Raw genomic sequence first — 57,671 nt, forward strand, 5'->3', positions numbered from 1 at the left:
ATGGTAAAATCAAGTTGTAGCTGTTTTACATCTTCATTTGGCGAATAATGTACGCGTTTACCACCTACATTTTCAAAGTCTAATTTTTTAGTAACGGTTGGCTTGTCGATTTTTTTATCTTCAATATCAGCAAAGTACTTTTGTGCTTTGGCTTCCATTTCTGTCAATGGCAGGTTTGAAATCATTGCCACTTTCATGATGTTAGAAGAGTAATATTTATTATAAAAATCAACCGTCTCTTTATGTAATGAACTACCTTCTTTATCACCGAGTGTTTCAAGGTTACCGATTAAAAAGCGGTTGGCAGGATGGTCCCCCATCATTTTACGGGCAAGTTTAAACTGACCAAAAAAGTCCATTTCACGGCGCATTGACCATTCGGCGTTTACTGCGTTTTTTTCTTTATCTGTGTATTCTGGATAAAGCTTAGGAGACTTAAAGAAATCAGCAAAACGATCTAGTGCTTCGTCATAAGCATCGTTATTAACTTTAAACATGTAGTTAGTGATATCAAGCCAAGTATAAGCGTTGTGCGCGCCACCATTTTTGGTCATAAAGTCAGAGTACCCTTTGGTATCTGGGTAACGCTCTGTGCCTAAAAATAACATGTGTTCTAAGTAATGTGCCATTCCCTGTTGACTCATTGGATCATGTAACAAACCAACTCCGACACTAAGCGCAGCGGCTGATTTTTCAGCCGTTGGATCTGAGACTAAAATTACTTCAATTTCATTTGCCAATTTAAGGGTTTTATATTGGCGAGTATCATTTGGGCTAATTACCAGAGTATCTGACAATAATGCGGTTTGTTGTTGTACTGAAGTGGTTGTGGTACCACAACCACTTAATACCGCTAGGGCAATCGCGCTTAGAGTAATTATTTTTTTCATATCGAGAGTTAATCCATCACTTGTTTTATTATTTGAATGATCAGTAAATATCAAAATGCATGCAATCATTTTCCTATATACTTTGTAACACATTGTAAATTGCAAAAACAAACTGTTAGTCTAAACAAGCAATTGAATAGCCTTACACAAAAATAATTAATAAAGGAAACTAAAATGGAAAAATATCTATTACTTGCTATGTTCGCTCAAGTCATGCTGACTTTTACAGTCATGGTGGTAATGGGCCGGCGACGCTTTAGTGCCGCTCGTAACAAAACAATTTCAATGCAAGATTTTGCCACCATGCAATTAGATAAAGCGGGCGATGATGTGCATATTGCGGGTCGCAACTTTATAAACCAGTTTGAAATACCTGTGCTGTTTTTTGTTGCCAGTGTGACAGGGCTACAACTCAATGCTGCAGGTTACGTGTTTGTCGCTTTAGCATGGGGATTTGTGATTTCCCGCGTCATTCACAGTATTATTCATTTAGGCAGTAATAGCGTAAAACCGCGTTATTATAGCTTTTTGCTTGGCTGTTTACTGGTTTTAACTATGTGGGTGTTATTAGTAATGCAGGTATTTGCACTTTAAACCGTTACCTTTGCTATCGGGACATATAACCCGATAGCAAGCACATACTATTAAGCTACACGGCGACGCTTAAAGCACAATAATAATAATGGTAATAACCAGCTCATACTACCACTTGAGCTGTCACTCGCATCAGGCTGAGTCGGATCGTTAATTAGGGTGTTTTCTTTCGGTGATAGATTTACTGAAGAGTTAGGATCATCGTCCAGTACAACAACGCTGTTGATAGCCACTAAGTTGGCGATCGTTAAAGTCGTATCCGCATTTGCGCACTGCTCTTTTGTAATATCCACTACTGGAATTTCGCCACAATGCACTAACGCCGAAATCTTATCAAGCACCGCGTAGCTATCTGGGGTAAGTTGACCAAAAACAGTAAAACCCCCATTTTGCTTATCTAAATTTGCACTATTATCTTTAAGATTAAAAAACCATTGGCTAGTCGCACTATTTGCATTATTGCTTAGTTTAGCCATAGCAACAGTGCCTTTAACATTCGACAGCACAGGCTCATTCATAACGGCTGGAGATGTTTCTATCGCTTCAAAATCATCAGTAAACTTAAACCCGCCACCTTGAATGATAAACTTCTCTATCGAGCGGTGGATCACGGTTTGATTATAGGCTTCACTCTCAACATAGCTTAAAAAGTTTGCTACTGTTTTTGGTGTTTGTTGATCAAATAAATCAATTTTAATTGTCCCTTGTGAAGTTTGCATTTCAACCACAGTCGCGTTGCTTGCAAACGCTGCTGTAGCTAACAAGCTACCCAGTAATAGTTTTTTCATTATTTTTTTGTCCTGAAGAATGTTGTGTTAATGTAAATACGATGCAAATAGTAAAGAATCACTGCACTAAATACGATAGCAAAACGTACCTTTAAACAAATCAGACCGAATTGATTACATTTAAATTACATGTAGTTACATTCCATTGTTATTCACTCACGTTATAAGTACGTTTTATTTAAAACGAAATCGTCTTAATAGCCTGATTTATTTTGTTAGTATGATTTCAACACTAAAACACACACAACAGGATTAACTGCCATGTCTAATAAAGAACAGCAGATATGCGATTTCGGCTTACATCAGGGCGAAGCTTACACTAAGCTACCAGCTAGCTTTTTGAACTGGATGGTGGGTAATAACCATGAAAAATCAGCATTGGCAGAACAAGAATTACAACGACGTCAATTAGCCGCAACTGGAAAATTAAATTTCCAAGACGATATGGAAATAGAATAATTACGTTATTTTGCAATAAAACTAGTTTAAACTATGCGCTTGATGAACAGCAGAACACTGACAACACGGGTCACATTATGCGCATATTTATTTCACTCTTTCTGTTACTAAGCATCAGTGCATGCACTAGTAAGCAACTTTCTCCTGCTCCACACTCATCGACCGATGAAATTTACTATCTCACGATTTTGCATACCAACGATAATCATGGCCGTTTTTGGCATAACGAAAAAGGTGAATACGGCATGGCTGCACGTAAAACCTTAATTGACCAATTACGTAATGAAGCCAAACAAAAGGGTCATGCTGTACTATTGCTTTCCGGTGGTGATATAAACACAGGTATTCCCGAGTCTGATCTACAATTTGCAGAGCCTGATTTTAAAGGGATGTCACTAATTGGTTACGATGCTATGGCAATTGGTAACCATGAATTTGATAATCCATTAAGTGTTTTAAAACAACAACAACAATGGGCAAACTTCCCACTACTATCTGCAAACATTATTGATAAACAAACTGGCAAAAACGCCTTTGAGCAATACAAGATTTTCGACAAGCAAGGGCTCAAAATTGCGGTTATCGGTTTAACCACCACCGACACAGCTAAAATTGGTAATCCTCAGTATATTGGTGGCCTAGAATTTAAAGAGCCTGTGGCAGTGACTCAAGCTTTAGCTGATAAAATCAAGCAAAAGTACCAACCTGATATCACCATTGCGGTAACCCACATGGGCCATTACGTCGATGCTAATTATGGGATTAATGCCCCTGGTGATGTGACACTGGCACGCTCTCTTGAAAAAAACACTCTTGATATGATCATCGGTGGTCACTCGCAAGAACCAGTGTGCATGGCAAGCGAGAATACAAACGACGATAACTTTAAACCCGGTATGGCATGTAAACCTGATCAACAAAATGGTACCTGGATCATGCAAGCCCATGAATGGGGAAAGTACGTTGGTAAAGCTGAATTTAAGTTAGAAAACGGCCAGCTCACTTTGCTTGACTATAAATTACTGCCGGTAAATTTATACATTCATCAAGAACAAGCAGACGGCACTACAAAACCGGTACTCGCAAATGAGTATATTACGCCAAACCCTGAGTTAAAGGCATTTCTGGCTGATTACCAAGCCAAGGGAGCAAAACAGATTGAAGGTAAAATTGGCTATGTTGATGCAAAACTTGAAGGTGATCGTAATAAAGTACGTTATCAGCAAACCAACTTAGCTCGCGTTATTGTGCAATCACAAATGAATGTTGTTGGCGCCGATTTTGGTATTATCAGCGGCGGTGGCGTACGTGACAGTATTGCTGCTGGTGACGTTAGTTATAAAGATATTTTAAAAGTTCACCCATTCAAAAACCGCATTGCGTATATCGATTGGCAAGGTCAAGATTTGTGGGATTACCTAGAGGTTATTACCCGCTTCCCTCCGGATTCAGGGGCTTACTTGCAGTACCATAAATTGAGTTTTGAACGTAGCGATAACGCACTGACTAAAGTGATGATCAATGGTCAGAAACTCGATAAAAGTAAAACCTATCGCATGAGCATTAATAGCTATAATGCATCTGGCGGCGATGGTTATCCGGTATTAGTAACACGTAAAGGCTATGTCAGTACTGATGAAACAGATGCGCAAGCGCTGAAGCGTTTCTTTACTGAAAATAGTCCTGTTAAAGCGAGTGAGTTTGCTCCTCAATAATACCAAGGCTGTTCTCACTTTCACTGAGAACAGCCTTCCTCTATTTACCAATTACTTCAATATCAGATACTTTTATATTCGATAACCCATAGCTATGTAACCGCGACCGCGATCCTTCACCATGTGCCTTAGGCGGATAATAAATATCTTTCAGCTCTGGGTGATCAATCAGCAGCTCATCCAATGCCGCTCTAATTTCACTCAAGGTTTTTTCCAAACTATTGGTAAAATTTGGCCGCTTACGGATCGTGTGACCAAGCTGAGTTAAGCGGTAAAAATACTTATTCGCCAATTCAATTAACTCATCCGGCACATCTTTGTTTTGATTGAGTGTTATTGTTGGATGCTCAACACAAAACTCAATTAAAGCTAAATAAAAACACAGTGGCTTGTTAGCTAATGCAACCGCTAATTCGTGGTTAGTATTCAAGCCTAACGTTTTATTATTTAGATCAATTTTGACAATTAAAACAATATTTTCGGCTTGCTCTTGGTTATCCTTATTAAGCGCTGACAATGAATTAATTTTTATGTCGCGCATTCTAATTAAAGCAATGATAAATGCAGATGCCAAAGCGCCCATCAATACCACCACAATAAAAAAAGCAGTGCTATATTGATGTGCCTGCGAAAAAACCACAGTTATTTCTCTACTTGGCGTGACAAGTGTGTTTGTAGCCATCCGCTCATCAACAGCTTTTATTGAAATACCATCAATAGCGACTACTTCAACTAAGTTACTGAGTTTGAGTTGCTGGTTAAGCTGGTTTATATATTGCTTAATATCATCTTCACTACCAGAGTGACTCAAAAATGCATTCGCCAAATTTATGTGCGGTAAATCTAACGCAATGCGATTTAAAATCTGTAATTGAGCTAGCTTCTCTTGATGCTGTGTTTGTACAGTGTTTGCCATAAAAAATACGGCTAATAACATGCTGAATACACTGCAAAATATACTAATATATTTTTTCATTTTTGCTTACCAACAAACAGTGCTGATTGGCCATTGCATTGCCAATAGGATTCAACATGATTGAAATATTGAGAATTTTGTTCTTTTGACAATGACATTAATCGACCTTGTACAGCGCACAGTAGATCGGTATTTTCCGATTGCATTTTTAAAAACCAGCGACTACCACTGATATTATCGCTGATCGGTGTGATGTAATTTTTTGAAAACAATGCTTGATCGCTCTCTTGCCAATAAGATGATATTAAATCAACACTTCCAGTTGCTAATAACTCCCTTAATTCTTGATGGGAACTTGCGTAAGTAATCGTTAAGTTATCGATATTAATATCTAATTGTTTAAACATCTGTTTCGGTAGTATATGCCCAGAGCGACTAGTGGGATAATCTAATAAGCCTATACGTTTATCTAAAAAGTACTGTTTCTCAATTTTTGGTTTTTCTTTGCTCGAAATAATAAACGCAGTGTAACTGGGAAAGCCAACCACTGCTTTATAGCTGTAAGTAGTTTTCGCCATAAACGCATCCATTAGATTTTCTTTCGCAAGGATCAGGTCAGCAATTCCTTTACCTAAAAAGTCTATGGTATCCGATGACTTATTTCCCCAGTAAGTAGCAACTTCACCATATTGTTTTGCCACCACAGCATCATCACACAGAACATTTGTGACATCACTCGCCATTGATTTAATTGGTACATACACAATTAGCACATTTTGATTTGCAGCTGACGTTGTTTGGCAACGCACTGATGTGTCTACAAATGTTGGTATCTGCTCATTACCACTAGGCGCACTGATATTTCCTGCCCACCAAAACAAACCTGCAAACAGAAACAAAACTGTAACAATCAGTGTTTTTAAAGAAATTAATCGTACTCGATTCAAAGTTTACTACCAGTGTTATTTAGCTCCCCTCTATTTGACCAATTTAAATTACTTATTACAACAGGTAATTTTACCCAACAAACCTAAATATTTGTTTTTATTGTTATTTCAATAAGAAATTATGAATTTTATTGAGTCCTTTCTATCTTGCTAGAAAATCAGGACAATTGGTTCTAGCAATATTGACTCAGTTATGAACTACAGTTTGGAAAATGACAAATGTTACAAAAAATAGGTAACTTATTGATCAGTGCGGGTAGCTTGATTTTGTTATTCACCAGTAATAGTGTTTTTGCATGGGGCCAAAATGGACACAGAATTGTTGCGCAAGTAGCCAATTCCCATTTAACTCCAGCCACAGTTAAAGCATTAGAACCGCTACTTGAAGGCGAAAGCTTACCGCAAATAGCGACTTGGGCTGACGAAATGCGTTCTGCACCCGGTGAATTTTGGCAAAAAAAATCATCTCGCTGGCACTATATCAATGCTGATGCTGCCACTTTAAATAATCCTCCTTCTCATCACTCTTCAAAAGAATCCGTCTCTAATATCCTTGATGCCTTACTTTTTAATATTGACGTACTCAAAGATACAAACAGCTCAATAGACGCAAAAAGATTCAGTTTACGTTTTGTTGTACACTTAGTCGGCGACAGCCATCAACCATTTCATGCTGGAAGAAAAGATGATCGTGGTGGCAATAATATTTCTGTCACATTCTTCGGGCAGGATACCAATCTGCATAGTTTGTGGGATTCAAAACTTATCGAAAACGAAAATTTATCCTACACTGAATTTGCTGGTTTTATAGACACAGATAATAAACAGTTGATTGCCGAGTACTTACAAAGTACACCAGTTCAGTGGCTACAGGAATCACATAACATAGCAAACTCTATTTATGATCAGCATGAAACAAAAATCAGTTATCAATATATTTATAAGAATATGCCAATTATAAAAACCCGCTTACAGCAAAGCGGAATAAGACTTGCCGGATTGTTAAACTTAATTTTTGACAGTTCAGCACAACCGTTAGTAAAGGCACTGAAGATGCCCGCTAACATAAATTAAAATCATTAAACTAAACATAACCTTAACACGGGAAAACAACATAATGAAAATTCAACTACGCAAAACAGCACTTTCACTCGCTATCGCAGCTTGTGTTGGCGTAAGTGGCGCAGCGCTTGCAAATGAGACGACCTCTGCAATTAAAGGTCAGATCAAAGGCCCTAACGGTAACCCTGCTGCAGGCACAAAAATTACTATTGTTCACATTCCATCAGGTTCAACTAAAGAAACTGAAACTAATGATGCTGGTTACTTTACTGCAAAAGGCCTTCGTGTTGGCGGCCCTTACAGTGTTGTTGTTGATTCAGATGTATTTGCTGACCAATCATTCAATAACATCAACCTACAAGTAGGTGCTGATTACCCAGTAAACGTAACGCTTGAACCACAATCTAATATCGAACAAATAGTAGTAACAGGCCGTGCAATTAGCACTATGTCTGGCGGTACAGGCCCTGCTGCAACATTCACTTTAGAAGATTTAGAAAACACGCCTGCAATCAACCGTGACCTACGTGATATTATACGTATTGACCCACGTGTAACAATTGATGACAGCCGTGGTTCTATTAACTGTGGCGGTGGTAACCCTCGTTTCAACAGCTTAACTTTAGACGGCGTTCGTATGAACGATAACTTTGGTCTAAGCTCAAACGGTTACCCTACTATCCGTGCTCCTTTCTCTTTCGATGCAATCGAACAAGTTGCTGTAGAACTTGCACCATTTGATGTGCAATACGGTGGTTTTACGTCATGTAACATCAATGCAGTAACAAAATCAGGTGGTAATGAAATCCACGGTGGTGTGTTCTTCGATTACACTAATGATTCAATGAAAGGTGACAAAATCGAAGGTGAAAACGTTGATAACGGCGACTATAGTGAAAAACGTTATGGCTTCAACGTTGGTTTACCATTAATTAAAGATAGCCTTTTCTTATTCACATCATATGAAAAACTTGAAGGTGTTCAACAATTTAACTACGACCCTTTAGGTTCAAGTGTTTCAAATGCAGATCTTGCCCGTATCCAACAAATCACACAAGATGTGTATGGTTATAATGCAGGTGGCATGCCTGCAAGTTCACCTGTTGAAGATGAAAAAATCTTAGTTAAACTTGATTGGAACATCAACGATTCGCACCGTGCAAACTTAATCTATAACTACAATGATGGTTATACGTTATCGCAATCAGATACCGGCAGCACTCGTCTTTCTCTAGATAGCCACTTCTTTGAACAAGGTGCTGAATTAACATCAATTGTCGGTTCACTTTACTCTGATTGGAGTGATAACTTCTCAACTGAAGTTCGCTTAGGTAAATCTGAACTTGATGCTCGTGTACAGTCACTTGATGCAGCAAGCAGCTTTGGTGAATTCCAAATAAACACCGCAGATGGTGGTACCGTTTACATTGGTCCAGATGACTCTCGTCAATCAAACGACTTAAACTACGATACTACTACAGCTAAAATTGCTGGTACCTACTACTTTGACCAACATACAATTACTGCTGGTTACGAGTATGAAAAGTTAGACGTATTTAACCAATTCGTGCAACATACTCAAGGTGAATGGAACTTTGACTCAATTGATGATTATGAAGCAGGTATTGCTGCAGATGTGTTTTACAACAATGCGGCAGGTACGAATAACCCAAGCGATGCTGCAGCAAGTTTTTCATACTCACAAAATACATTTTATATTCAAGACGAGTATAGCTTCACGGATTTAGATGCGTCTTTAACATTTGGCTTACGCTATGACCAATATTCTAGTGATGATAAACCGAATTGGAATGCAAATTACACCAAGCGTTATGGTTTTAGAAACCAAACGACTTTTGATGGCCTTGATCTACTCCAACCACGTGTTGGTTTTGAATGGTATGCTACAGATGCGCTAGAAGTACGAGCTGGTCTGGGTTTATTCTCAGGCGGTAATCCGAATGTTTGGTTATCTAACTCATACTCAAATGATGGTATTACAAATATTGGTACTGATCGTGAAAACGTTGATTTATTCAACACTCCTAATGTAAATAATGGAAGACCAGGTTTCGAAGTACCCCAAGAAATGTTTGATGAGGTTGCAGGTATTCAACCAGGCGCAGGTGATGCTTCGGTAAATGCAGTTGATCCAAATTTTGAAATTCCTTCAGAATGGAAATATTCAATTGGAGCCACTTATACTACTGAAGATGAATATGTAATCGCACTTGATTATCTTTATACTAAAAAGCGTGATTCTGCGACTATTGTCGATTACGCACTTCGTCAAAAGCAAGATGAGAATGGATCACTTTTATATTCATTTGATGGCCGTCCATTATATGAAGGCAAGCCAGATCCATTAAGCTCAGATCCTGACGCTAGACGCTCTGGTGATTTACTACTTACTAACGTTGACGGTGATAGTGGGGACGCATCTGTTATTTCTGCTGCAATTAGCAAACGTTATGATAACGGTGTTAGCGTGCAATTTGCCTATGCGTATACTGATTCTGATGATGTAAACCCAATGACCAGTTCAGTAGGTAGTTCAAACTATGGTAATTTAGCAACTTCAAATCCAGGTAATCCTGGTGTAGCAAGTTCTGATTATGAAATTCCACACCGCTTTACATTAACACTTGGTTACGCTAACGAATTCTTCGATGGCTACAGCACGCGCTTTAATCTATTTGGTGAAGCATACAAAGGATTGCCTTACAGCTTTACCTATAATAATAGTGATAGCAAATTCGGTGATATTAACTCAAATCGTTCACGCCAGTTACTTTATGTACCACTTGAAAACGATCCTAATGTTGTTTACGACGCAGATTTCGATAAAGCAGCATTTGATCAATTCATCGAAGATGAGAATCTAAAACGCGGGGAAATTTCTGGTCGCAATACTCAGAACGCTGATTGGTTTGTTAAGTTTAACTTTAAAGTAACTCAAGAAATCCCTGGCTTTATGGAAGGTCATAAAGGTGAAGCGTTCTTCGTTATTGATAACTTAACTAACATGCTAAATGATGACTGGGGCGTACTTAAAAAAGGTCCTTTCGTTAGTTCACGTATGTTAAAAACATCAATTGATGACCAAGGTCGCTATGTGTATTCAGACTTCACGCCAAATAGTGCAAATACCACTGTTCAGCGTAATGCCTCTGTATGGGAAATGCGTGTAGGTGTTCGTTACACTTTCTAATTTGCTAAGTTAACTTACAAATTAACGTAATTTTAAAGCCCATCATTTTTGATGGGCTTTTTGTTTTATTCAGCTAATTTACTCGTTAACTTATCTAAACAGTTAAGTAGAGTTTGATACTCAGCGTTACTTAAAACTTCTAATAAGTTCTTCTCCCACGCCAAAGCCGCTGGTGCTAATTGCTGATACACACTCAAGCCTTGCTCACTGAGTTTTAATAAACTCGCGCGTTTATCATCAGGATTTACTACACTCATTACATAATGTTTGTCTATCAAGGCTTTGATGGCTCTTGATACGGTGGACTTGTCCATCGCTGCTTGCTCACACAATGCTTTTGCGTTGCTCTGCCCAAACTGGGCTAAATTAAACAAAATACGCCACTGAGGAATGCTTAAATCACTTTGTTGCTGGTAAACAGGTGCAAACTGTTCACTCATTTTACTGGCGAGATTAGCCAGTCGATACGGTAAAAAAGTCTCTAAATCGAGTGCCATGGTGGATATGTCCTTTAATTTACATTCACAATTTAGCTGTTCATAAATATGTACAGTGATAAAAACTGTGATGTTTGAATTTAGTCTCACTTGAGAGTATCTTACAGTAAAACTAAAAGGAGTCGAGTGATGACCAGCGAATTAGAATATATGACCGGATTTGGTAATGAGTTTGAAACCGAAGCCTTGCCAGGTGCCCTACCGATCGGCCAATTTAGCCCACAAAAAGTAAAATACGATTTATACGCAGAGCAATTTAGTACCACTGCATTTACCGCGCCGCGTGCTGATAACCGCCGTACTTGGATGTATCGTATTCGCCCCTCTGTTGTACAAGGTGACTATAGCGCCATCGATAATGGTTTAATTCGTACCGCACCAATCACTGAAGTACCAACGCCACCAACAATGCTTCGTTGGAACCCGATTGATATTCCGACTACGCCAACCGATTTTATTGATGGTTTGATCACTATGGCTGCAAACGGCAGCGCCAATGGTCAAACCGGTATTGGCATTCACGTTTATGTAGCGAATAAATCGATGACTGATCGCTTTTTTTATAATGCCGACGGTGAAATGTTGTTTGTCCCTCAACAAGGTGAACTATTACTTAAAACTGAATGCGGTCATTTAACCATTAAAGCTGGCGAGATTGCGGTGCTCCCTCGCGGTATTAAATTCCAAGTAGTGCTATTAACTGATACTGCCCGTGGCTATATCTGCGAAAACTATGGCCATGCCTATGTGTTAGCTGAGCGTGGTCCGGTGGGCGCAAACGGTTATGCTAATGACCGTGACTTCCAATACCCTGTTGCAGCATTTGAAGACAAAGAAGGTGAGTTTGAACTGATTGCAAAGTTTAACGGTAATATGTTCCGTTGTGACATTGGTCATTCACCGCTTGATGTAGTGGCGTGGACAGGTAACAGCGCGCCGTATAAATATGATTTATCTCGTTTCAATGTTATGAATACGGTCAGCTTTGATCACCCTGATCCATCAATATTTACAGTACTCACTTCACCATCAGGTACTGAAGGCGTTGCTAATATTGATTTTGCTATTTTCCCACCGCGCTGGATGGTAGCAGAGAACACCTTTCGTCCACCGTATTATCACCGCAATATTATGAGTGAATTTATGGGCTTAATTGAAGGCGTGTACGATGCCAAAGAGCATGGCTTTGTGCCCGGTGGCATGAGCTTGCATAATTGTATGTCGCCACATGGCCCAGAAGCCGACGTATTTGAAAAGGCCTCAAATGCTGAGCTTGCGCCACAACGCTACGAAAACACCCTCGCATTTATGTTTGAGTCTCGTTACATTATTTCGCCAACTAAATACGCCCTTGAAGGCAAACAGCGCCAACCAAACTACACTGATTGCTGGCGTACTATTAAAAAACATTACAGCGGCCCACAAGGATAATTACAGTATGAAACTTTATAGTTATTTTCGTTCATCAGCGGCATATCGTGTACGTATTGCCCTTAATTTAAAAAATATTCCCCATGAATTGATCACCGTTAATTTATTAAAGTCAGAACAACAAGGCAGTGAATACCTTGCTAAAAATCCTCAAGGATTACTGCCAGCACTAGAAACCGATGAGGGTGTGCTGGCGCAATCTATGGCTATTTTAGAGTACCTTGAAGAAACGCATCCAGAAACCCCGCTATTGTTTGGCAACGCATGGCAAAAAGCACACATCCGCAACCTATGTTTCGCTATTGCCTGTGATATTCACCCAGTAGATAACTTACGTGTGCTTAAGTATTTAAGCGGTGAGTTAGGCGTTGATGATGAGGCTAAAAATGCTTGGTATCGTCATTGGGTTGAAGTGGGTTTTGAAAAACTAGAGCAATTACTAAACAGTAACCACGACTATTGCGTAGGTGATAAACCAAGTCTTGCCGATGTTTGTTTAGTACCGCAAGTATTTAATGCATATCGTTTTAATGTAGACATGACTGCGTACCCCAAGATAGCAGCCATTTATGAACGTTGTAACAAGTTGGCAGCGTTTATCGATGCTGCACCACAAAACCAGCCTGATGCAGCCTAAAGTTAAGTAATTTTAGCTACTCAAAGCACTGTGGAGCACGGTTACGTGCTCTATCAAGTCTAAGCCCAGATCCGTTAAATATCCGCCATCTGGGCTATCAATAATACCTTTATCAAATAATCGTTGTGCCGCACTTAATAAGCTTTCATCTGCGTCACTGTGTAGTTTTAGACCCTGCATTTTGCTAGTTAATGGGAATTTTGCTAACAGTGTAAATTCGTCAATCATGGTTTGGTTAAATTGCATGTGTTCACCTTATCTTTAGAAAATTATTTTTTTGTAGATTATTTACCCTAACACATTTTTTTGCCAAGTCACCCTAAAACCCCTAGGGCTGGGATTTAAAGCATTTAATTCCAACTGAAACTAGTATTTTTAGGTAACTTAGGTATAAGCTTAGTGTAATTATTTTTTTATGCAAAGGCTGAACATGCGAATTTTAAGTATTATAGGTGTTTGTTTTATTTGTTTTATTTACTCTGTAACTAGTTTTAGCAATACGCCAAAAACAACGTTTTTACTCAATCCACAAGAGGCACTTACTCAGCAGTCAATTTGTTGGTTTGAAGATAAACGCTACAGTGAAGGAGCTATTATTTTGATGGCTGATGTACGTGTGATCTGCACAGCAAAAACGCCAAGCCATAATAATAGTCCATTGACTTGGTTAATGCTCAATGAGCAAAATGAAATCATTTATCCAAGTGCGCCTAAAACAATTCGGGTTAACTAATTGGTATCAATACTCAGTTACGCTACAATAGCAGCGACTTTTATCAAGCAACTGTGAATTATGAATCAACAAGCAAACAACCCATTACATGGTATTACACTTGAACAAATAGTAGTAAAACTCGAGCAAACACTCGGCTGGAGAGCAATGGGTGAGCACGTTGATATTCGCTGCTTTAAATCAGATCCGAGCGTAAAATCAAGCCTTAAGTTTTTGCGTAAAACGCCTTGGGCACGTACTAAAGTTGAGCAGTTATACCTAGATCACTGTGTTGATACACCACCACAAAACAGCGGTTTTGTTTGGCCTAGCATTAAAAAGTAGGAACACCCATTGCGCGTTATAGCTTATAACGCGCAACAAGTTCAGTTACTCGACCTGCTCCGCACAGATCACCGCCAGCGATTGCGGGGTAATTTCAATAGTTAGTTTATCAGCGCTTTTAACTTCACCATCAAGTACATATTTTATTTCCTCTGTCGCTGATATTTCAACACGACGCGCATTGGTATGATGTGAATTGATAGCAAAATGGGCCTGAGTGATACTACTAAAGACCAGCTCGGCAATACTCAACACATTAGCGGATGCATCTTGGTTAGGAGTGAGCCAATTCACATCAAGCAGGCCGTCATAGTGGTCAGGTTGCCCGCCGCCTTGTGCTAATAAAGTGGTAAAAGGTGCTGCATTAGCAACAATTAAACTATTGGTATGGATTTGTTGCGGCTGGTTATCATCTAACTGTACGGTAAAATCTTGGGCTTTTTGTTCGCCTAATGCCTGCCAAAACCCTTGTAAATATGCGAACTGGCCCAGCTCGTTTTTAGTATCCCGATCTGCTTTTTCAATCATGTGTTGTTCAAAGCCAATCCCTGCCAACAGCAACATTAATTCACCATTACAGTATGCTGTATCCATTAGCTTGGTCTGCCCGTCGATAATTAAATCACACGCCACTTCAACCGGGATCAGTTTAGACTTAATACCCATCAACACATGCGCTAATGCGTTTGCAGTACCTAAGGGAATAATACCTAGTTTACAGTCGCTATTGACTAGTACGCTAGCTACTTCTGCCACCGTACCATCTCCACCGCATGCGATGACCATATCGGGATTTTCCGCAATAGCTTGTTTTGCTAGCACAATACCGTTTTCATCCACTGACGTGCAAAGTACTTTTAAATCATAATAAGTAGATAAACGGGCAATAATTAAATGCTCTTTCTGTTGCCACAACTTGGTACCAGATACAGGGTTAGCAATTAACACTGCTTTATTTTTAATAAGTAGCTCACCTTTGCGATGGCGCTTAACTAAATGGCGCAGTTGGTGCTTATTTAAGTTTGCCGTTGCGCGGGTTTCTTTTATTTGTGCAAGCACCTCATGTACATCGGCATTTTTGTCTTGGCTTAATAAATAGGCTGCCATCACAAACACTGAACGCCCACGCCCTAAAGCACAGTGCACCACGACGCGACGATCATTTTTAACATGATGAGCAATCCAGTTAATGGCTTGATTTAATTGCGATGATGTTGGCGCACGATGATCAAGCACAGGAATATTTAAGTAGTTTATATTCTCTTGGGTTGATGACCATTCGAGTCCATCAAATTCACAGGTTACATCTAAAATAGCCGTTATACCGTTGTCTTTTAAACTATCGATATCAGAGGGAAACAAACGACACGCTAAAAACAGGTGCTCATTTATTTGCTGCAGTGGCGGTACTTTATCGCGTTTACGACTCCATGCATTGTACACTTGTGCGCCAAGTAGAAAAGGAATGAATGCCCAGCGGATATAAAATGGAATAACGCCATTTTCTCGTTTGCGGAATATTTTTGCGAGATTAAAAAAGTAGGCGCCACTGACCAACAATAAAGATAACGCAGTCCAGTAAAAGAGTACTGAAAAATAGCTTGGACTAACCTGCCAACCCATAAAAATAAATATAATTGCCAATAATAAATAACTGATTGCTGCCCACATACATATTCCTTTTTGTTGTTAGTTTTAGCAGACAGTAGCTGCAATTTATACGCCACTGACACGGCTTAAGAAAAATTAAATTTCATATATATTTCAGGGTATTAAAATCTTATGCTACTTGTACTGCGATGCTCGCTTTTTTAAAACGGTTATTTTTACACACCAATACACCTAACTTACACAGTTAAAAGTATAGGTTATTAAATAACTTAGGCATAAAAAAACCTAAGTTATAAAACTTAGGTTTTTATTAAAAACATATCGTGTAACTTTACACGTCGATTTTAGTCAACCAGCCATGCTTATCTTGTGCTTTGCCCCATTGAATATCATTCAATGCTTGGCGCAAACGCATAGTTGTTGGGCCCGCTTCACCAGTGCCCACTTTATACTCTTTATCATTATGAATAAAAGTACCAACTGGAGTAAGTACCGCAGCCGTGCCTGATAAAGCAGCTTCAGTGCCAGGCTTTGCAGCACGCTCTAGTAACTCGGTAACTGTAAAGTTACGCTCTGAGACCGTCATTCCTAAATCTTTGGCAATCGTTAAAATACTGCTGCGGGTAACGCCGTGTAAAAACGTGCTATCTAATGCTTTAGTAATGATCTCATTACCATCAATTAAGATAAAGTTTGCAGCGCCAGTCTCCTGCACATCACCACCAGGGCAAAATAAGATTTGATCAGCTTTATGTTGTATACGAGCCGCTGTAATAGGTGCTAATGCACTGGCATAATTACCACCACTTTTGATCATACCCATATGTGGGGCGCAGCGCATACCGTCTTCTTCAAGTAATACTCGTAGTGCAGTTGCACCACCTGCAAAATAATCACCTACTGGTGATAATAATACATATAACAGCGAGCTAAGTGAGGGAACGGCCGCTTTACCAATCGCAGCTTCTGTGCCGATATGGGTAGGACGAATATACATAGAGCCCGGTGGTAATGGTGTTTCATCAGCGTATTGACGAACAATATCGATAATCATTTTCTCAAGCATCGGACCATCGACTTCAGGCAAGCTTAATAAGTGTGAACTTTGCTTCATACGGGCAATGTTTGCATCCATACGGAAAATGTACACTGAACCGTCTTCATGACGAAATGCTTTTAAGCCTTCAAAACAAGTACTTGAATAATGAAGAACATGTGCCCCAGCATGTAGCTCAATTTTATCTGAAGGAACAACAGAGCTTTCGCTCCAAGTATTATCAGTAAAATGAGCTTGAATCATCTGCGGCATAAATACAGTACCGAATGCGGCCATTTTAATCTCTCTTATGTGGTCTATTTTTACCCCATTGTATACCTGTTTAGCAGCCACTAAAACAAGGTATTTAGTGAGATAAAGGTGATTTTTTATAGTTTATGCAAAAAAATATCTTTTATTGTTTAAATCACAGCAGTCACCTCAACTAAGTGAATAAATAGTGGGCAGCTTAACTTACGATACAATGTTAATTAAAAGTTGATCCTAGTAACTTGCTAAGCCGTATTTAGCTGCTAGGCTAAGTGATGGAAAATAATGAAAATAAAGTTAAACCCTCATCATTTAGTTGGTTTTGTGCATCCACTTGACGTTATCAAACGTTTACTTAATGAAAAGAATAATAGGAACTCTATGGAAACTGACGAATTGTTACCTCTGCTTAGCGCAACGGCTCAGGGCAATAAGCAGGCATTTGCCAAGTTGTATAATGCCACAAGCCCAAAACTATTTGCGATTAGTTTAAAAATGCTAAGTAATCGTGCTCATGCAGAAGAAGCCTTGCAAGATGCATTTGTAAAAATTTGGCATAACGCATCGGAATATCAAGTCACTAAAGGGACTGTGATCAGTTGGATGATCAGCATTGTTCGATACCGAAGCTTAGACTCATTGCGCTATCACAAAGTGCGCAAAGAACAAGCTTTAGATGACGATTATGCTAGCGCCGACGACCTCACAGATCTGCCATTAGAAGTTGATTATGAAGATGGCAGTAAACTCGTTGATTGCATAGAGCAACTAGATGAACAGCAAAAACAAGCGATCCACTTAGCCTATTACAAAGGCTTAACTCACAGTGAGTTAGTTGATCATATTGAGACCCCGCTTGGCACAGTAAAAAGCTGGATCAGACGCGGTTTGCAACAGTTGCAAAGGTGTTTAACGTTATGAATTATGACAACCAAAAACTCATCGATATGCTTGCTGCAGAGTATGTATTAGGCACACTTAAAGGCCCTGCCCGCAAACGTTTTCAGCGCTTGATGCTCTCATCTAATCGCGTAAGAGAAGCGACTTGGATGTGGGAGCAGCACTTAAATAACTTAGCCAGTTCAATCAAATCAGTGGCGCCAGATAGCCATGTGTGGGAGAGAATCTCACAACGGATTGAGCCCCAGCAAGTGACGCCGTCGAGCAAGGTAATTACACCTAAAGCCAGTATTTGGAAAGCATGGTCGTTAATTGCCACCGCGGCGAGTATTGTGTTGGCATTGATTGTTTGGCAGCCACAGTCTCCTGTTGAGCAATTAACACAACAAATTGCGCTGTTTAAAGATGCTAGTGAACAGCCACTGTGGTTTATTGATGTTAACGAGCAAGGTTTATCAATAAAAGCCAGCGATAAATTAACTGCCAGAACCGATAAAGACTATGAGTTATGGATGATCTTAAAAGGTCAAGATGCGCCTATTTCTCTTGGTTTACTTCCAAAAGACGGGGTTAAATCGCTATTGAAAGATAGCCGTTTTAACGCGCAGGATATTGCATTACTCGCCGTAAGTTTAGAACCCATTGGTGGCTCGCCAACAGGCTCACCTACCGAAGTGTTATACACCACTGAGTTGATTTTACTTTAAATCAACCAGTACCACGAAATAAAAAGCCAGCACTTGCTGGTTTTTTATTTAATTAAAATCAACAACATGGAAATAAATATACATTAAATTAATATTTTTTACTTTTTATTGCATCCAATGGTAATTACTTCGCGTATTAGTAGTGACCACTATTTAAAACTAAAGGATACAGTCATGAAAGCTTTAACTCCGTCAATCTTAGCAGTTGTAGTATGTAGTACCTTAGTAAGCGCACCAACAGAAGCATCCAGTCATCGTGAAGCACCGAATATCAGTCGCTTCCCGACTTTAGATTCAACCGATTTCTATGCATTTAATAGTTATGAGCAAGGCCGTGGTGATTATGTCACGCTAATTGCTAACTACATTCCACTGCAAGATGGCTATGGCGGGCCAAACTACTTTGCTATGGACCCTGATGCAACTTACAGTATTCACATCGATAACGATGGTGATGCTGTAGAAGATATTACTTTTGCGTTTAACTTCAAAAGTATGCTGCCAAATGATAACCAAGGTGTTGCATTAACCGTTGGACCAGAAGGTAACCAACGCACCGTTGCTGTGCCGCTGAAAAACGTCGGTGGTGTTGCTGCTGGTAATAATGCAGCGGTTAACTTTAGTGAATCATACACTATGACCATGATCACCGGTGAGCAGCGCTCTGGTAGTAAAACCATGCTGACCAATACCATGACCAGCACTAATGAGTTTCATAAGCCGCTAGATTATATTGGCGATAAAACGTTCTCATCAATGGATGGTTATAAAAGCTACGCAGCACAGTTCGTCTATCAAGTTGCCATCCCTGGTTGCGACGGTATGGCAAAAGTATTTGTTGGCCAACGTAAAGACCCGTTTGTGGTGAACCTTGGCAAAACCTTCGATTTAGTAAACTATGTACCTGTTGAAGGCGATAGTGCGCCAGGCGCCGCTGATGGTGAGGGTTTCCCTGGTGGCATCACCCAAGATGTAGCAAACGATGACTTGGCAGATAAAAACGTTACCGCGATCGCCGTAGAAGTACCTAAAACCTGTGTCACAGGTGAAGGGAATGGCACTATCGGTACTTGGACAACGGCTAGCTTGCCACAAGCACGCATCTTAAACCCAAATGCTAAATTTGCTAGCAATGCCGCTAATGGTGGCGCATTAACTCAAGTGTCTCGCTTAGGTAATCCACTTGTTAATGAGTTAGTTATTGGTTTGAAAGATAAAGATACGTTCTCTACCTCTGCACCTAAAGATGACGGACAATTTATTGACTACGTCACGCATCCGTCTTTACCTGAGCTGTTAAACATTTTATTCAAAGATGCAGTTAACACCACCTTAGGTGCCAACCTCGAAACGCTAGCACCTACTAATTTCCCACGTAATGATTTAGTTACGGCGTTTTTAACGGGCTTCCCGGGTGTAAACCAGTTAGCTACGGTAACCGGTGCGGAAATGTTACGTTTGAATACTGCAATCGCAGCAAAAGCGCAGGCTGATCAATCTGCCTTTGGTGTGGCTGGTGATGATTTAGCAGGTTTCCCAAATGGTCGCCGCCCTGGTGATGACGTAGTTGATATTGCACTACGTGTTGTGATGGGTCGTCTATGTTACCCAATCCCAGTTAACGGTACTGACACAGATTTAGGCCTATGTACTTCTGATCAAGCCAGTGTTGGTAATGTACCGTTCACAGATGGTGCACCACTTAACGCAACCATGATGGATGCAAGCTTCCCTTACTTAGCAACACCGCTTGCTGGGTCTAAATAAGGAGAACACTCATGCAACACTTTAAATTATCACATCTAGGGTTACTGCTTGCTGCGCTTACGCTCAGCGCCTGTAACGATGACGACGATAACAAAGTCACTACGCCACCTAAAGTTAATAAAGCACCTACCGCATCTGCAGCTATGGTGACCACACAAACTGAAGTGGCAATTGAAGACATGCTCGAAGGGACTGATCCTGAAGGCGATAGCCTGACGTTTAGCCTAGTGACCGAACCAATGTTAGGGACTGTGGTTGTCAACAGTGATGGCAGCTATACCTACACACCTAACCTTGAAACGACCGGTTCAGACAGCTTTACTTTTGCAGTAAGTGATGGTGTAAACAGTCAAGTAACAGCAATGGTCGATATCACCATTGAAACACTTGAAGTTGATTTTGCACAAATTGGCCGCGCGGCGTTTAACCAAGCCGCCACCGATAAACCGCTGAGCATCAATGGTCGTACGTTTACCAATGCAGACGATGCCGACTTTGATGATCTGTTAGGCAACAATTAAACCATACGACAGCAAATCTTGCAGGCCATGGATGGCCTTTTTAAGGAGAACAACATGACTGGCCGCGCCTTTAATTACCTTATATTTCTACTCTCATTGAATGCAGCCGCTGAGCCTTTCACACCTGCAGATAACGATATCATCGCACCAGCACAGGCTACCAATATTGCACAGCTAAACCAAGATGAATTAATGTTCTTACTGCTGCAAAGCCAACAGGTTGGCAAAACAGAATTACGTCAAGGTCTACTAAAAAACCAGTTACAACAGCGCTATACACAATCTGCAACACCTCAACTTGGTTATATGTATGCACGGGTATTACAACGTGAGCATCAATTTTCAGAAGCGCTGGCAATCACAAAAACCGTGTTACAGCGCGATCCCAACCACATTAACACCCACCTACTGCGAGCAAATATGCTGATGGTGCAAGGCGAATTTAAAGCCGCTAAAAAACAGTGTTTAAAATTAATCGGATTAACAACAATGGATGTTGTTAATACCTGCACACTCGATGTGCTAAGCCAAGATGGACAATTGGCACAAAGTTATCAAAGCTTAAAAAACAGTATTGTGAGCAATAAACAAAGCGATGATACCCGCCATGTACTCGCTGAAATGGCATTAAGACTTAATAAACCCGAAGCAGCACTTAGCCATATTCAATCTATACCGCTGGCCGGTGCGCCAGTAAGTTTAGTGGTGTTATGGGCTGATATTCAATTAGCGCAAGGGAACTATCAAACAATACTCAACACTTTGCCAACACTGGTGACAGATAAGCAAAACTTAGAAGACGCTTTATTGCTACGTTTAGCAATCGCAGAGCAATCCTACAACGAGCACTCTGGCAATCAATGGCAGACATTGATGGCACAAAGAGTAGCACTGCGCGAGTTACGGCAAGACCGCTTCCATGCCAGTGACTTAGCCCATTATTATTTAGACATTAACAAACAGCCTGAAAAAGCCCTTTACTGGGCTGAAATCAATTGGCAACAAGCCAAACTCGATGCCGATCAGCAGCTACTCACACGTGCGCAGGGAGCATCACTATGAAAATATCTATTCGTCACTTACTTTACTGTGTCTGCTTGTTACTTGTAAGCACTGCACAAGCACATCAATTAAGCACTAGTTATATTACTTTAACCACCACCGATGACGGCCAATTTACAGGCAGCTGGCAAGTTAACGTCGCTGATCTAGAACAACAAGTAGCGTTTGATTTAAACCAAGATGGTAATATTGCTTGGCATGAGATAACCGCAAAACACAGTGCAATCAGCGATTTTGTAACCGCATCCTTAATTGCAAATCCAGCAGCAAATTCAATAACTGAACTCGCCTGTAGATTTTCTAGCAGCGCCCCTTTGCAGCTTGACTCTCACTTTAATCAACCTTATGTAGTGATTGCCTTGCAGTTAGCCTGCCCAGCGGCTGCAAATGATTCCTTAACACTTGAATATACGGCTTTTTTTGATACCGATGCCAACCACAAAGCAATTGCGACTATCAATCAACAAACCCGTGTTATCAGTAAAGATAATGCAGCACAAACCTTTGATTTTGCGACTAGCAGTTACCTGACCACTTTTAATCAATATGTGTATCAAGGGGTATTACACATTTGGCTTGGTTTAGATCATATTTTGTTTTTAATTGCTCTGTTACTAACCTGCGTATTAGTTAGAAAAACCAGTAAATGGCAAGGGATAGAATCAAAAGCCACCATTTTTAAGCAAACCGCATGGATAGTCACCGCCTTCACCTTAGCCCATTCAATTACACTTACAGCAACGGCTATGCAACTTGTCTCGCCGAATAGTCGCTGGGTTGAGTTAGGCATCGCCATATCCGTGTTATTTGCAGCACTTAACAATATTTGGCCTTTGGTGATCCGATTAGGTTGGGTAACATTTGCGTTTGGTTTATTGCATGGCATGGGCTTTGCCAGCGTGTTAGGTGAGCTGGGCTTATCGAGTGATTATCAATTACTCAGCGTATTAGCATTTAATTTAGGAGTAGAAATAGGCCAACTGGCTATCTTAGTTGTTGCCCTACCGGTACTTATTTGGGCCAGAAACTACCCTTGGTATCAAAAATGGGTGATGCCAGCGGGCTCACTGGTCATTGCATTAATCGCGGTGCAATGGTCTTTAGAGCGGATTTAAAGGGATTAAAAATTGGGCTGCTCATAATCAGCCCAATTTATTTAACCTGAACTGTAGTTATTTGCTATCTGAGAATGGCACTAAAAGCACCCGCATCGCTGGACGCAGTGCTAGTAAAATGGTTGCTTTATCTAAGGTAGGATTGAGAGTTTTGCGTAATGTCAGTCCGCCCATCATGGCAAACATGACTTCGATGCGACTTTCAATTTCAATCGCACTGAGATCTTTAATCAAACTACGTTCACTTAATAACAGATCGCGCATTTTCTGCCTAGCGTAACAATCTGATTTTCGCAATTGCGCGGCAACTTTGTCGTTACGTGCGGTTTCTGCAAACATCTCTAAATCAAGTGCCCCTTGAGTTACATCGGTGTGGTGATCTACACCATGGTCTAAACCATCGAGTAACACCGTTACTAAATCACCAGGTTGATCTTCAAACTCTTGAAATACAGAAAACATCTTTTCCATATCCCGTTCGATGATCGATTCTATAATAGCTTCTTTACTGGCAAAGTAATTATAGATATGGCCAGCACTCATCCCTGCGGTCTTTGATATTTCAGCCATACCAGCACCGTGATAGCCTTTACGGCGAAAGCAATCTGCTGCCGCACATAACACTTGATCACGCCGAGCCTGCGCCAATGCGGGATCGGTTTGTCTTTTCGATTTTTCTTTCATGTATTCCTGCCAGGTAATCGCGAAAAGCACCGCTTTTCTTTTAACCTAATCATTATCGCTAGTTTACATGATCTTAACCACTGACCCTGTGCGTTACAACAAAGAACTTTATAAACTAGCGATAAAATAGCTAACGGCAAGCTTTAACCGTTATTCACTGTGCTGCGCAGGTCGCTGCCAACCACCACCAACCGCTTTATACAAATTAATTTGACTGGCAATATAGGCTTGCTTACCACGGATCAACTGCTGCCCTGCACTCACCCAGTTACGTTGTGCATCTAGGACTTGTAAATAGCTATCAGCACCTTTATCAAAACGCGCTTCCGAGAGCTTAAAAGATGTTTGGTTACTACTATATAACTCTTCAAGTGCTTTTAGCTGCTCCATATAGCCTTGGCGATCCACCAATGCATCAGACACTTCTTTAAACGCTTGTTGGATGGTTTGTTCATAAGTGGTCAGTGCTATTTGTTGCTGCGTTTGTGCGACATCTAAATTAGCTTGATTTCGACCCATATTAAAAATAGGCAAGTTAATCGATGGAATAAAACTCCATGTGCCCGTACCGCCGGAAAACAAATTATCAAGTTCACTCGAGGCGCTTCCTGCATTAGCCGTTAAACTGATGCTTGGAAAAAATGCCGCCTTAGCCACGCCAATATTGGCATTCGCCGCAAGTAGTTTAAATTCAGCGGCTTTAATATCAGGGCGTTGTTCAAGTAATTCTGACGGCAAGCCAACCGGCACTGTTGGAAAGTTTAATACTTCATCTAAACTCTCAACAGGCAGTAATTGTGTCGTCACCGATTGACCGACTAATAGATCCAAAGCATTTTTATCACGCTTTAATAAGCGCTGATAATTGGCAATGTCTACTTTCGCGGTCGCCACCGTACTTTGAATTTGCGCAAGGGTTAGCTTTGACGCCGCCCCTAATGCATAGGTTTTTTCGGTGAGCGTTAGAGATTGTTGCTGACTCTCAAGCGTTTCCATTGCCAGGGCTAGTTGCTCTTTATCCGCAGCATAATTGAGCCATGCATTTACCAACTCCGAAATTAAACTAATTTTCACACTGGTTTGTGCTTGCTCTGAGGCATACAAGGTTTGCAGTGCTTGATCAGATTGATTACGAATTTTACCCCATAAATCCAGCTCATACGCTGTCATACCAACGGTTGCAGAGTAACTTTCGGTAATTTGTGCATTACCCGTGGATGATAGATCAGCAGGTAAGCGCTGACGATTGCCCGATGCTGAAAAATCAATTGCAGGGTATAACGCAGAATCCTCAATTTGATAAAGGGCACGCACTTGCTGCACATTAAGTGCAGCCAGTTTAATGTCTTTATTATGTTGCAGCGTTAATTCAATTAAGCGTTGCAGTTTTTCATTGGCAAAAAACTGCTGCCAGTTTAAATCAGCAATATTGCCTTGCTCGCCCTGCACTGCATAACTATCTGGTACTGGTAATTGGATGTCCTCAAGCTCAGGCGCCATTTGGCAAGCACTTAACACCAATACACTTAACGTTGCTAAACTCAGCGTTTTTAATTTCATTACACCTGCTCCTGCTTAGCTTGCGCATGTTTACCAGGGAACACACGTCTTACCAATACAAAAAATAATGGTACAAACACCACCACAATAATTGATGATGCGAGTGTGCCACCAATGACTGAGATACCCAGCGCATTTTGCGCACCAGAACCGGCACTTGAGGCAATAGCCAGTGGTAATACGCCGCAAATAAACGCCATAGATGTCATCATGATAGGACGCAGTCGTAACCGTACTGCAGCAATTGCAGCTTCCACTAAGCCCATACCTTCATCCATTTTGTGGATCGCAAATTCCACAATCAAAATAGCATTTTTAGATGCAAGCCCTATGGTCGTTAATAAGCCCACTTGTAGGTAAATATCATTCGATAAATTAGCGACAAAGGCTGCCATCGCCGCACCAAATACACCTAAAGGTACAATCATCATAACCGCAGCCGGAACAGACCAACTTTCATAAAGCGCCGCTAAACATAAAAACACCACTAACAACGACAATGCGTATAGCAATGGAGCCTGACCGCCGCTTAAACGCTCTTCGTATGAAATACCTGTCCACTCAAAGGCAATACCTGGCGGTAATTGTTTAACCAGTTTTTCCATTTCATCCATGGCTTGTCCGGTACTGTAACCAGGCGCTGCTGAGCCTTGAATTTCCATCGCTGAAAAACCGTTATAACGCTCAAGACGAGGCGAGCCATAAGTCCAATATGACTGAGCAAACGCAGTAAATGGCACCATTTCACCACTGCTGTTACGTACGTACCATTTGTCTAAGTCCTCAGGTGCCATACGTGATTCAGGCGTGCCTTGCAGGTAAACTTTCTTCACTCGACCACGGTCAATAAAGTCATTTACATAGCTACTACCCCACGCTGTAGACAAGGTATTATTGATATCACTTTGTTTCAGGCCCAACGCTTCTGCTTTTGCTAAATCAATATCCAACTCAAGCTCTGGTTTGTCCTCTTGACCATTAGGACGCACACCTGCAAGTACAGGGCTTTGTGCGGCCATACCAAGCAACATATTACGCGCTTCTAATAGTTTATCGTGACCGAGTCCCACCCTGTCTTGTAAAAATAGGGTAAAACCATTAGCAGTACCTAGTTCTACTACCGCAGGTGGTGGGAAGGCAAATACAAAGGCTTCTTTAATCGTTGAGAAGTAACCCATTGCTTTTCCTGCAACGGCACCGACTGATAAATCATCACGTTGGCGTTCATCCCAATGTTTCAAGCCTACAAAGCCAATCGCCGCATTTTGACCCGACCCAGCAAAACTAAAGCCCGTAACACTAAATACTGAGCGTACCGCTTCTGATTGATCTTCGAGGAAATGCTTTTCCATTTTCTCTACAACTTTTAATGTCTGCTCCGTTGTCGCACCGGCTGGTAAACTTACTTGGTTAAATAAGATACCTTGGTCTTCGTCTGGTAAAAATGCAGAAGGCAATTGTGAGAAGATAAAAATCATGCCACCAACAATTAAGCCATAGCACAATAAATAACGTTTACTGTGTTTGATCATGCGACCAACAAAGCTCTGTGCACCATTATTAGTTTTATCAAAACCACGGTTAAAGCCGATAAAGAAACGACCAAACAATGATTTGTTATTATGTACGTGACTTGGCTTTAACATGGTTGCACACAGCGCCGGTGTTAAAATAAGTGCCACTAACACAGATAAACTCATCGCTGTTACTAAGGTCACTGAGAACTGACGATAAATAACCCCTGTGGAGCCTGCAAAAAACGCCATTGGCACAAATACCGCAGATAGCACCATCGCAATACCGACCAACGCACCTTTGATCTCATCCATTGATTTGCGGGTTGCTTCAAGCGGTGACAGCTTTTCTTCGGTCATCACCCGCTCAACGTTTTCAACCACAACGATGGCGTCATCCACTAATAAGCCGATAGCTAATACCATGGCAAACATAGTTAAGGTATTAATTGAATAGCCCAATACTTGCAGCACAGCAAACGTACCAAGCAAGACCACCGGCACTGCAATGGTCGGAATTAATGTTGCTCTAAAGTTCTGTAAAAACAGATACATAACTAAAAACACCAGCACAACCGCTTCAATTAATGTACTGACTACTTTTTCAATCGATAAAGAAACGAATGGCGTAGTATCGTAAGGTACAACACTTGCTAAGCCTTCAGGAAAAAACGGTTCTAGTTCCGCTAATGCGGCTTTTACACCTGCAGCAGTATCGAGTGCGTTTGCGCCACTGGCCAGTTTGACCCCTAAGCCTGAGGCTGGCTTGCCATTAAAACGTGCCACAACACCGTAGTTTTCACCACCGAGTTCAACTTTAGCAACATCGCCTAAACGTACAACGGAGCCATCGGGGTTGGTTTTTACAAAAATATCTCTGAACTGTTCAGGGGTTTGTAATCGGCTTTGCGCCGTCACTGTGGCATTAAGCTGCTGACCAGAAATAGCCGGAAGAGCGCCTAGTTGCCCTGCAGATACTTGCGCATTTTGCGCACTGATTGATGCACTAATATCAGCAGGAGTCAGTTTATATTTTTGCAGCATATTAGGGTCAAGCCAGATACGCATCGCATACTGCGAGCCAAACAGCTGTACTTCACCTACCCCATTTACCCGCGAGACAATATCCTGCACATTGGAAGCAACATAATCACCAATGTCGATGTTATTCATGCTGCCATCTTCAGATACAAAACCCACCACCATTAAAAAGTTACGGGCAGATTTGGCCACCGATACACCTTGACGCTGCACTTCTTGCGGCAACAATGGCGTAGCTAAGGCGAGTTTATTTTGTACTTGCACTTGTGCAATATCAGGGTCGGTATCGGCATCAAACGTCAGCGTTAATGAAGCTGAGCCGTTTGATTCAGAGGTTGATGACATGTACAACAAGCCATCTAAGCCTTTCATCTTTTGTTCAATAACTTGCGTTACTGTATCTTCTAGTGTGCGTGCAGACGCACCAGGATAGTTTGCTTGAATACTAATTGCTGGCGGCGCAATCGCAGGATACTGAGCAATGGGTAGCCCTTTGATCGCCAGTATACCTGCCAACATAACCACTATGGCCAGTACCCATGCAAAAATAGGCCTGTCGATAAAAAATCGTGACATTAAAATACTCCGTTATTGAGTTTTAGCTGCGGTTTCGGCTGGCACGGCATTAACAGGTGCGCCAGGGGCTATTTTTTGTAAGCCTTCAACAATCAATTGATCGCCATCATTTAAGCCACTTGTCACTAACCAATTAGAACCGACTGTGCGGTCAGTTTTTAATACCCGTGCTTCAACAGTGTTTTCTTTACTCACCACCATCGCCGTAGGCTCGCCTTTGGTGTTACGGCTAACACCACGTTGTGGTGCTAAAATCGCGTTAGTTTTTACGCCTTCCACAATCACCGCTCTCACATACATGCCTGGCAGCAATAGTTTTTCTGGATTTGGAAATTCAGCACGTAACGTTACTGAGCCTGTGCTTGGGTCAACTGTCACTTCAGAAAACTGTAAAGTACCTTTGTGTTGATACACTGAGCCATCTTCCATTTTTAGTTCAACTTCTGAATGGATTGCTAAGTCTTTATCAAGCTCACCGTTGGCTATCGCTTTTTTCAACCGTGTTAATTCACTGCTCGATTGAGTTAAGTCAACATAGATAGGATCAAGCTGGGTGACAGTTGCTAATGTCGTTGCTTGGTTCGCACTAACCAAGGCACCAGCCGTGACATTAGATTTACCAATTTGACCGCTAATAGGCGACAAAACTTTACTGTAATTAAGATTAATTTGCGCCGTTTTCAACTGCGCTTGCGCAGTTAATAAGTCCGCTTGAGCACCTTTATAATTAGCATCTGCTTCGTCATAATCTTGCTGGCTTACTGCTTTTATTTCTAGCAGCTCTGAATAACGCTCTGACTTTGCTTTAGCATTAGCAATGCTTGCTTGTGCTTTAGTGATCGCCGCTTTACTGGTCGCAACTTGCGCTTCAAATGTCGAAGGATCTATTTGATACAAAGCCTGACCTTTTTTAACTTCAGCGCCTTCAGTAAACAAGCGAGTTTGCACAATACCATTCACCTGCGGGCGAATTTCGGCCACTTGCGATGCAGTGACACGACCAGGAAGCTCTTTAGTGAGCGTTAATGGTTGGCTTTTTAAGGTAATGACGCCAACTGGAGATGGTTGTTGAGCCGGCGCACTCGCCTGCTGAGTTTGATCGCAACCGGATAAAGCAACTGCACTTGCCAAAGCGGTAACAGTAAAAAGAACGACGCGAGAACGCTGCATGTTAACTACCCTTAATTTAGAATGAACGATCATTCTAAATTAATTTATTGCATTTTCCAATGCTAATTGAGAATTATTTTTAAAAGATGTAAGGGTATGTAAAGAGCTGTAAAAAGGCTTGACTAAGGGGGAGAAGTCAGAGCAACAGATGGGCTGAAAAAGCGAGTAAAATGCACTTAAACGAAGTAGATAAAGATCATCAATGAGGGCAGAAACTGCTATTAAAAGCAAATAACATAATCACTTTTGCAATAAGCTGCTTAGCGTGTAAGCAGCTTATCTAAAAAGCCTACGGAATTGTCGTAATACTCACGTTAAGCTGGGCAACCGCACAGCCATTACTCGTTGGATTCAAGCGATAATATTGAGTACTTTCACTTGCGTTAAGCGTCACTAAAAACTCATCTTGTTGGCCTACCGCCGTTTTATCTTGACTTAAACACATAGCTTGAGTTAATGAGCGTAACTTCGCATCCGTTAAAATATTGCTAAAACGCTGCATCGGCAAAGGCGGCATTTTTATTGCCGGCAACACGTTATCGAGAGTGCGTTGATTAAGCTTAAAACCTGTTGCTGTAATATCAATCACAGCACCGGCTGGCCAGTATGAATAGCGAAAAGTCGCTTCATTTGGCACGTTATGCAAATAAACCACACCATTTTTGCCTATAACTGTCATCAACTGCGTTTTCGCCGAGTTAATCACCACCAAGGCGGTTGTTTCATCGATACCAAAGCCATGCTGCTGTTTTGTAGCCTTAAGTAATGTTGCTAAACGAGCGGTACGATCGCGTTCACTAAAGTGGGTATCTAAAATTCCCATATCAAAACTAGCTAAGCCACCATTAGCTTGATAAGTCAGCGAATCTGCCGTTAAACCTTTTTTACACTCATCACCACAACGCTCACTCGGTGCTGACACCGCATGTGCCCCCTCACGCAATGCTGATAAACTAGTGCCATTGGTGATCATCGCCACATTACCAGCTTGATTTTTACCACCACTTTGAATTGCCGTACCGGCACTTGTTCCTACTAGTAGTGACCGAGTGCGGATAGCCTGCGTCCAAGGGTATGCTTTACCGCTCTCGTCATATAACACTTTACGGGTTAAACTTTGATCTCCCCCATTAAGCATGATCCCTGTCGCTGAGTTAATCGTTTTAACAAGATTATCAACCCCTTGCTCACACAATGCTTGCTCTGCATCGGTGCGATCTGGGTAAATCTGCTGACGATTAAATAACTGCATAGATTGTTCACGAATACTTCCTAAATCCTCGCAGCGCCCCGCAGTAATAGCCTGAGCAAGTGCTGGGGTAAGTGCTAGCCAATGTGTTTCAATACCATCAAAACTCAGTAATCCCTCATAAAAATCAGCCGATTCATAGGGATCGCGACTTGATGCGGTTATCGCCAATAAAATAGGTTGCTCAACATTTACTTTCGCTGTTGCTGAAACAAAATCTAAAATATCATTGGCTGCGTGCACTGTGTTCATCTTAGTATTTACAGCTTCTTTTATGCGTTTATTATTAGCATCGATAACTGGTACTTCTAGCGTATCTATTACAAAATTATATTCTTGATCCGTTAATTTATTTAATAACCCATTATCTAAATCTCGCCATGTCCACAATAAGGTACTTTTATCTATTTGACTCGGATGTTGAACTGCTACAGTTGCTAAAAGCTGCAAAACTTTATTGCGATTATCAATATTATTATTGACCCATTGTGACTTTATTTTATTTAACGCGTCATCAGTTAGGTGATAACGGTTACTTTTTTTACCTTCGAGCTGTGTTTTATTTTCGCAGTTTTGACTACTCATACTTGAACACGTCGTTAATGCACCACCGATTAACACTAACGTTTGCTGCGTTTCACTTGCATTTATATGCGCCGAATATGACGACAAAAACACTAAAAATGAAGCTAAAAGCCCTGTAAATTTACCGACAACACATCGCCCTTGAACGTTTTCCATAATGTTATACTCATGTAAAAAATGATAAGAAATAGCTTGCAGTGAACCTTTATGCTTGCTATAAAAATAAGGAACTTTTAAATCGCGAGTAAGCTAGCACCCAAGTGCGGGCTTTGTCAAAACCCTTTTGGATTGGAATTATGTTTAAAAACGCAACATCGCTTTGTACATATTTCTACTCTCCCCACTACCTTTCGGAGTGGTTTGACGAGTAGCCACACCTCACATTCTCGTGAGGGGCTAACTGTGTCTAAACATCACTGCCCTGTCTGATACCAATCAAATTTAAAGCAAATAAAGACTAAATTAACATTAGTTTTGCAGCTCTTTGCGGCTGCTTTTAATTTTGCCTCTATTCGGTTGGAAAAATCATAATAAAAAAATGAGCAAGCGGCTGTATTTAAAGCACGTTTCGACTCTTGAATAAGACAAAAGGTAAATTAACATGTTTCGTCAATTAACTATTGCAGCGGCAATAAGCGCATCGCTTTGCCCTGTCACTTCTGTGTATGCACAAGAAAATGTTGAATCTGAAAACATTGAACGAGTAGAAGTAACGGGATCACGTTTAAAAGGCGTCGATCTTGAAGGAACCATACCACTAACCGTATTAGATCAAGACGCCATCAAGCGCTCTGGTGCTAATACTATTCACGAACTGTTAAAGGATTTATCTGTCTTTAAAGGGGGAAGCGGCACCTTTTCCACCTCAGAAAGCGGTGGTACTTCCACCTCAACACCAGCCGGACAATCTGCCGCAAGCCTACGTGGCATGGGCCCATCAGCGACACTTACGTTAATAAATGGACGCCGCGTTGCACCTAGCTCATTTGCAGCAGGGACTGAAAACTTTGTTGATGTAAACTCAATTCCACTGGCCGCAATCGAGCGCATTGATATTTTAGCTACCGGTGCTTCGGCCGTTTATGGTGCTGATGCCGTGGCGGGTGTGATCAACTATATTTTAAAAGATGACTTTGAAGGTGCAGAAATAAATACCTCTTTTTCAGATAGCTTCAACAGCCATGATGAAAGCAAAAAACAGCTAAACCTAGTTTATGGAACAAATATTGGTGATAGTAACTTAACTGTATTTGCTGATATTTTTGACCGTAACGCATTCAAAGCAACCGATCGTGATTACACAGCATCACCATCTTTGGTCAATGGCTATTCGTATTTACCTAAGCTTGAAAATTCGCCAAATATTTATTATTTCAGTAGTCGTGACGGCAACGAACTAGCTTCACCAAACTGTAAAACGGAACTAGTCACTACTGAATTTGGTGAGCAAATATGTGCCTATTACCCTAATCAAGATGATTATTTGGATACACCATTTGAAAGTTTATCAACCGGCTTTATGTTTAATAGCAGTGTAGGTGAACTTGATTGGCACACTGACTTCTTCTATAGCCAAACAAAGTCTAAAGCATACTCATCCCCCTCGCCAATTAACCAAATTAATGACGATGATGGTCCGTTTATTTTAGAAGATGCCTTATTTATTTATGATAATGAAGACGGCACTAATGACTTGATGGATCAATTGTATATTGACCCATTTGATACGCAAGCTGGCCGTGAAGTATACGGCTTTGGCTTTGATGCCCGCTTTAATGCCCCGCGTACTGTGGAAGTAGAAACTAAAAACTTTCGTTTAGTAAGTAGCCTTGCTGGCGATATTGGCGATTGGGGCTGGGAATCGGGCGTGACCTTCTCTCGTTCAAGCTCAGAGCAAGAAGCCATTGATGGTGTTTATAACCGTTATCAATTTCATGCTGCCATTACCGGTGAGCTATGTTCAGACGGCACCCTTGCAAACTATGACGGCACCAACCTTAACTGTGCATCAGGGGATTTACTGCCATTTTATAACCCATTTATACAAGGCGATGCAGCTAATGATGCGGTTTTAGCAACTGCACAGGCACGCCCAACACGCAGTGGCGAAAGCACTGTATATGGCTGGGATGCAAACTTTAACGGTGAGCTGTTCACCTTTAATGATTTACCCGCTTATGCATCATTTGGTGTTGAAGCACGCCGTGAAGAATTAACGGACATTCCTTCACTTGACTCGCAAGCACGCCCTGAAAACGATTACTTAGTGGATGTATTTGGTTTTGGTTCGAGCTTATCAGCGGCTGATCGCACTCAATATGCGGCGTTCGCAGAAATAAGTGTCTCATTGACAGATCAAGTGGAGCTACAGGCAGCAGGGCGTTACGATCATTATGATGACTTTGGCGGTACATTTAATCCGAAAATTGGCCTAAGCTATCGCCCTACTGACTCGTTAGTTGTTCGTGGCTCATGGTCTACGTCATTTCGTGCTCCTTCACTTACCCAAGCCGGTGTTAAATTAAGAACCACTCAATCCACTTTCGATTGTGGTGCTAACCAAACGGTTTCAGATCTATACTGTGCGGGTCAAGGTACTGAGGTAAGCGTTAACTCACTCGAGCTTGGTAATAAAAACCTTAAAGCAGAAGAGTCTGAAGCTATTAGTGTTGGTTTTGCGTGGAGCCCAAGCGTTGAAACTAACTTGACCGTTGATTATTGGCAGTTTGATCACGAAGAAGTGATTGATACCAACATGACTGCAGTACTCGATCGCGCCATTACTGATGCATCACTGCGCCATTGCGGTATTGTCCCAGAAGGTCAACAAGGTATCTCTTATGATGAAGAGTTATGTGATATCAGCGACGAGAGTGGTTTAAATATCGAGCAAGATGGCGCTAATTTAAATGAAATTTTGGATAACTATATTACTGCATTCAATCCTCGCGATGATGAATTATTTCTTCCATTATTCCGCGATCATGTCATTCCACTTGAAAATACCGGCACACAAACGTTAGCGGGGCTCGATATTAAATTTGACCATCGCTTTGCGTTATCTGGCGGCGATTTAACCTTCGCTTTTGACGGCACTCACTACCTTGAGTTTGAACGTAATAAACCAGGGTCTGATGCAATTGAAAAGTTAGTTGGTACGTATCGCTACCCTGAAAACATCGCTCGTATGTCAATCGATTGGGAAGCACAAAGCTACTACCTAAACCTTGGCGCAAACTATACCAGCAGCTATGAAGATGACATAGAAGGCCTTAGAGGCCGTGAAATTGCTGAACTGGAGAGTTTAGGTGAACTTGACTCACAAGGTAAGCATCAAGTTGACGATTGGCTTGTGTGGGATTTATCAGCGGGTTACTACGTCAATAAAGCACTCACTTTACGAGCACGTATAGATAACATTTTTGATAAAGAGCCACCAAAACTTTATGGTTCAAGCCGTGGTTTTGACTCAATAAACCACAACGCCTATGGCGCTCGCTACACGCTAAGTGTCAGCTATCGTTTTTAAAGGTTAACAACACCGTCCAAATTGCACTAAGTGGCTTTGCAGTTGATCTGCTCAGTCACTTATTTTCATTAACTTCGTGTTAGAATCCTCGGATGCGTGACTTACTTTTTAAGCAGTGCCTTCCTTAGTTGAAAGTGAAATTATGAAAAATAAACAATTCTCCATGCCTGATGCAAGTATCATCTTGTTATCTGTGGCACTCATTGCCTATCTGGCAACTTTATTTATTACCCCTGGGGTATTTAACGCAGCAAAAGATAGCCATAATGTTGAGCTTTCTCAATACCAAACTGTAACTGTAAGCAAGCAAACGCCGCTGTTTGCTGAAGGCGGTGAAATTGGTCTGGCAAATGTGTTGTTTGAAGGTTTAGTCTCGGGTGACAAGTACGGCGCAACCATCGGTGTTATGGCGTTTATATTAATCACCGGCGGTGCCTTTGGGATCATCATGAAAACAGGCGCAATTAATAACGGTATTATGGCGCTTATTAATAAAACACAACGAATTGAATGGCTGTTTCTACCATTATTATTTGTGTTATTTTCATTAGGTGGCGCAGTATTTGGCATGGGCGAAGAAGCGATTGCTTTTTGTATTGTCTTGCTACCGATCATGAAACAGCTCGGCTATGATGCCAAAGTAACGGTTTTAACTACGTATGTTGCCACACAAATAGGCTTTGCGACCTCATGGATGAACCCGTTTAGTATTGCCATCGCGCAATCTATTGCTGAAATTCCGGTATTTTCTGGCGCAGGTTTTAGAATGGCTGCTTGGTGCGTATTCACGCTATTTGGCTTAGTGTTTACTGTGCGTTATGCCAGTTCAATAAGGCAGAATAAAACCGAGCAAATACCAGCAAATACTCAGCCTGCGTTAGACATTGCCGATAAATTAATTTTATTCACCTTTATATCAGGTATTGCTTGGGTTGTATGGGGTGTGATGGCGCGCCAATATTATATTCCAGAGCTGGCTGCACAGTTTTTTTGTATAGGCTTAGTCAGCGCATTTATTGCCAGTATATTTAACAAACAAAGCGCCAATGAGAGTGCCGATGCCTTTAAGCACGGTGCGCAAGAGTTATTACCTGCGGCTATGTTGGTTGCACTGGCAAAAGGTGTAGTGCTGCTTTTAGGTGGCAGCGACTTAAACTCGCCTTCTACACTTAATACTTTGCTTTATCACAGTGCAAGTAGCATCGCCGCAGTGCCTGACTTTGTCGCAGCATGGGGTATGTTACTATTTCAAAGTATATTTAACTTTTTTGTGTCATCGGGATCTGGTCAAGCAGCTATCACCATGCCTTTAATGTCGCCGCTTGGTGATTTACTCAATGTATCTAGGCAAATAGTTGTTCTTGCATTTCAGTTAGGCGATGGCCTTACGAATATACTGATCCCTACCTCAGCAAGTTTGATCGGCTGTTTAGGTATTGTAAAACTTGACTGGAGTGAGTGGGCGGCTTTCATTTGGCGCTTCACCTTGGCACTATTTACATTAGCAAGCGGCTTTATTTTTCTTGCTTACTTCATTAACTATCAATAAAAAGACGTTAATATGTTAACACTAATTCGTGGGGCAAGCCTTTATACCCCAAGCCCTCTAGGCAAAATGGATGTACTAATTGCTGGCACAAAAGTAATTGATTTTCAGCCGCACATAAAGCTCGATAGTAATATCAATGTAAAGCAAATTGACGCTACAGGTTATATTTTAACGCCCGGTTTTGTAGATTCTTTGGTGCATATAACCGGCGGCGGTGGCGAAGCCAGCTTTGCGAGTCGCACCCCAGAAATGAACTTAACCGATGCGACATTACATGGCATCACTTGCGTAGTTGCAGCACTTGGCACAGATTCTAGCAGCCGTACACTCACTAATTTAGTCGCCAAAGCAAAAGGCTTGAAAGAGCTAGGGTTAAATGTATTTTGCCATACCGGCTCATATCATTTACCAGCTAAAACACTGACTGGCAGTGTGACCAATGACATCATGTATATTGAAGAATTTATTGGCGTGGGTGAAGTTGCCATTTCGGATCACCGCAGTAGTCAGCCGACAGTACAACAACTGGCTGAGCTTGCTGCTGAAGCTAAAGTGGCCGGTATGTTAAGTGGTAAAAAAGGCATTATTAGCATTCATGTCGGCCCAATTGATAGCCACTTAACCATTCTTCATGAGGTTGGAAACAGTACTGATATAGCGCTATCTCAGTTCTATCCTACGCATATGAATCGCAATAAAGCATTACTTGATGCGGGTATAGACTTTTGCAAAGCCGGTGGCAGCATTGATTTTACTACCAGTACCACTGAGTATGATTTAGCTCATGGTGAATATGCTGCAGCGAGCGCCCTTGCTTATTGTTTAGAGCATGGCGTAGATGCCACTAAACTTACAATGAGCTCAGACGGTCATGCAAGCTTACCTATTTTTGACGATTCATTTAACTTATTAGGCCTTGAAGTTGGTAAAGAAGCATCACTGCACACGTCGTTCATGCAAGCAGTGCATGAATACGGCGTCAGTATTGAACATGCGCTCATGGCTATTACCTCAAACCCTGCGCAAGTACTTGGGCTTAACAAAGGCACTATTCGTATTCAAGGTGATGCCGACTTAGTTTTGCTGGATGAAAAAACCCTTTCGACAAAACATGTTTGGAGTAACGGCAAGCTCATGGTCGAGCAAGGCGAAGCGATTGTTAAAGGCCCATTTGAATAACTAATTAAGCAGTGAAGGGGCGAACTTTCGCCCCGATGCTGTTTCAGCTTATAGCCCTGAAGGAACCTTTGACACCAACAACTGCTCAACTCTAATACCTTCTACATCAACCACTTCAAACTTAAAGCCTGCATATTGAATGTACTCAGCTCGTTTCGGAATGCGCTTCATTGAGAAGATTAAATAACCAGCAACAGTTTCATAGTGCATTTGATCTGGAAACTCATCGATTTCAAGTACTTTTGCTAATTCTATAATCGGTGTTAAGCCATCCACCAGCCAGGAGTTAGCGTCTCGCTCGATGATCAGCTCATCACCCGTATGAGTGATCAAATCACCCATAAAGCCTTTCATTAAGTCTTTTACAGTAACAATACCGACCACTAATGCATATTCATTTACCACCACTGCAAATGGTTTAGCCGCAGATTTAAAGGCATTTAATGCCTCAGACAAACTGAGTGTTTCTGGTAGATAAAAGGTGTCTTTTTCGAGCATTTCATCATTAATATTTGCCGCATCGCCTTTGAGCACTTGACGCAAAATATCTTTCGATTCGACCGAGCCAATTAGTTTATCTAAATTACCATTACATACTAAAAAATGATTATGAGGATGTTCAATAATTTTTCTGGCAATGTCATCACTAGCTTCATTGATATCGAAATAAACTATTTGATCCCGTGGCGACATAACACTAGATAAAAAGCGCGCTTCCAAGTCAAATACGTTACCAATTAAGTCATACTCTTGTTGTTGTAAGCTACCATACTCAGCACCGGCGTCCATCATCGCGACGATATCTTCCGTGGTGACGATATCCTCACGCTCGGCGGGTACTTTAAATATTCTTAAAATGACGTTAGTTAAGCCATTAAAAAACACCACTAATGGGGTTAAAGCAAAAGTCACCCAACGCATCAAGGTAACCAGTCTTACAGCCACGGCTTCTGGCATGATCATCGCTAACCGCTTTGGCATTAAATCAGCAAACAAGATAAATAATGAGGTAATGGTAAAAAATGAAATTAGAAAGCTAATTTGCGCTAACAACGGGCCTTGATAAACCATGACTAACACACTTTCTACATACGGTGAAAGTGCCTGCTCACCAACGATACCACCTAAAATAGCAATCGCATTTAAGGCAATTTGGATCATGGCAAAAAAAGCGCCTGGTTGCTCTTGCAGCTTTAGTACCGCAGCGGCTTTTGCATTACCTTCATCAGCCATTACTCTTAGTTTAATTTTACGTGATGCAGCAATGGCGATTTCCGACATAGCAAACAACGCACTGATCAAGATCAACAAACCAATCCCGATTAAGTCACCCATTTATAGCTCCAAAAAAATGCGCTTTTATAAGCAAAAGCTGCTGGATTATAGCCCCTTTTAAAGGTTGGGCAATTGAAATTTAACAAATATTAAAATCATCATAGCATCAACAAGTTAGAACTTATTTATGATCAACTTTCCGGTCAGCCTTAGCTGGTTTAACGCGCGAAACTAAGTGAAAGTTAGCCAACTTACTAATAGTGGTTAAAAGCATTGAGCAGGGCAGCCTCAGTGGGTTTATCCAGTCCTTTATTGCAGGCAAAATACAGTTCAGGCTGCTCAGTGTTAAGTCTTAATGCAGGGGTCAGTTCCTCAGGTAGTTTGTCACCGTTCTTGACTCTGGTATGTTCAAACTGGGCTCTTTGCTCTGGTAACACCACCAGATCTATAGTGTTTTTTCGGTTTCGAACTATTTCAAATATATTGTCAAAGCTATTCATTAACATCAGGTTTTTACCTTCTTCAAAGCCCTGTGATAGTAAATACTGATGACTGTAATTATCTTTTAATACGGCGATACGGTATTGCTTCGCCTGCTCTAAGGAAGTAATAGTGATTTTTTTTGAATGCAGTGCGTATAAATAAGTGTTCAGTTCTGCCAATTTAGCTATCCAGATAAACTCGCTCTCACGGGCTTTGGAGCGGGTCACTGAATATATACATGTATGCGTATCCCGTAATGCCATATTGAATGCCGTACTCCAACTTTCAACAGACATTGTGTAATCAAGTGCTGAGTTAGCCAATACCGCATTTACCTTGTCAGCAATAACGCCGACAATTTGATTATTCTCATCGAGATATTGAGCTGGCGGAAAATGCTCCGTAACAATATTGAGTTTAGCAACGCTTTGCAGGCTGACTAGTGCTAGCAGTAAAATCCAAAATCTTCTCACTTATTCCTCACAGAAGTATATAAAGTACAAACTTTATGCTTGTATCTGCTTAAATATAGTGAATTATTTTCAAAATGAGAACAAATCGCAGCACAAATATATGCCGCGATGATTACTCTATCAACCGCGATTCATGGCATTAATTAAAAATGCGGAGATTTTTGCGCCTTCACGTAACGTTGTTTCCGAGCTTGATTGACCAACCAAAGAGCTGTCGGTAAATGGCGCGATCTCCATCATGTCAGCGCCGGTGATCGGAAACTCATCCGCTAATGCGACTAAGATATCTAATGCATGCTGCGGTGTTAAACCATTGCCTTCAGGGGTGCCCGTTGCTGATGCGAACTCCTCATCTAACGCATCAATATCAAAGCTCACGTAAAGCTCATCAACATTATCAGCTTTAAGCTGCGCGATGACCTCGGCTGCAACTGCCGGCGCGCCACGTTCAATGATCTCATGAGCCCAATGCTGCTTCACACCAAAGGTTGATTCCCAATGCTGTTTTGGCTTGCCACTTGAACGTATACCAAATTGAATCAAATGATGCGGTGCAGGTAAGAACTCTAAAATATGCGTACACCACGAGCCAAAACATAAATCGATGCCTAAACGCTCGACCAATAAATCGGTGTGCGCATCAAAATGAATAATCGCAGTGCGTTTACCTTGCGCACGCTTGGCTTTTAAATACGCTTTGGTTAGCGGGTAACTAATTGAGTGATCGCCACCAATACCAAAAATACCTTTATCAGTAAACGTTGCATAAAAGCTATCGCACACATCTTCAGTAATTGATAGTGGACTTACGTAATACTCACTGTTTGGGTTGTCGTATAACGCTTTTTGACAATTGCTGATTGTGGTGTCATTGAGGTATTTATCATGTAACAGATGTGGAATAACCCGCACATCACCTAAATCAAATGACTTAGCCTGAGGTTGTTGATCAATCAGCGTTGAGCGTAAAAATAATGGCCCCCAGTTTGCGCCACGTAAAATACCGCCGCCGCAATCAGAGCTGATCCCTAAAGTCACCGCTTTATGCGGGCTATCAGTTAACTCTTCTAATGACTCGCGCCATAAAGTATCAACATTATCTTCTTGTCCGTACAGTTTTATACGCAGTGCTGCTTTACGTTCTTTTGCGGTATTGACCGTAAAAACACCATCACCTGGTGGGCATAAACAGTGTTCTACTTTACTTTTAAATGTCTGCCATTGTGTGCTCATAACGATTCCTTACTGTGTTCTTTTGCGTAATTATGCAAAAAGAAAGCTGCTAAAAATAAATTTAATAAAAGCTTCATTTGCCATGACAGGATCAGAAATATGTTCATAAACGATCGAGTCTACCTCGTTAAAAAACAATTTATATTTATATAAAACATGCATTTAACGTTTATTTTTTAACAGCGTATAAATTCAAATTATATGCTTAGTAAGATAGATATAGTGTCTGCACAGACAAGTCAACCAGCTTGGCTATTGCATCGGTTTTCTACCTGCTTGATTATTCAAAAGCAATGAATAAACCTTAAAACGGACATCCGTCCTGTACAGCATTTAGCATTGTGGTAATTATGCTAAATTGACAACGACTCTTTCAAAATTAATGTGATAATCACGTTAAATTCAAAAGTAATAAGGCTTCGCTATGGAAAAGGTATTTCACTTAGGACTCACTCGCAACGACTTACAAGGTGCAACATTGGCTATTGTACCGGGTGATCCAGACCGTGCTGCACGTATTTCTACGTTTCTTGAAAACTCAACATGTCTTGCTCAAACCCGTGAGTTTCACGTTTATTTAGGCCAACTCAACGGCCACTCTGTCGTGATATGTTCAACCGGTATCGGCGGACCTTCAACCTCTATTGCGGTGGAAGAACTAGCACAGTTAGGTGTTGAAACATTTTTACGCATTGGTACAACGGGGGCAATTCAGCCGCATATTAATGAAGGTGACATTTTAATCAGCCAAGCGTCTGTGCGTTTAGATGGCGCGAGTCAGCATTTTGCACCACTGAGTTTTCCTGCAGTGTCAGATTTCTTTAGCACCCAAGCGATGGTGACTGCCTGTGATAATTTAGGCATTGATTTTCATATTGGTATTACCGCATCAAGCGATACTTTCTACCCAGGGCAAGAGCGTTACGATACCTACTCAGGTTATGTACCAAAAGCGTTCCAAGGTAGCTGCGAAGAATGGCAAAAACTAGGCGTGATGAACTATGAGATGGAATCGGCAACATTATTTACTATGTGTGCTGCGCTTGGCTTAAAAGCAGCCTGCGTGGCTGGCGTATTAGTAAATCGTACTCGTCAAGAAATCCCCAATGTAGATCACGGCGAGATTGAGAAAAAATCAGTCACCGTGGTACTTGAAGCTGCAAAATTGTTACTTAAATCGTAAACTATAGGTTTCTAAAGCTGGTAAGTTAGCATAACTTGCCAGCACAGCTTGAGTTACTTGCAGTTGATTTTCTGCTCCCTCGGTTTGCACTAACTCTACTCTTTCAATGCTTGCATTATCCATCCTCAAACCAGCCAAATGTAACTGACTGATTGCACTTTGTAGTGGTGCAAGGCTAGGGCTATACGCAGCGTTTTCAGCGTAGCGACCATAAAAACTACCATGATCAAAGGTGGTTATCTTTACTGCACTGAAGTTGCCAGTGTAAGGGACATAGGCGTGTTGTGCCTGATCTACAAGTAACGAGCATACGTCTGAACTTGCGACTAATTGTGCACACTCAGGAGTGGGGTTAAATAGACTATATTGATTACCTAAATCCTTTGGCCCAAAAGCGGCTGGTAACAATTCTGCCAGTTTGAATTGTTGCTTAGGTAATAGAATGTCAAAGGTATCTGCATCCGCCAATTCATTCATAAACTGACGACAATAGCCACATGGCGCATCACTAATTGCGATTTGAACAATAGCTTTAGCACCATTGAGCCAGGCATTATTAATAGCGGATTGCTCGGCATGCACCACTAAACTGAGTGGCTGATGAGCAAACTCAACGTTAGCACCAAAGTAAAAGTGCGCGTGCTGATCTTTATCTAGGCCTACAACAATTGCGCCAACCGAGAACTGTGAAATAGGCGCTACGGCGAATAAAGATGCCACAGGTAAGCACGCTCTTAACAGCTGTTCTTGAGTCAGCGAGAATTTCTTACACAGTTGGTCAATATCAGTGGCAGTCAATTTGCCCTGCTGTGACTTAACTTGATTGAACAGTGCGTTGCGCGCACGTTCATCAAATACATGTCCTGTTATAGAATTTATAGGCGAAGACGAAGTTGATAAAGTCATAAACAAATTTTACTTATTTAATGGCTTCACAGTGTAAAATGTTCGGCTACTAATTACCAGATTGATTTTCAAGCCAATTTTTAGCGCTAGTAAAACACTCAAAATTTTCAGCTTTGAGATCAAAACGTTTTGCTTTTTGTAAAAACAAATCGTGCATAAAACCATCAAAACTAACGACCCTAGCAATAAAACAATTCGCTAGCCAATTTGATACTGCTGGCATTATCGTTAGCAAATCACTGGCCGGAAATTTATGCGTCAACTCAGACACATCGACCAGTAGTTTATTACTGCCATAAATAGACACATATTGCTGGGCTATTTGATAAAAATTCATCACATCCTGTGCACTTGCCGTCCCTCTTAGCGTCATCATAATTAATGACGTGGAAGCATCATATGTGATGCAAGTAGACACATTCGACATTTTACTACTCAGTAATTAACACACTTGCCACGATGGCAAAACAGCCGACATTCTAAATAAAATAAAAAAACAGTCAATCTCTAACAATAAATCAGGTCAGACCAGAACAACAATTCAATCTAAAGGATGACTTTTGTTGCTGAAATGATACTAATGGGGCGGTGAAAAATATCGATTTTTCGCTATACTGGGCGTATGCTGTTCGCAAAGTAAGCTCCTCACTATGATACTATTATTCGCTTTTCGCATCTTCACATTTGCATTTTTGCTCAGTGTTAGCGCATTTGTTTTAGCCGCGCCACTGACTGACTCTGAGTATGAAGAACTAAGGCAACATATTCGTAGTGCTTATGCTGAAAACCCAGCCACCGCGATCACATTAACAGACACAATTTTAAAAACAAAAGAATTGACTCTTGAGCAACAAATTAAAGTACTTAACTATAAAGCCTGGTTCCAACTTGAAACCGATCAACTAGAAGAAGCTATGCGTACTTTGGTCACTTATAAGGCTATGACTTTACGCTCAAGTGATCCCACTTTAATGTACGGCTATTATAATATTAGCGGCGGTATCTACTCTAAACTTGCCCTCTACGAGCAAGCGCTCAATTATTTTTTGCAAGCCCTCGAACAGGCTAATATGCGAAAAATAGAACTTGTGCATCAAACTGAAAACAATATCGGCGGAGTGTATCTTGCTTTACGCAAGCTTGATGAGGCTGAGCGCGCATTTACCCAATACTATGAATACACTAAACCACTCAATAAACCATTAGATTTATCTTTTGCGATGACCAACTTAGTAAAAGTGATGGTAGCAAAAAAACAGTACCCCGCAGCAAAAAAACTGCTTGAGCGTGCCATAACATTACAACAAAGCAATCAATTTGATTATCATTTAGCGTTAAACTACCAACTACTTGGTCAAGTTGAGCGAGAAACCGAAAACTATCAAAGTTCGGTGAATTATTTACAACAAGCCATTTTATTATTTTCTAACAGTGGTACAGATGTAGAGCTTATTAACGCCAAGTTATCCCTTGCTAAAACTTACCATGAAATGGGCAAGACTGAGCAAGCAATACAATTAACCAACGAAATTCAACAACAAGCAATGCAACTGAAAAACTTAAGCTTAACTGCCACTGTCAGCGAATTTTCAGCCTCATTATCTGAGTCCATCGGAGACTTTAAAGCAGCTTTACATGCTTATAAACAATTTAACCAAAGTAGACAAGCGTTGCTGCAGCGCCAATCAAATGTAAATTTAGCGAAAGCACTTGCCGAAGTTGATATGGCAAGTAAAGAGTTAAAAATAGCTAACTTAACCAAAGAGCAACAAATTAAAGCCACCGAAGCGAAAGCATTTAAAAAACTCGCACTCGCAATCGCAGTTTCATTAGTGATAATACTGTTTGGCTCAATGTACGCCATCCGCAGTATATATAATCAAAAGCAGGCACTGGCAAATACCCTAGAAACACTTACCAACACACAGTCGCATTTAATTGAGGTTGAAAAAATGGCCTCGCTGACAGCACTTGTCTCAGGTATGGCTCATCAGTTAAATACACCTATTGGTACTATTGTGACTGCCAGTTCATTTATTCAAGATAACTTACAATCACTTGAACAAAAATTTAATGACAAAAAGCTCTCCCCTAGTGACTTTAATCTGTTTATTCAACAAAGTAATACCGCTAAAGATTTGGTGATCAGCAATATTAATCGCTTAGCAAAGATGGTTGAAGAATTTAAAGCATTGAATGTCTCAATTGCATTAGACAAACCAATGAGCAAAATTAAGCTGCGCAGTTTTATTGTTGAACGGATGGATACGTTACAGGGTTATCTATCTAAAGATATTAGATTTGAGTACAGCGGCGCAGAATTAACTATTACTTCCTATCCATCGATTATCGGTGATGTGTTAAAAACATTAGTCATTAATGCCTACGAACACGGTTTTAAAGATACTGAAGATGCAATAATAAACATTGATATTAAAGAACAAAATGAACAGGTTATGATAGTTTTCCAAGATAATGGCAGTGGTATAGACAACGCTATATTAAAAGATATTTTTACACCATTTTATTCAACCAACCCGGGCGGGAATCATTTAGGGTTAGGGTTAAATGTAGTATTTAATGCCGTTAAATATAATCTATTCGGCAATATATGCGCCGAGCCTTGTCAGCACGGCGCACGCTTTATAATTACTTTACCAATTGATGGGCCTCAAGCTGCAAAACAGCGCGATGAGACCTAACAAAGAGCAAACATTTAGCCGGTATTACGCATCCCCGCGGCTATACCTGTCATAGTGATCATAAGTGCATTATCGATATCACCAGAGCTGCCTTCTGCCGCCTCGCGCGAACGCTTAAGTAACTCAACCTGAAGTACATTAAGTGGATCCGTATATGGGTTACGCAGGCCTATAGATTCTTTGATCCAAGGTTGATCAGCCAGTAAGCTTTGTTGCGGGCTTAACGATTGCACCAATGCAATCGCTTGCTTAAGCTCTTCGCGAAGTTTATCTCCCAGAGGCTTATATTGCTCTTCAACTAAGGCATCATCATAATGCGCACTTAACCAGCTATCCGCCTTACTAAATACCATTTCCAGCATTTCTAAACGAGCACGGAAGAACGGCCATTGTTGACTCATTTCATTAAGCGTCTCTGCGCCGTACTTTTCAAGTGCCGCTTGTAATCCCGTTAAGGCACCTAACCAGGCTGGCAACATTAAACGGTTTTGGCTCCATGCAAAAATCCACGGTATAGCCCGCAGGCTTTCAACGCCACCATGTGGATTACGTTTTGCTGGGCGAGAACCTAAAGGTAACTTACCAAGTTCTTGCTCCGGCGTAGCCATTCGAAAGTAAGGGACGAAATCTTCGTCAAAACGCACCACATTACGGTAATGCTCACATGACTTTTCGCTGATCAGCGCCATTACATCACGCCATTCATCTTTTGGCTCTGGTGGTGGTAGCAAATTACTTTCGAGCACCGCACCGGCGTAAATATTCAAGCTTTCAAGGGCAACATTTGGTAAACCAAATTTAAAGCGGATCATTTCCCCTTGCTCTGTTACACGCAGGCCGCCTTTGAGTGAACCTGGTGGTTGCGAACGTAGGGCTTGGGCAGCAGGTGCGCCACCACGGCCAACCGTACCACCACGACCGTGGAATAATACCAGCTCGATACCACGTTCTTCGGCTAACTGTACGAGTTTATCCATCGCTTCATATTGCGCCCAACCCGCGGCCATCATACCCGCATCTTTGGCTGAATCTGAATAGCCGATCATCACGTTTTGCACGCCTTCGGCTTGACCACGATACCAATTATTATCCAATAACTGGGTAATAACATCGCTGCCTGCATTTAAGTCATCTAAGGTTTCAAATAATGGTGCAACAGGCAGTTTAAAGCTACAGCCGCTTTCTTTTAATAACAGTTGCACTGCTAGAACATCAGACGCTGTGCGTGCCATTGAAATGATGTACAAACCAAATGTAGAAGCATCTTGCTTAGCAATCACATCAAAGGTATCGAGCACTTCTTTAACGTCTGCACTTGGTTGCCAATGTTTTGGAATAAGCGGACGACGAGAATTAAGTTCTGCCAGTAAAAATGCTTGTTTGTCTTCTTCTTGCCATTGGTCGTAATCGCCTAAACCTAAATAGCGAGTTAACTCAGAAAACACACCGCTGTGACGCGATGAATCTTGGCGTACATCTAATTTAGCTAAGCGGATACCAAAACTATTAATGCGACGAAGCACATCCAGCAGTAAGCCATTGGCAACTACGCCCATGTTGGTTTTTAACAATGAACGATAACAGGCTTCAAGCGGCTGCTTTAACTGGTTAATATCAGTCACCACATCTTGTGCATCTGTGCGCTTATTCATAATCTTAGCGCCAAGGTGAGCAACCGTTTCGCTTACTTGTGCTTTAAGTACTTTCAGCACTGCACGATACGGTTCAAAATCTTGCCCTGCGAGCTCAACTAATTCGTCACTTGCTTGCGACATTGAAAGCTCAGTGCTCAAAGTGTCGATATCACGGCTGTATAGGTCAAGTGCCATCCAACGACCATGATCAAGTACTTGTTGAGTCACTTGTGCAGTTACAAACGGGTTACCATCGCGATCGCCGCCCATCCAAGAGGTAAACTCAACAGGACTGTAATCATTAGGTAACTCTAAATCCAAATGCTGTTTAACTTCTTTACTAAAATCGCGTAAAAAGCGTGGCACTGCATGCCAAAGGCTGTTTTCGATTACTGCAAAGCCCCATTTTGCTTCATCGATTGGGGTTGGCCGAGAACGACGGATGTCATCGGTGTGCCATGCTTGGCTGATCAACTGCGCAATACGGTTTAAAATATTTTCACGCTCATAAGGCAGGTTATCGGTGCGCTCAAGCGCAGCTAAACAATCACTTAGCTCTACATGTTTATTGATAATGGTACGACGTGTTACTTCAGTAGGGTGTGCGGTTAACACCAAATTGATATGCAGCTTTGCGAGCGTGTCGGCAATTTGATTGGGATTGACTTTACCGGTTTGAGCCTGACTAGCCAGCGCTTTTAAAGTTTGCGTAAGCGGGCTTAATTGGCAAAAACCAACATCATTAAAACGTGAGATAGTGTGAAATTGCTCTGCAACATTCGCTAAATTTAAGAAGTGATTAAAAGCACGAGCTACCGGTAGCAACTCTTCATCGGTTAAAGCATGCAGAACATCAATTAAGGCTTGGCGGTCTTGCTCGTTTCCTGTGCGTGAGGATTTTGCTAAAGCACGAATTTCTTCCACTTTATCTAAAATCGCAGGTCCTTGGGCGTCTTTAATCGTTTGGCCTAATAACTGCCCTAATAAATTAACGTTCCCACGCAAGGCGGCATATTGTTCACTCATTCCTGATACTCCATTGTTGATGTTTATACCATAAAGGTACTAATAATAAGCTGTCTTCGATTTTTAAGTGTGGAGTGTGAGATAGATAAAAAATCGACATTCTGCTTACCTTTATATTTGTAAGACACTATTAATATCATCCCAGCAGTTAATTTAACAGATCCAAAGCTTATTCTATTTCGTAACAAGAAATAATGTACCGATCAATTAAGACATGCTTATGATCATTTTTTACGATGCTAACTGCCCTTTATGCACCAAAGAAATGCGATTGTTAAAAGAGGCTGATAAACATAATAAAATCGCTTTAGAAGACATTAACGCTGATGATTTTGAGCAACGTTTTAATCATATAAAGCGCCAAGATGCACTGGCTTTTTTACATGGTCAGCAAGATAACGGTGAAATGATTTACGGATTAGATGTCACATTTGCAGCATGGCAAACGGTTGGCCGTCATTCATGGCTAAAGCTGTTACAATTGCCGGGAATACGTTTTATTGCCGATCTAGGTTATCGCTTGTTTGCTAAATATCGCAGACAGATCACACGCATTTTTTGTCAATCAAGTTGCGGAATAAAATAATGACTAACGTTTATATTATGTTCGGCGCGAGCAGTGCAATTGCCCGCGCGTATCTAAAAGAAATTGCCAAACACGATCCGCAAGCTGTGGTTTTTTGTGTAAGTCGCAGCTCTATTGACACATCAGCTGTCGATATTACTGTTGAGCAGTTTGTTTGTGACTATTCCAAAGCAAGTCTAAATGAGTTAACAAACTTACTTAAAGAGCGCGAGGTGTCTCCAACTCAGGTGATTATTTTTAATGGCCAATTACATTTTTCGCAATCTATGCCTGAAAAAAAACTTGACGATATTGATGAGCATTATTTCAATACCTTGCTCAACACCAATGCACTGACTCCCATTTTATGCCTGCAAGCAATCGCACCGTTACTGAACCATAAAATACCTTGTACTATAACGGCCTTAAGCGCTCGGGTAGGTAGCATTACAGACAATAACTTAGGCGGCTGGTACAGCTATCGCGCCTCAAAAGCAGCACTTAATATGTTATTTAAAACCGCAGCGATTGAACTGGCACGCAGGGCAAAACAGACGAGATTGGTACTATTTCATCCGGGCACAACAGATACTGAGTTATCAAAACCATTTCAAAAAAATGTTCCCGCAGGCAAACTATTCAGCCCTGATTTTGTGGCTAAGCAACTTTATACCCTGTTACAGCAACCAGAGCAGCTAACAGATATAGGTCAACCTGCTTATCTTGATTGGCAAGGCAAACATATAAACTGGTAAGGAATTTTATGCATTTCACAAAACAACAGATCAACGAACTAGAGCAACGGTTTCGGACACATTTAATCAATTCATTATCTGGTTTTAAAAGCGCTAACCTTATCGGTACGCAAGACAAACTCGGTAACACGAATTTAGCGATTGTCAGCTCGGTATTTCATTTAGGCGCGCACCCGCCTTTGGTAGGTATGATAATGCGCCCACATAGTGTGCCGCGTCATACTTTTGAAAACATATTAGAGACCGGCGTATACACCATTAATCAAGTGAATAGCGAGATTGTCGAGCAAGCTCACCAGACCTCTGCCCGTTACGATAAAGATGAATCTGAATTTGCTGCCACAGGTTTAACAACCGAGTATTTAGGCGATTTTAACGCTCCGTTTGTCGCGCAAAGCCGCTTAAAATACGCCGTTCAATTAGCTGAACACCAACACCTAGCAATTAATGGCACCGAGCTTGTGATTGGTGAAATTATTGACTTACATATTGATGATAATGCAGTGCAAGAAGATGGCTTTATTGATTTAGCGTCAATTGATACGGTAGCCGTCAGTGGCCTCGATAGCTACCACACAACGCAGGCAATCGCCCGCTTACCTTATGCAAAAAAAACACCTTAAATTTACTAAGCTTCAGTAAAGGATTGATAGTACTGCGCTATGAAATCAATCAAAGCACGAACAGCGGGTAACTGTCCTCTTCTTGAAGGGTATACTAAATGAATAATATCCTTCTTAGGCTGCCATTGCGGTAAAAGGTGGATTAAGGAGCCCTGTTTTAATTGTTCGTTTACCATTAAAGAGGGTAACTGTACTACTCCGACTCCTTTTAAAGCAGCACTTCGCAGCGCAACCATATCTGTGGTTACATAACGGGGTGTATGGGAGACAGCTATTTTTTCATTTTCAGTGCCTGACAAAGTCCATGCATATTGATGCTGCGGCTCACCCAGCCCTAAACTTGGCCATTGTACGAGATCAGTTGGCGTAGCGGGCAAACCCATTTTCTCAACCAGTGCCGTACTAGCGACCAAGCATAAGCCTCGCTCTGATAACCGCTTTAACACTAAATCACTGTCTTCAAAGGGTTCTGGACGAACACGAATAGCAATATCAACTCCCTCTGCTAGCAAATCTACCCGTCGATTGGTCGCTTCAAGGTGGACCTGTACTTTGGGGTATTCAAGCATAAAATCGGCAATGACGTGTCCTATATGTACATGTAAAAGAGCAACCGGGCAGGTTAATTTTATAGTACCGCAAGGCTCTGCATGACTAAATTCAATAACCTGTTGCGCGGCTTCTGCTTCAACCAACATTGCTTTGCAGTGAGTTAAAAAAGTAAAGCCACAGGAAAAAACAAATCATTATTGCTGAAGTAGTAACTGAAGTATGCGTTGCATTCCCCGCTCTATCCGCTTTAGCAGAAGGTTTTGAAGTCTTCGTGATCACTGATGCTTCAGGCACCTTTAATGCTATGACTCGTGATGCAGCATGGGAGCGCATGTCTGCTGCTGGCGCACAACTTATGAGCTGGTTTGGTGCTGCCTGTGAATTACATAGAGATTGGCGTAACGATGTTGAAGGGCTTGGTACTTTATTCTCAAACCATATTCCTGATTATCGTAACCTAATAAACAGCTACTCAACCTTCCAAGCTAAATAACCTACTATTAAGCAAGGGGCAAGCCCCTTGTTTTGTTATTAACAACCAAAAGAATATAATCGATTTACATACCTAGCATGCTCGTTTGATGCACCTTATTTATCGATCAAAAAAACAACCACCCATCCACAAACTAATACCGCTGAGCAACCAGAGCAGTGCATAGTTTTGCCACAACTGTGCATTGTTATAGACCTTTTGTGGGTTATTTTTATCAACCAATAGACAACAAGGTAGACCTTGTTTAAATCGAGAAAATAGCGTTTTATCATAACTTATCAACACACTATGTAAGTGGCTATTAAATCTAAAACTAACTAACATTGACTCTGGTGGCAGTAATTCATGTGCGCCAATACGTGTATTAACTGCATTGGTAATATCATCAATTTCACATACTCGCCAACGCTGCTTACTTACTTTACATTTTAACCACCTGAAAATAGGCAATAAGCCTGCACCAACAAAACAACCACCTAATATAAAAAGCATGGTGCTCATCATTATTAACCTTATAAAGATTGATACACGTGATATGCGGCTATTAAATCACTCAATGCCGTACCCACAGATTTAAACACCGTAATATCGATTTCATTAATACGAGCATAGATGTTTGCTTTCGCTAACTCAGCTAATTCGGCGCATAGTTGCTGCTCGTTGAATACTCCTTCCTTTATTGGAATAAGTAACTCACCGGCTTCGCTTAATACATTTGCTTTGCTATCAACGTAAACGCGACTACGTGTAATTGTTGCGGTATCACATTCTCTTGCGTCACTATGGTGGTTACCAATTAAATCAACATGGGTGCCTGATTTTAACCAATTGCCATCAAATAATGGGGTTGCACAGCACGTAGCACAACTGATCACATCTGCACTGTAAATTGTGGCCTCGTTACTTTGCCCTATTACAAATTCGACTTCAGTAAACGCCCCTTGTAAGCGACTTTGTAAAGCTAACAGCTTTTCTTGATTCCGAGCAATTAAAGTGACTCGTTTAAAATTTCGGACAGCCAAATGCGCTCGCACCATATACTCGGCTAAGTTACCACTGCCAAAAAATACTAAATGTTTACTATTCTCACGGGATAAATAATGGCTGGCCAGTGCAGACACTGCTGCTGTGCGCCATAAAGTAATACGCGTACCATCAACTAAAGCTAACGGCTCGCCATGCTCTCGCGAAAACAACATTATTTTAGAATACAAAGACTCATACCCAGCTTGGCTATTTTTAGGAAAATACGTAAATGCTTTAACACCAATTACGTGCTCGTTCCATGCGGGTAATACCGCAAACGAATCATGGTTTAAATCACTATTATCAAGCTCATACACATTTCGCTTAGGCATACCAAAATCGCGAGCAAAGCCTTGCTGCATTGCGGTTAATAAACTCTCAAAATTAAGGACATTATCGATGTGTGCTTGCTCTATAACTTGCATTGTTATAGCTCCAACTCAAAAGGTTTAGGGGCATGTGTTAAAATCTCATAGCCCGTGTTGGTAATTAAGATGTCCTCTTCTAAACGCACACCACCAAAATCAGGGATATAAATACCCGGCTCTATGGTAATCACATTACCAACGTCTAATATGTGCTTGCAATTGCTATTGATAAACGGCTGTTCGTGTAAGAAAAGCCCTAGCCCGTGACCAAGTCCTTGCCCAGCATAATCCCCAAAACCAGACCCATCGAGTATGCGTTGTGATGCATTTTGTAAGTCAATGCAATGAACGCCAGGTTTGATTAAATCAATCGCAGCTTGTTGCGCCGTCGCTACAGCATTGTAAATTTTCGCTTGTTTAGTTGATGCTTGGCCTAATACGTAGCTACGGGTCATGTCTGAGCGATAGCCGTTAACAACAGCGCCAAAATCGAGGGTAATAAAATCACCTTCTTTAAGTACGCGATTACTTGGGCTGCCATGGGGTAGCGATGTACGCTCTGCAAACATTAAAATCGTAGCGAACGCCATGCCTTCTGAACCTAGTTTTTGCATTCTAAACTCTAGCTCTAGTGCTAAATCTCGCTCACTCACCCCTTCTTTAAAATAAGGTAAAGTTTGAGATAAGGCTTCATCAGCAATGGCGGCTGCGGCTTTAATCTGTGCAATTTCCCACTCATTCTTGATCATTCTTAGGCGCTCAACCAAGCCTTGCACCGCCACCAAAGTGTGATCAGTTAATTCATCAGCCACTTGCTGCCAAAGCGCTACATTAATAAATACGGCATCAAAGCCTAGTTGACTATTGGCGGGTATAAAACGATTAATACAATAGCCCAAACTTTCGTTGTCGCGATCACGGCTTATCACTTCAAAACCTTGGCACTCTGCTTGAGCACGTTCAAAATAACGATAGTCAGTGATCAATACACAACTTTGTTGCGTGACAATCGCATAAGCAGCATTACCACTAAAGCCGCTTATGTAGCGAATGTTCTCATGGCCTAATACTAATAACGCCGTTAAATTTTGCTCTGTCATACATTGTTTTATTAATTGTTGGCGTGCTAAAAAATGATTATTCATCGAAAAATAAATCCTTGCTTTAGGGGATCTGTTGGATCAATTAAGAATGTATGTTTGCCTGTAACAAAAGCTGTGCCTGTAACACGAGGAATAATTGCAGTATGTGTTTTAACATTGCATGACTGCCAAATGTTCACGTTAAATACTGAACCCAAAATACTTTCAATGTTAACACTTTGCCCTATCGCCAACTCACCTTTTGCGAACGCAAGTGCAGCGCGGGCACTAACGCCAGTACCGGTTGGGCTTCTATCAAGCTCACCTTCTGCAAAAATACATACATGTCGGCTAAAATGATTGCTCTGCGATACCTGGCTATTGGAGTAAAAAATAACCCCGTATAAAAAACCAAGTGCCTGATCAGTTGGGTGCTTTGGTTGATATTGTTTTGTTACCTGCTGTTTAATCGTTTTACCAAGACTAATGATCTGTTCATGATTATCTGGTGCTAAGCTTAAATCAACAGTATCAGCATCAACAAACGCATAATAGGCGCCACCAAATGCAATATCACAGCTAACCTCCCCAACCATAGGCAATTTAATTTTCACGTCGAGCTTATCGACAAAACTGGCTACATTATCAAAATATACTTGCTGTAACTGAGCATTTTTAAGCTCAACATACGCTGTAATCAGCCCTGCTGGGGTATCAATCCGTAACTCATTAATTCCATCAATAAAATTAGCAATACCACAGTCTTTTGCAGCCGTAGCTAAGGCTATAATGGCATGCCCGCACATAGTGCTATAACCTTCGTTATGTAGAAAAAGTACGCCAAAGTGGCTACTCTCTCGCTCAGGAGCCGTAATTAATGCACCGTACATATCAGCATGCCCGCGCGGCTCAAACATCAATGCTTTTCGTAAGTCATCAAAACGCGCCAAACAATCAGCACGCTTCTGGTGCATGGTTTGCCCTTGCACATCGCTAAAACCATCAACAATAATCCGAAGGGGCTCACCACCTGTATGCATATCAAGTGTATTTATTGATAACCAATCATTATTTGGCTGTTGCCAGTGAGAGAATAAAGTATGGGTCATATGTCACTCTTTTTTATTTTTGTATACAGTATATCTTTTATATTTATACTGCAATCGTTTCAAGTCTAGTAATAAGAAAAATGCCGAGCAGTTACCTACTCAGCATCAGGGCTGTGTTACTCACTATGAGAATGTGCTTAAACATTTTGTCAATTTTAGCTTTCGCTTGTTAGGTGATATGTACTAAAACGACAACTTACAGCCACTTACCAGGGAACTTAAAATTCTATACGCGCGGTTAACGATACATACCGAGCTCCTTGTCGGCCTGTAACTAAACCATAATCAGGGTTAAGCTCTAAGCCATTATCACCGTACTGAGCGCGTTCCTCATTTATTGATAGCGCGCTATCACCATCAAATAAGTTATAAACGGTGCCTTTGAGTGTCATATCAGAGCCAAAAAATTCAGTGTAATAAGTAAGCGACATATCTACGTTAGTTAACCAAGGTAAATTGCCTTTACTACCACGAGGAGCTGGGTTACCGTTTTCATCATAATGCGATGCCTGGTCGTAGTCTTTACTAATACACGCATCCCAAGGATTACCTTGCTCACAGCTATCTACACCTTCAGGGTGAACTGAGAAGTAACTTTTTGGTCGACCCGATGTTGTTCGCGCAACTAAGCCAACGGTTAATGAATCGGTAATACTGTAGGCACCGCTAAATTTAATCGCATGGCGGTGATCGTTTGGTAAATTACCATAACCATGATCCATCAAATCGCCATAGTCATAAGAAGTTGTCCAGCCCGGATCAGCTTGGTCGTTGTCCGTTTTAACTAAGCCCTCTGTATTACCGTAACTGTGTGACCATGTATATGATGTGTTGATCCGTAAATCATCGGTTACATTGCCATCTAAAGTAAATTCAAGCGCCAAATATTTACGCTGTGCTTCAGGTAATGCTAGCTCTTCAACACTTAAATTAACGTTATCAACTTGCCCATCGCCATCAAAATCATACGACATTTGGATCGCTTCACCTGGGTTATTCAAAACATAGTATGAACCTTGACCTACGTTATCGGTGATCCCCATCTCGGCTAGCTTTTTAGCAAGTACAGGACCTACATCGGTGTCTTCAACACTGCGACCTAAATCACGATAGATAGCGCGTACTCCCGCCGACATAGTATCAAACACTTCTTGCTGATAGCCTATCGTAAACTCATCACTGTACATTGGCTTCAAAGAAGCAGAAGCAATAAGTCCTGGCTCTGTAATACCACGTTGACGCCAGCGTCTATCACGTAACATATCACCTCTGCTAGGTGAACCATCCGCTAATAAAGTAGGTGAACCATTGCCTTCTAATTGATCTAATTCGAAATACTCAAACCACTCAATAGATGCCGATCCTTGAGTAATATTCATGTTGGCCGATACAGGCTGAAAGTAGCGACCAAAGGTTGCGAATACTTTAGCACTACCATCACCACTTACATCATAGATAGCTTGTAACCGCGGTGCGATTTGGTTATCAATATCAACAAAAGCGCGGCCATCCGATACGGTGTTTTCAAATTGACTGTAACGCAAGCCCATATTAAGCACTAAATTATCAGTTGCTTGCCATGAGTCATTAATATAAAACGCTAACGAAGTGGTATCTGAATCGACTTCACGGCTACGCACGCGTCGCTCAATAAAATCACTGCCCAGCGCTGCACCCGAGATATCATTTTCACCTGCGGTTTTTATTGTCCACCAGCCTTGTGCATCACCCACCCCGTTTTGCCCTTCAAAGTAATCAACTTTCACGTTGGTGTAGTCAATACCAAACTGAATTGAATGCATATCCAGATCCCAATTGAAGTCAATGCGGGCTTGATCACGGATATATTCTTCTTCTGTTACCGATGAGTTTGTATGTTGGCTTAAGGTAACAAAGCCATTTCTCTCATCCCATACACCCGGGTTTGGTGAAGCAACAACATTTTCAACATTTTCAGTTACACGACCAACCACCGCTGATACAGAAAACGTATCTGTAAGGTAGCCATTGTAGTTAATACTATAAACATTACCGCCATCTTCGCCTGGCGCATCTACCCCTTGCTGATCGCCAACAATGTTATCTTGCCAGTTGTAGGCAAATGTTTTATCAGTCCAAGTACGTTTATTATTCATCGCAGAGAAACCCACAGAATGGTCTTCGTTTATAAACCAATCTACCTTGGTAAACCAACGGTCTTCATCACGCTCAAAATCAGAGAAAGTCGTTTGCCCTGCGCCCGTTGATTCTTCACGTCGCGGTGCAAATAAACCATAAAAGAAAAGGGTATCTTCAATAATTGCACCGCTTGCCCACAGTTGTAGCTCTTTAAAGTCGTAACTGCTTTGTTGTGT

Annotated in this window: 49 protein-coding genes (2 of these 49 running past the window's edge); 24 read left to right on the forward strand and 25 right to left on the reverse strand. The window is 41.2% G+C overall.

The genetic code is table 11. The features are described from left to right. Positions 1–890, reverse strand: partial view of an insulinase family protein gene (locus A7968_RS04130; RefSeq protein WP_064665383.1) — the 5' end (the start) only. The gene continues 1,990 nt to the left of window position 1, outside the view; only the first 890 of its 2,880 coding nucleotides appear in the window; its start codon is at positions 888–890; the stop codon falls past the left edge of the window. Positions 891–1,064: 174 nt separating this feature from the next. On the opposite strand from A7968_RS04130, the gene A7968_RS04135 reads away from it, so the two are divergent. Continuing rightward, the gene (locus A7968_RS04135) at positions 1,065–1,484 is read left to right on the forward strand and encodes an MAPEG family protein (protein ID WP_064665286.1); all 420 of its coding nucleotides are present in this window, start codon (positions 1,065–1,067) and stop codon (positions 1,482–1,484) included. Between the two features lie 50 nt (positions 1,485–1,534). Here A7968_RS04135 and A7968_RS04140 read toward each other — a convergent pair whose 3' ends face one another. Further along, positions 1,535–2,272 carry a peptidylprolyl isomerase gene (locus tag A7968_RS04140; RefSeq protein ID WP_064665287.1) on the reverse strand — a complete coding sequence of 246 codons (738 nt, stop codon included), beginning with the start codon at positions 2,270–2,272 and terminating at the stop codon, positions 1,535–1,537. 261 nt (positions 2,273–2,533) lie between these two features. On the opposite strand from A7968_RS04140, the gene A7968_RS04145 reads away from it, so the two are divergent. Further along, positions 2,534–2,731 carry a hypothetical protein gene (locus A7968_RS04145; protein ID WP_064665288.1) on the forward strand — a complete coding sequence of 66 codons (198 nt, stop codon included), beginning with the start codon at positions 2,534–2,536 and terminating at the stop codon, positions 2,729–2,731. Between the two features lie 77 nt (positions 2,732–2,808). Then, the gene (gene ushA / locus A7968_RS04150) at positions 2,809–4,446 is read left to right on the forward strand and encodes a bifunctional UDP-sugar hydrolase/5'-nucleotidase UshA (protein WP_064665289.1); all 1,638 of its coding nucleotides are present in this window, start codon (positions 2,809–2,811) and stop codon (positions 4,444–4,446) included. 40 nt (positions 4,447–4,486) lie between these two features. On the opposite strand, the gene A7968_RS04155 is transcribed toward ushA, so the two are convergent. Together A7968_RS04155 and A7968_RS04160 are read right to left on the reverse strand one after the other, a co-directional pair. Then, positions 4,487–5,422 carry a hypothetical protein gene (locus A7968_RS04155; RefSeq protein ID WP_064665290.1) on the reverse strand — a complete coding sequence of 312 codons (936 nt, stop codon included), beginning with the start codon at positions 5,420–5,422 and terminating at the stop codon, positions 4,487–4,489. Next, positions 5,419–6,309, reverse strand: a complete 891-nt coding sequence (locus A7968_RS04160) for a type 2 periplasmic-binding domain-containing protein (protein ID WP_064665291.1) — start codon at positions 6,307–6,309, stop codon at positions 5,419–5,421. Before A7968_RS04160 ends, A7968_RS04155 begins: the two co-directional genes overlap by 4 nt. Before the next feature lie 219 nt (positions 6,310–6,528). On the opposite strand from A7968_RS04160, the gene A7968_RS04165 reads away from it, so the two are divergent. Both A7968_RS04165 and A7968_RS04170 read left to right on the forward strand, forming a co-directional pair. Continuing rightward, positions 6,529–7,383, forward strand: coding sequence for a S1/P1 nuclease (locus A7968_RS04165; protein WP_064665292.1), 855 nt, complete (start codon positions 6,529–6,531; stop codon positions 7,381–7,383). Positions 7,384–7,426: 43 nt separating this feature from the next. Then, positions 7,427–10,582: a TonB-dependent receptor gene (locus tag A7968_RS04170; RefSeq protein WP_064665293.1), complete on the forward strand. Its 3,156-nt coding sequence runs from the start codon at positions 7,427–7,429 to the stop codon at positions 10,580–10,582. Positions 10,583–10,647: 65 nt separating this feature from the next. On the opposite strand, the gene A7968_RS04175 is transcribed toward A7968_RS04170, so the two are convergent. Next, the gene (locus A7968_RS04175; protein ID WP_064665294.1) at positions 10,648–11,079 is read right to left on the reverse strand and encodes a MarR family winged helix-turn-helix transcriptional regulator; all 432 of its coding nucleotides are present in this window, start codon (positions 11,077–11,079) and stop codon (positions 10,648–10,650) included. A gap of 129 nt (positions 11,080–11,208) precedes the next feature. On the opposite strand from A7968_RS04175, the gene hmgA reads away from it, so the two are divergent. Together hmgA and maiA are read left to right on the forward strand one after the other, a co-directional pair. After that, the gene (hmgA, locus tag A7968_RS04180; protein ID WP_064665295.1) at positions 11,209–12,510 is read left to right on the forward strand and encodes a homogentisate 1,2-dioxygenase; all 1,302 of its coding nucleotides are present in this window, start codon (positions 11,209–11,211) and stop codon (positions 12,508–12,510) included. Between the two features lie 7 nt (positions 12,511–12,517). Further along, positions 12,518–13,147, forward strand: coding sequence for a maleylacetoacetate isomerase (gene maiA / locus A7968_RS04185; protein ID WP_064665296.1), 630 nt, complete (start codon positions 12,518–12,520; stop codon positions 13,145–13,147). 12 nt (positions 13,148–13,159) lie between these two features. Here the strand turns inward: maiA and A7968_RS04190 are convergent, their stop codons facing one another. Further along, complete coding sequence (locus tag A7968_RS04190; RefSeq protein WP_064665297.1) at positions 13,160–13,393, reverse strand: TIGR02647 family protein; 234 nt, start codon at positions 13,391–13,393, stop codon at positions 13,160–13,162. A 184-nt stretch (positions 13,394–13,577) separates the two neighbouring features. Between A7968_RS04190 and A7968_RS04195 the strand changes: the two genes are divergently transcribed. Then, on the forward strand, positions 13,578–13,880 hold the full coding sequence (locus tag A7968_RS04195) for a DUF1496 domain-containing protein (RefSeq protein ID WP_064665298.1): 303 nt from the start codon (positions 13,578–13,580) through the stop codon (positions 13,878–13,880). A 60-nt stretch (positions 13,881–13,940) separates the two neighbouring features. Further along, positions 13,941–14,204 (forward strand): VF530 family protein, encoded by a 264-nt coding sequence (locus A7968_RS04200; protein WP_084448010.1) that lies wholly within the window; start codon positions 13,941–13,943, stop codon positions 14,202–14,204. Positions 14,205–14,249: 45 nt separating this feature from the next. Here A7968_RS04200 and A7968_RS04205 read toward each other — a convergent pair whose 3' ends face one another. Both A7968_RS04205 and A7968_RS04210 read right to left on the reverse strand, forming a co-directional pair. After that, positions 14,250–15,875 carry a diacylglycerol kinase family protein gene (locus tag A7968_RS04205; RefSeq protein WP_064665299.1) on the reverse strand — a complete coding sequence of 542 codons (1,626 nt, stop codon included), beginning with the start codon at positions 15,873–15,875 and terminating at the stop codon, positions 14,250–14,252. A 271-nt stretch (positions 15,876–16,146) separates the two neighbouring features. Further along, positions 16,147–17,148, reverse strand: a complete 1,002-nt coding sequence (locus A7968_RS04210; RefSeq protein WP_064665300.1) for a branched-chain amino acid aminotransferase — start codon at positions 17,146–17,148, stop codon at positions 16,147–16,149. A gap of 354 nt (positions 17,149–17,502) precedes the next feature. On the opposite strand from A7968_RS04210, the gene A7968_RS04215 reads away from it, so the two are divergent. The 6 genes from A7968_RS04215 to A7968_RS04240 all read left to right on the forward strand — a co-directional run bounded on the left by A7968_RS04215 (position 17,503) and on the right by A7968_RS04240 (position 23,193). Next, a complete protein-coding gene (locus tag A7968_RS04215) occupies positions 17,503–18,042 on the forward strand; it encodes a sigma-70 family RNA polymerase sigma factor (protein ID WP_064665384.1) in 540 nt (179 codons plus the stop codon). After that, on the forward strand, positions 18,039–18,728 hold the full coding sequence (locus tag A7968_RS04220) for an anti-sigma factor (protein ID WP_064665301.1): 690 nt from the start codon (positions 18,039–18,041) through the stop codon (positions 18,726–18,728). The genes A7968_RS04215 and A7968_RS04220 overlap by 4 nt, the downstream gene beginning before the upstream one ends. 174 nt (positions 18,729–18,902) lie before the next feature. Further along, the gene (locus A7968_RS04225; protein WP_064665302.1) at positions 18,903–20,495 is read left to right on the forward strand and encodes a DUF4331 domain-containing protein; all 1,593 of its coding nucleotides are present in this window, start codon (positions 18,903–18,905) and stop codon (positions 20,493–20,495) included. An 11-nt stretch (positions 20,496–20,506) separates the two neighbouring features. Further along, a complete protein-coding gene (locus A7968_RS04230) occupies positions 20,507–21,016 on the forward strand; it encodes a cadherin-like domain-containing protein (RefSeq protein ID WP_064665303.1) in 510 nt (169 codons plus the stop codon). Positions 21,017–21,070: 54 nt separating this feature from the next. Continuing rightward, on the forward strand, positions 21,071–22,078 hold the full coding sequence (locus tag A7968_RS04235; RefSeq protein ID WP_084448011.1) for a tetratricopeptide repeat protein: 1,008 nt from the start codon (positions 21,071–21,073) through the stop codon (positions 22,076–22,078). Continuing rightward, the gene (locus A7968_RS04240) at positions 22,075–23,193 is read left to right on the forward strand and encodes a HupE/UreJ family protein (protein ID WP_064665305.1); all 1,119 of its coding nucleotides are present in this window, start codon (positions 22,075–22,077) and stop codon (positions 23,191–23,193) included. Before A7968_RS04235 ends, A7968_RS04240 begins: the two co-directional genes overlap by 4 nt. 57 nt (positions 23,194–23,250) lie before the next feature. Here the strand turns inward: A7968_RS04240 and A7968_RS04245 are convergent, their stop codons facing one another. From A7968_RS04245 to A7968_RS04265, 5 genes are all read right to left on the reverse strand, one after another. Then, on the reverse strand, positions 23,251–23,877 hold the full coding sequence (locus A7968_RS04245; protein WP_064665306.1) for a TetR/AcrR family transcriptional regulator: 627 nt from the start codon (positions 23,875–23,877) through the stop codon (positions 23,251–23,253). Positions 23,878–24,027: 150 nt separating this feature from the next. Further along, positions 24,028–25,437 carry an efflux transporter outer membrane subunit gene (locus tag A7968_RS04250; RefSeq protein ID WP_064665307.1) on the reverse strand — a complete coding sequence of 470 codons (1,410 nt, stop codon included), beginning with the start codon at positions 25,435–25,437 and terminating at the stop codon, positions 24,028–24,030. Further along, complete coding sequence (locus A7968_RS04255) at positions 25,437–28,568, reverse strand: efflux RND transporter permease subunit (RefSeq protein ID WP_064665308.1); 3,132 nt, start codon at positions 28,566–28,568, stop codon at positions 25,437–25,439. Before A7968_RS04255 ends, A7968_RS04250 begins: the two co-directional genes overlap by 1 nt. Positions 28,569–28,580: 12 nt before the next feature. Continuing rightward, a complete protein-coding gene (locus A7968_RS04260) occupies positions 28,581–29,738 on the reverse strand; it encodes an efflux RND transporter periplasmic adaptor subunit (protein ID WP_064665309.1) in 1,158 nt (385 codons plus the stop codon). A 289-nt stretch (positions 29,739–30,027) separates the two neighbouring features. Continuing rightward, the gene (locus A7968_RS04265) at positions 30,028–31,728 is read right to left on the reverse strand and encodes a cyanophycinase (protein ID WP_064665310.1); all 1,701 of its coding nucleotides are present in this window, start codon (positions 31,726–31,728) and stop codon (positions 30,028–30,030) included. 445 nt (positions 31,729–32,173) lie between these two features. Here A7968_RS04265 and A7968_RS04270 point away from each other — a divergent pair, with 445 nt between their 5' ends. The 3 genes from A7968_RS04270 (at position 32,174) to iadA (ending at position 37,829) form a co-directional block, all read left to right on the forward strand. After that, entirely contained in the window at positions 32,174–35,101 is a 2,928-nt protein-coding gene (locus tag A7968_RS04270; RefSeq protein ID WP_064665311.1) for a TonB-dependent receptor domain-containing protein, read from the forward strand. A gap of 142 nt (positions 35,102–35,243) precedes the next feature. After that, on the forward strand, positions 35,244–36,650 hold the full coding sequence (gene yfcC, locus A7968_RS04275) for a putative basic amino acid antiporter YfcC (RefSeq protein ID WP_064665312.1): 1,407 nt from the start codon (positions 35,244–35,246) through the stop codon (positions 36,648–36,650). 12 nt (positions 36,651–36,662) lie between these two features. After that, on the forward strand, positions 36,663–37,829 hold the full coding sequence (gene iadA / locus A7968_RS04280; protein ID WP_064665313.1) for a beta-aspartyl-peptidase: 1,167 nt from the start codon (positions 36,663–36,665) through the stop codon (positions 37,827–37,829). A gap of 48 nt (positions 37,830–37,877) precedes the next feature. Here iadA and paeA read toward each other — a convergent pair whose 3' ends face one another. The 3 genes from paeA to A7968_RS04295 all read right to left on the reverse strand — a co-directional run bounded on the left by paeA (position 37,878) and on the right by A7968_RS04295 (position 41,293). Then, complete coding sequence (paeA, locus tag A7968_RS04285) at positions 37,878–39,164, reverse strand: polyamine export protein PaeA (protein ID WP_064665314.1); 1,287 nt, start codon at positions 39,162–39,164, stop codon at positions 37,878–37,880. Positions 39,165–39,358: 194 nt separating this feature from the next. Next, positions 39,359–40,060, reverse strand: a complete 702-nt coding sequence (locus A7968_RS04290; protein ID WP_064665315.1) for a substrate-binding periplasmic protein — start codon at positions 40,058–40,060, stop codon at positions 39,359–39,361. A gap of 120 nt (positions 40,061–40,180) precedes the next feature. After that, positions 40,181–41,293, reverse strand: a complete 1,113-nt coding sequence (locus tag A7968_RS04295) for an arginase family protein (protein ID WP_064665316.1) — start codon at positions 41,291–41,293, stop codon at positions 40,181–40,183. A 424-nt stretch (positions 41,294–41,717) separates the two neighbouring features. On the opposite strand from A7968_RS04295, the gene udp reads away from it, so the two are divergent. Further along, positions 41,718–42,476, forward strand: a complete 759-nt coding sequence (gene udp, locus A7968_RS04300) for a uridine phosphorylase (protein WP_064665317.1) — start codon at positions 41,718–41,720, stop codon at positions 42,474–42,476. On the opposite strand, the gene cdd is transcribed toward udp, so the two are convergent. Both cdd and A7968_RS04310 read right to left on the reverse strand, forming a co-directional pair. After that, a complete protein-coding gene (gene cdd / locus A7968_RS04305; protein WP_084448013.1) occupies positions 42,462–43,382 on the reverse strand; it encodes a cytidine deaminase in 921 nt (306 codons plus the stop codon). The genes udp and cdd overlap by 15 nt on opposite strands. 49 nt (positions 43,383–43,431) lie before the next feature. After that, complete coding sequence (locus A7968_RS04310) at positions 43,432–43,758, reverse strand: hypothetical protein (protein WP_225736435.1); 327 nt, start codon at positions 43,756–43,758, stop codon at positions 43,432–43,434. Between the two features lie 274 nt (positions 43,759–44,032). On the opposite strand from A7968_RS04310, the gene A7968_RS04315 reads away from it, so the two are divergent. Next, positions 44,033–46,084, forward strand: a complete 2,052-nt coding sequence (locus tag A7968_RS04315; RefSeq protein ID WP_064665319.1) for a tetratricopeptide repeat-containing sensor histidine kinase — start codon at positions 44,033–44,035, stop codon at positions 46,082–46,084. A 14-nt stretch (positions 46,085–46,098) separates the two neighbouring features. On the opposite strand, the gene ppc is transcribed toward A7968_RS04315, so the two are convergent. Continuing rightward, the gene (ppc, locus tag A7968_RS04320; protein WP_064665320.1) at positions 46,099–48,744 is read right to left on the reverse strand and encodes a phosphoenolpyruvate carboxylase; all 2,646 of its coding nucleotides are present in this window, start codon (positions 48,742–48,744) and stop codon (positions 46,099–46,101) included. A gap of 220 nt (positions 48,745–48,964) precedes the next feature. On the opposite strand from ppc, the gene A7968_RS04325 reads away from it, so the two are divergent. From A7968_RS04325 to A7968_RS04335, 3 genes are read left to right on the forward strand one after another with little or no spacing between them, the layout of a single operon-like run. Beyond that, complete coding sequence (locus A7968_RS04325; RefSeq protein WP_064665321.1) at positions 48,965–49,330, forward strand: thiol-disulfide oxidoreductase DCC family protein; 366 nt, start codon at positions 48,965–48,967, stop codon at positions 49,328–49,330. Beyond that, complete coding sequence (locus A7968_RS04330) at positions 49,330–50,064, forward strand: SDR family NAD(P)-dependent oxidoreductase (RefSeq protein ID WP_064665322.1); 735 nt, start codon at positions 49,330–49,332, stop codon at positions 50,062–50,064. Before A7968_RS04325 ends, A7968_RS04330 begins: the two co-directional genes overlap by 1 nt. An 8-nt stretch (positions 50,065–50,072) precedes the next feature. Then, positions 50,073–50,687: a flavin reductase family protein gene (locus tag A7968_RS04335; protein WP_064665323.1), complete on the forward strand. Its 615-nt coding sequence runs from the start codon at positions 50,073–50,075 to the stop codon at positions 50,685–50,687. A 5-nt stretch (positions 50,688–50,692) separates the two neighbouring features. Here the strand turns inward: A7968_RS04335 and A7968_RS04340 are convergent, their stop codons facing one another. After that, positions 50,693–51,385: a LysR substrate-binding domain-containing protein gene (locus A7968_RS04340; protein ID WP_064665324.1), complete on the reverse strand. Its 693-nt coding sequence runs from the start codon at positions 51,383–51,385 to the stop codon at positions 50,693–50,695. Positions 51,386–51,435: 50 nt separating this feature from the next. On the opposite strand from A7968_RS04340, the gene A7968_RS04345 reads away from it, so the two are divergent. After that, entirely contained in the window at positions 51,436–51,732 is a 297-nt protein-coding gene (locus A7968_RS04345; RefSeq protein ID WP_244270402.1) for an isochorismatase family protein, read from the forward strand. A 99-nt stretch (positions 51,733–51,831) separates the two neighbouring features. On the opposite strand, the gene A7968_RS04350 is transcribed toward A7968_RS04345, so the two are convergent. From A7968_RS04350 to A7968_RS04370, 5 genes are all read right to left on the reverse strand, one after another. Further along, positions 51,832–52,224, reverse strand: coding sequence for a hypothetical protein (locus A7968_RS04350; RefSeq protein WP_225736436.1), 393 nt, complete (start codon positions 52,222–52,224; stop codon positions 51,832–51,834). 20 nt (positions 52,225–52,244) lie between these two features. Next, entirely contained in the window at positions 52,245–53,183 is a 939-nt protein-coding gene (gene lhpI, locus A7968_RS04355; protein WP_064665326.1) for a bifunctional Delta(1)-pyrroline-2-carboxylate/Delta(1)-piperideine-2-carboxylate reductase, read from the reverse strand. A gap of 2 nt (positions 53,184–53,185) precedes the next feature. Next, positions 53,186–54,271, reverse strand: coding sequence for a M24 family metallopeptidase (locus A7968_RS04360; protein WP_064665327.1), 1,086 nt, complete (start codon positions 54,269–54,271; stop codon positions 53,186–53,188). Further along, positions 54,268–55,317, reverse strand: a complete 1,050-nt coding sequence (locus tag A7968_RS04365) for a proline racemase family protein (protein WP_064665328.1) — start codon at positions 55,315–55,317, stop codon at positions 54,268–54,270. The genes A7968_RS04360 and A7968_RS04365 overlap by 4 nt, the downstream gene beginning before the upstream one ends. Positions 55,318–55,535: 218 nt before the next feature. Beyond that, a protein-coding gene (locus A7968_RS04370; RefSeq protein WP_064665329.1) for a TonB-dependent receptor crosses the window boundary here: on the reverse strand, positions 55,536–57,671 show its 3' portion. It continues 858 nt past the right edge of the window; 2,136 of the gene's 2,994 nt are visible here — the last part of the coding sequence; the start codon falls outside the window, past its right edge; its stop codon occupies positions 55,536–55,538.

It is taken from the genome of Pseudoalteromonas prydzensis, assembly GCF_001661495.1.
Taxonomy (GTDB): domain Bacteria; phylum Pseudomonadota; class Gammaproteobacteria; order Enterobacterales; family Alteromonadaceae; genus Pseudoalteromonas; species Pseudoalteromonas prydzensis.

Coding starts and splice junctions, on each gene's coding strand:
- A7968_RS04230 (WP_064665303.1), top strand. CDS start 20,507: ATGCAACACTTTAAATTATCACATCTAGGGTTACTGCTTGCTGCGCTT.
- A7968_RS04145 (WP_064665288.1), top strand. CDS start 2,534: ATGTCTAATAAAGAACAGCAGATATGCGATTTCGGCTTACATCAGGGC.
- A7968_RS04135 (WP_064665286.1), top strand. CDS start 1,065: ATGGAAAAATATCTATTACTTGCTATGTTCGCTCAAGTCATGCTGACT.
- A7968_RS04170 (WP_064665293.1), top strand. CDS start 7,427: ATGAAAATTCAACTACGCAAAACAGCACTTTCACTCGCTATCGCAGCT.
- A7968_RS04315 (WP_064665319.1), top strand. CDS start 44,033: ATGATACTATTATTCGCTTTTCGCATCTTCACATTTGCATTTTTGCTC.
- yfcC (WP_064665312.1), top strand. CDS start 35,244: ATGAAAAATAAACAATTCTCCATGCCTGATGCAAGTATCATCTTGTTA.
- A7968_RS04140 (WP_064665287.1), bottom strand. CDS start 2,272: ATGAAAAAACTATTACTGGGTAGCTTGTTAGCTACAGCAGCGTTTGCA.
- lhpI (WP_064665326.1), bottom strand. CDS start 53,183: ATGCAAGTTATAGAGCAAGCACACATCGATAATGTCCTTAATTTTGAG.
- udp (WP_064665317.1), top strand. CDS start 41,718: ATGGAAAAGGTATTTCACTTAGGACTCACTCGCAACGACTTACAAGGT.
- A7968_RS04250 (WP_064665307.1), bottom strand. CDS start 25,437: ATGAAATTAAAAACGCTGAGTTTAGCAACGTTAAGTGTATTGGTGTTA.
- A7968_RS04265 (WP_064665310.1), bottom strand. CDS start 31,728: ATGGAAAACGTTCAAGGGCGATGTGTTGTCGGTAAATTTACAGGGCTT.
- A7968_RS04215 (WP_064665384.1), top strand. CDS start 17,503: ATGGAAACTGACGAATTGTTACCTCTGCTTAGCGCAACGGCTCAGGGC.
- A7968_RS04190 (WP_064665297.1), bottom strand. CDS start 13,393: ATGCAATTTAACCAAACCATGATTGACGAATTTACACTGTTAGCAAAA.
- A7968_RS04270 (WP_064665311.1), top strand. CDS start 32,174: ATGTTTCGTCAATTAACTATTGCAGCGGCAATAAGCGCATCGCTTTGC.
- A7968_RS04255 (WP_064665308.1), bottom strand. CDS start 28,568: ATGTCACGATTTTTTATCGACAGGCCTATTTTTGCATGGGTACTGGCC.
- A7968_RS04350 (WP_225736436.1), bottom strand. CDS start 52,224: ATGCTTTTTATATTAGGTGGTTGTTTTGTTGGTGCAGGCTTATTGCCT.
- A7968_RS04205 (WP_064665299.1), bottom strand. CDS start 15,875: ATGTGGGCAGCAATCAGTTATTTATTATTGGCAATTATATTTATTTTT.
- A7968_RS04330 (WP_064665322.1), top strand. CDS start 49,330: ATGACTAACGTTTATATTATGTTCGGCGCGAGCAGTGCAATTGCCCGC.
- A7968_RS04175 (WP_064665294.1), bottom strand. CDS start 11,079: ATGGCACTCGATTTAGAGACTTTTTTACCGTATCGACTGGCTAATCTC.
- cdd (WP_084448013.1), bottom strand. CDS start 43,382: ATGACTTTATCAACTTCGTCTTCGCCTATAAATTCTATAACAGGACAT.
- A7968_RS04365 (WP_064665328.1), bottom strand. CDS start 55,317: ATGACCCATACTTTATTCTCTCACTGGCAACAGCCAAATAATGATTGG.
- hmgA (WP_064665295.1), top strand. CDS start 11,209: ATGACCAGCGAATTAGAATATATGACCGGATTTGGTAATGAGTTTGAA.
- A7968_RS04340 (WP_064665324.1), bottom strand. CDS start 51,385: ATGTTGGTTGAAGCAGAAGCCGCGCAACAGGTTATTGAATTTAGTCAT.
- A7968_RS04200 (WP_084448010.1), top strand. CDS start 13,941: ATGAATCAACAAGCAAACAACCCATTACATGGTATTACACTTGAACAA.
- A7968_RS04165 (WP_064665292.1), top strand. CDS start 6,529: ATGTTACAAAAAATAGGTAACTTATTGATCAGTGCGGGTAGCTTGATT.
- iadA (WP_064665313.1), top strand. CDS start 36,663: ATGTTAACACTAATTCGTGGGGCAAGCCTTTATACCCCAAGCCCTCTA.
- A7968_RS04260 (WP_064665309.1), bottom strand. CDS start 29,738: ATGCAGCGTTCTCGCGTCGTTCTTTTTACTGTTACCGCTTTGGCAAGT.
- A7968_RS04235 (WP_084448011.1), top strand. CDS start 21,071: ATGACTGGCCGCGCCTTTAATTACCTTATATTTCTACTCTCATTGAAT.
- maiA (WP_064665296.1), top strand. CDS start 12,518: ATGAAACTTTATAGTTATTTTCGTTCATCAGCGGCATATCGTGTACGT.
- A7968_RS04225 (WP_064665302.1), top strand. CDS start 18,903: ATGAAAGCTTTAACTCCGTCAATCTTAGCAGTTGTAGTATGTAGTACC.
- A7968_RS04195 (WP_064665298.1), top strand. CDS start 13,578: ATGCGAATTTTAAGTATTATAGGTGTTTGTTTTATTTGTTTTATTTAC.
- A7968_RS04360 (WP_064665327.1), bottom strand. CDS start 54,271: ATGAATAATCATTTTTTAGCACGCCAACAATTAATAAAACAATGTATG.
- ushA (WP_064665289.1), top strand. CDS start 2,809: ATGCGCATATTTATTTCACTCTTTCTGTTACTAAGCATCAGTGCATGC.
- A7968_RS04240 (WP_064665305.1), top strand. CDS start 22,075: ATGAAAATATCTATTCGTCACTTACTTTACTGTGTCTGCTTGTTACTT.
- A7968_RS04335 (WP_064665323.1), top strand. CDS start 50,073: ATGCATTTCACAAAACAACAGATCAACGAACTAGAGCAACGGTTTCGG.
- A7968_RS04220 (WP_064665301.1), top strand. CDS start 18,039: ATGAATTATGACAACCAAAAACTCATCGATATGCTTGCTGCAGAGTAT.
- A7968_RS04325 (WP_064665321.1), top strand. CDS start 48,965: ATGATCATTTTTTACGATGCTAACTGCCCTTTATGCACCAAAGAAATG.
- A7968_RS04210 (WP_064665300.1), bottom strand. CDS start 17,148: ATGGCCGCATTCGGTACTGTATTTATGCCGCAGATGATTCAAGCTCAT.
- A7968_RS04245 (WP_064665306.1), bottom strand. CDS start 23,877: ATGAAAGAAAAATCGAAAAGACAAACCGATCCCGCATTGGCGCAGGCT.
- ppc (WP_064665320.1), bottom strand. CDS start 48,744: ATGAGTGAACAATATGCCGCCTTGCGTGGGAACGTTAATTTATTAGGG.
- paeA (WP_064665314.1), bottom strand. CDS start 39,164: ATGGGTGACTTAATCGGGATTGGTTTGTTGATCTTGATCAGTGCGTTG.
- A7968_RS04155 (WP_064665290.1), bottom strand. CDS start 5,422: ATGAAAAAATATATTAGTATATTTTGCAGTGTATTCAGCATGTTATTA.
- A7968_RS04295 (WP_064665316.1), bottom strand. CDS start 41,293: ATGAGCACACAATGGCAGACATTTAAAAGTAAAGTAGAACACTGTTTA.
- A7968_RS04310 (WP_225736435.1), bottom strand. CDS start 43,758: ATGATGACGCTAAGAGGGACGGCAAGTGCACAGGATGTGATGAATTTT.